Annotated in this window: 60 protein-coding genes (1 of these 60 cut by a window edge); 32 read left to right on the plus strand and 28 right to left on the minus strand. The window is 68.8% G+C overall.

Annotation, left to right across the window (positions count from 1 at the left end):
• Window positions 1-126: 126 nt before the first annotated feature.
• On the minus strand, window positions 127-744 hold the full coding sequence (locus NNZ72_RS20400; RefSeq protein WP_257317419.1) for a hypothetical protein: 618 nt from the start codon (window positions 742-744) through the stop codon (window positions 127-129).
• 193 nt (window positions 745-937) lie between these two features.
• Here NNZ72_RS20400 and thrC point away from each other — a divergent pair, with 193 nt between their 5' ends.
• From thrC to NNZ72_RS20420, 4 genes are all read left to right on the plus strand, one after another.
• Complete coding sequence (gene thrC / locus NNZ72_RS20405) at window positions 938-2335, plus strand: threonine synthase (protein WP_257317420.1); 1398 nt, start codon at window positions 938-940, stop codon at window positions 2333-2335.
• Window positions 2336-2356: 21 nt separating this feature from the next.
• The gene (locus NNZ72_RS20410; RefSeq protein WP_257317421.1) at window positions 2357-3652 is read left to right on the plus strand and encodes a M16 family metallopeptidase; all 1296 of its coding nucleotides are present in this window, start codon (window positions 2357-2359) and stop codon (window positions 3650-3652) included.
• A 356-nt stretch (window positions 3653-4008) separates the two neighbouring features.
• Window positions 4009-4641, plus strand: a complete 633-nt coding sequence (locus NNZ72_RS20415) for a GNAT family N-acetyltransferase (RefSeq protein WP_257317422.1) — start codon at window positions 4009-4011, stop codon at window positions 4639-4641.
• A gap of 95 nt (window positions 4642-4736) precedes the next feature.
• A complete protein-coding gene (locus NNZ72_RS20420) occupies window positions 4737-7580 on the plus strand; it encodes an EAL domain-containing protein (RefSeq protein WP_371747797.1) in 2844 nt (947 codons plus the stop codon).
• A 9-nt stretch (window positions 7581-7589) separates the two neighbouring features.
• Here NNZ72_RS20420 and NNZ72_RS20425 read toward each other — a convergent pair whose 3' ends face one another.
• The 5 genes from NNZ72_RS20425 to NNZ72_RS20445 all read right to left on the minus strand — a co-directional run bounded on the left by NNZ72_RS20425 (window position 7590) and on the right by NNZ72_RS20445 (window position 10412).
• Entirely contained in the window at window positions 7590-7895 is a 306-nt protein-coding gene (locus NNZ72_RS20425) for a helix-turn-helix domain-containing protein (RefSeq protein WP_257317424.1), read from the minus strand.
• Between the two features lies 1 nt (window position 7896).
• Window positions 7897-8232: a type II toxin-antitoxin system RelE/ParE family toxin gene (locus NNZ72_RS20430; RefSeq protein WP_257317425.1), complete on the minus strand. Its 336-nt coding sequence runs from the start codon at window positions 8230-8232 to the stop codon at window positions 7897-7899.
• Window positions 8233-8269: 37 nt separating this feature from the next.
• Window positions 8270-9337, minus strand: coding sequence for a zinc-binding metallopeptidase family protein (locus NNZ72_RS20435; RefSeq protein ID WP_257317426.1), 1068 nt, complete (start codon window positions 9335-9337; stop codon window positions 8270-8272).
• 176 nt (window positions 9338-9513) lie between these two features.
• Window positions 9514-9705, minus strand: coding sequence for a CsbD family protein (locus NNZ72_RS20440; RefSeq protein WP_257317427.1), 192 nt, complete (start codon window positions 9703-9705; stop codon window positions 9514-9516).
• Window positions 9706-9806: 101 nt separating this feature from the next.
• Window positions 9807-10412, minus strand: coding sequence for a YqgE/AlgH family protein (locus NNZ72_RS20445; protein ID WP_257317428.1), 606 nt, complete (start codon window positions 10410-10412; stop codon window positions 9807-9809).
• A gap of 130 nt (window positions 10413-10542) precedes the next feature.
• Here NNZ72_RS20445 and NNZ72_RS20450 point away from each other — a divergent pair, with 130 nt between their 5' ends.
• Window positions 10543-11340, plus strand: a complete 798-nt coding sequence (locus NNZ72_RS20450) for a protein-disulfide reductase DsbD domain-containing protein (RefSeq protein ID WP_257317429.1) — start codon at window positions 10543-10545, stop codon at window positions 11338-11340.
• A gap of 45 nt (window positions 11341-11385) precedes the next feature.
• Entirely contained in the window at window positions 11386-11871 is a 486-nt protein-coding gene (locus NNZ72_RS20455) for a peroxiredoxin (protein WP_257317430.1), read from the plus strand.
• Between the two features lie 47 nt (window positions 11872-11918).
• Here the strand turns inward: NNZ72_RS20455 and rnhA are convergent, their stop codons facing one another.
• From rnhA to coxB, 11 genes are all read right to left on the minus strand, one after another.
• Entirely contained in the window at window positions 11919-12368 is a 450-nt protein-coding gene (rnhA, locus tag NNZ72_RS20460; protein ID WP_257317431.1) for a ribonuclease HI, read from the minus strand.
• On the minus strand, window positions 12365-13330 hold the full coding sequence (locus tag NNZ72_RS20465; RefSeq protein ID WP_257317432.1) for a homoserine kinase: 966 nt from the start codon (window positions 13328-13330) through the stop codon (window positions 12365-12367). Before NNZ72_RS20465 ends, rnhA begins: the two co-directional genes overlap by 4 nt.
• Window positions 13331-13516: 186 nt before the next feature.
• On the minus strand, window positions 13517-14509 hold the full coding sequence (gene ispH, locus NNZ72_RS20470; RefSeq protein WP_371747795.1) for a 4-hydroxy-3-methylbut-2-enyl diphosphate reductase: 993 nt from the start codon (window positions 14507-14509) through the stop codon (window positions 13517-13519).
• Window positions 14510-14591: 82 nt separating this feature from the next.
• Complete coding sequence (locus tag NNZ72_RS20475; protein ID WP_257317434.1) at window positions 14592-15335, minus strand: SURF1 family protein; 744 nt, start codon at window positions 15333-15335, stop codon at window positions 14592-14594.
• Entirely contained in the window at window positions 15328-15711 is a 384-nt protein-coding gene (locus NNZ72_RS20480; protein WP_257317436.1) for a DUF983 domain-containing protein, read from the minus strand. Before NNZ72_RS20480 ends, NNZ72_RS20475 begins: the two co-directional genes overlap by 8 nt.
• Window positions 15712-15959: 248 nt before the next feature.
• Window positions 15960-16835: a cytochrome c oxidase subunit 3 gene (locus NNZ72_RS20485; RefSeq protein WP_257317437.1), complete on the minus strand. Its 876-nt coding sequence runs from the start codon at window positions 16833-16835 to the stop codon at window positions 15960-15962.
• Between the two features lie 58 nt (window positions 16836-16893).
• Window positions 16894-17499 carry a cytochrome c oxidase assembly protein gene (locus NNZ72_RS20490; RefSeq protein ID WP_257317438.1) on the minus strand — a complete coding sequence of 202 codons (606 nt, stop codon included), beginning with the start codon at window positions 17497-17499 and terminating at the stop codon, window positions 16894-16896.
• Window positions 17500-17502: 3 nt separating this feature from the next.
• A complete protein-coding gene (locus tag NNZ72_RS20495; protein ID WP_257317439.1) occupies window positions 17503-17643 on the minus strand; it encodes a cytochrome c oxidase system small membrane protein in 141 nt (46 codons plus the stop codon).
• Window positions 17643-18587, minus strand: coding sequence for a heme o synthase (locus NNZ72_RS20500; RefSeq protein WP_257317440.1), 945 nt, complete (start codon window positions 18585-18587; stop codon window positions 17643-17645). The genes NNZ72_RS20495 and NNZ72_RS20500 overlap by 1 nt, the downstream gene beginning before the upstream one ends.
• Window positions 18588-18680: 93 nt before the next feature.
• A complete protein-coding gene (ctaD, locus tag NNZ72_RS20505) occupies window positions 18681-20348 on the minus strand; it encodes a cytochrome c oxidase subunit I (RefSeq protein ID WP_257317441.1) in 1668 nt (555 codons plus the stop codon).
• Between the two features lie 19 nt (window positions 20349-20367).
• Complete coding sequence (gene coxB / locus NNZ72_RS20510) at window positions 20368-21252, minus strand: cytochrome c oxidase subunit II (protein ID WP_257317442.1); 885 nt, start codon at window positions 21250-21252, stop codon at window positions 20368-20370.
• Window positions 21253-21647: 395 nt separating this feature from the next.
• Between coxB and NNZ72_RS20515 the strand changes: the two genes are divergently transcribed.
• Window positions 21648-22178 carry an invasion associated locus B family protein gene (locus tag NNZ72_RS20515; RefSeq protein ID WP_257317443.1) on the plus strand — a complete coding sequence of 177 codons (531 nt, stop codon included), beginning with the start codon at window positions 21648-21650 and terminating at the stop codon, window positions 22176-22178.
• Here the strand turns inward: NNZ72_RS20515 and NNZ72_RS20520 are convergent.
• Window positions 22160-22507, minus strand: coding sequence for a type II toxin-antitoxin system PemK/MazF family toxin (locus NNZ72_RS20520; RefSeq protein ID WP_257317444.1), 348 nt, complete (start codon window positions 22505-22507; stop codon window positions 22160-22162). The genes NNZ72_RS20515 and NNZ72_RS20520 overlap by 19 nt on opposite strands.
• On the minus strand, window positions 22504-22725 hold the full coding sequence (locus NNZ72_RS20525; RefSeq protein WP_257317445.1) for an antitoxin MazE family protein: 222 nt from the start codon (window positions 22723-22725) through the stop codon (window positions 22504-22506). The genes NNZ72_RS20520 and NNZ72_RS20525 overlap by 4 nt, the downstream gene beginning before the upstream one ends.
• A gap of 141 nt (window positions 22726-22866) precedes the next feature.
• Here NNZ72_RS20525 and tldD point away from each other — a divergent pair, with 141 nt between their 5' ends.
• On the plus strand, window positions 22867-24282 hold the full coding sequence (tldD, locus tag NNZ72_RS20530) for a metalloprotease TldD (RefSeq protein ID WP_257317446.1): 1416 nt from the start codon (window positions 22867-22869) through the stop codon (window positions 24280-24282).
• A 4-nt stretch (window positions 24283-24286) separates the two neighbouring features.
• On the opposite strand, the gene NNZ72_RS20535 is transcribed toward tldD, so the two are convergent.
• Window positions 24287-25186 (minus strand): LysR substrate-binding domain-containing protein, encoded by a 900-nt coding sequence (locus NNZ72_RS20535; protein WP_257317447.1) that lies wholly within the window; start codon window positions 25184-25186, stop codon window positions 24287-24289.
• A gap of 101 nt (window positions 25187-25287) precedes the next feature.
• Here NNZ72_RS20535 and NNZ72_RS20540 point away from each other — a divergent pair, with 101 nt between their 5' ends.
• Both NNZ72_RS20540 and NNZ72_RS20545 read left to right on the plus strand, forming a co-directional pair.
• Entirely contained in the window at window positions 25288-25416 is a 129-nt protein-coding gene (locus tag NNZ72_RS20540) for a hypothetical protein (RefSeq protein WP_257317448.1), read from the plus strand.
• Window positions 25417-25451: 35 nt separating this feature from the next.
• Window positions 25452-26507 carry a polysaccharide deacetylase family protein gene (locus NNZ72_RS20545; RefSeq protein ID WP_257317450.1) on the plus strand — a complete coding sequence of 352 codons (1056 nt, stop codon included), beginning with the start codon at window positions 25452-25454 and terminating at the stop codon, window positions 26505-26507.
• 155 nt (window positions 26508-26662) lie between these two features.
• Here the strand turns inward: NNZ72_RS20545 and pdxH are convergent, their stop codons facing one another.
• Window positions 26663-27277, minus strand: a complete 615-nt coding sequence (gene pdxH / locus NNZ72_RS20550) for a pyridoxamine 5'-phosphate oxidase (protein WP_257317451.1) — start codon at window positions 27275-27277, stop codon at window positions 26663-26665.
• 109 nt (window positions 27278-27386) lie between these two features.
• Between pdxH and NNZ72_RS20555 the strand changes: the two genes are divergently transcribed.
• From NNZ72_RS20555 to NNZ72_RS20570, 4 genes are all read left to right on the plus strand, one after another.
• Window positions 27387-27776 (plus strand): RT0821/Lpp0805 family surface protein, encoded by a 390-nt coding sequence (locus NNZ72_RS20555; protein ID WP_257317452.1) that lies wholly within the window; start codon window positions 27387-27389, stop codon window positions 27774-27776.
• A 90-nt stretch (window positions 27777-27866) separates the two neighbouring features.
• Entirely contained in the window at window positions 27867-28910 is a 1044-nt protein-coding gene (locus NNZ72_RS20560; protein ID WP_257317453.1) for a DnaJ C-terminal domain-containing protein, read from the plus strand.
• A 132-nt stretch (window positions 28911-29042) separates the two neighbouring features.
• Window positions 29043-29861: an enoyl-ACP reductase FabI gene (fabI, locus tag NNZ72_RS20565; RefSeq protein ID WP_257317454.1), complete on the plus strand. Its 819-nt coding sequence runs from the start codon at window positions 29043-29045 to the stop codon at window positions 29859-29861.
• A gap of 10 nt (window positions 29862-29871) precedes the next feature.
• A complete protein-coding gene (locus tag NNZ72_RS20570) occupies window positions 29872-30450 on the plus strand; it encodes a histidine phosphatase family protein (protein ID WP_257317455.1) in 579 nt (192 codons plus the stop codon).
• Between the two features lie 17 nt (window positions 30451-30467).
• Here the strand turns inward: NNZ72_RS20570 and NNZ72_RS20575 are convergent, their stop codons facing one another.
• Window positions 30468-30728: a DUF1344 domain-containing protein gene (locus NNZ72_RS20575; protein ID WP_257317456.1), complete on the minus strand. Its 261-nt coding sequence runs from the start codon at window positions 30726-30728 to the stop codon at window positions 30468-30470.
• A gap of 255 nt (window positions 30729-30983) precedes the next feature.
• Here NNZ72_RS20575 and aroC point away from each other — a divergent pair, with 255 nt between their 5' ends.
• Both aroC and ribB read left to right on the plus strand, forming a co-directional pair.
• Entirely contained in the window at window positions 30984-32096 is a 1113-nt protein-coding gene (gene aroC / locus NNZ72_RS20580) for a chorismate synthase (protein ID WP_257317457.1), read from the plus strand.
• Window positions 32093-33193, plus strand: coding sequence for a 3,4-dihydroxy-2-butanone-4-phosphate synthase (gene ribB / locus NNZ72_RS20585; protein ID WP_257317458.1), 1101 nt, complete (start codon window positions 32093-32095; stop codon window positions 33191-33193). The genes aroC and ribB overlap by 4 nt, the downstream gene beginning before the upstream one ends.
• 386 nt (window positions 33194-33579) lie before the next feature.
• On the opposite strand, the gene NNZ72_RS20590 is transcribed toward ribB, so the two are convergent.
• A complete protein-coding gene (locus NNZ72_RS20590) occupies window positions 33580-34776 on the minus strand; it encodes a winged helix-turn-helix domain-containing protein (RefSeq protein ID WP_257317459.1) in 1197 nt (398 codons plus the stop codon).
• Window positions 34777-35056: 280 nt separating this feature from the next.
• Between NNZ72_RS20590 and NNZ72_RS20595 the strand changes: the two genes are divergently transcribed.
• From NNZ72_RS20595 to dxs, 9 genes are all read left to right on the plus strand, one after another.
• Window positions 35057-35737, plus strand: coding sequence for an energy-coupling factor ABC transporter ATP-binding protein (locus tag NNZ72_RS20595; RefSeq protein ID WP_257317460.1), 681 nt, complete (start codon window positions 35057-35059; stop codon window positions 35735-35737).
• On the plus strand, window positions 35731-36336 hold the full coding sequence (locus NNZ72_RS20600) for an energy-coupling factor transporter transmembrane component T family protein (protein WP_257317461.1): 606 nt from the start codon (window positions 35731-35733) through the stop codon (window positions 36334-36336). Before NNZ72_RS20595 ends, NNZ72_RS20600 begins: the two co-directional genes overlap by 7 nt.
• Window positions 36337-36365: 29 nt before the next feature.
• Window positions 36366-36929, plus strand: coding sequence for a biotin transporter BioY (locus NNZ72_RS20605; protein WP_257317462.1), 564 nt, complete (start codon window positions 36366-36368; stop codon window positions 36927-36929).
• Window positions 36930-37006: 77 nt separating this feature from the next.
• Window positions 37007-37933 (plus strand): histone deacetylase family protein, encoded by a 927-nt coding sequence (locus NNZ72_RS20610; RefSeq protein ID WP_257317463.1) that lies wholly within the window; start codon window positions 37007-37009, stop codon window positions 37931-37933.
• 5 nt (window positions 37934-37938) lie between these two features.
• Entirely contained in the window at window positions 37939-38196 is a 258-nt protein-coding gene (locus NNZ72_RS20615) for an exodeoxyribonuclease VII small subunit (RefSeq protein WP_257317464.1), read from the plus strand.
• A gap of 98 nt (window positions 38197-38294) precedes the next feature.
• Window positions 38295-39218 (plus strand): pirin family protein, encoded by a 924-nt coding sequence (locus NNZ72_RS20620; protein WP_257317465.1) that lies wholly within the window; start codon window positions 38295-38297, stop codon window positions 39216-39218.
• A 35-nt stretch (window positions 39219-39253) separates the two neighbouring features.
• Complete coding sequence (locus NNZ72_RS20625) at window positions 39254-39688, plus strand: DUF1801 domain-containing protein (protein ID WP_257317466.1); 435 nt, start codon at window positions 39254-39256, stop codon at window positions 39686-39688.
• A gap of 10 nt (window positions 39689-39698) precedes the next feature.
• A complete protein-coding gene (locus NNZ72_RS20630) occupies window positions 39699-40097 on the plus strand; it encodes a DUF1801 domain-containing protein (RefSeq protein WP_257317467.1) in 399 nt (132 codons plus the stop codon).
• Between the two features lie 156 nt (window positions 40098-40253).
• Window positions 40254-42173, plus strand: coding sequence for a 1-deoxy-D-xylulose-5-phosphate synthase (gene dxs, locus NNZ72_RS20635; protein ID WP_257317469.1), 1920 nt, complete (start codon window positions 40254-40256; stop codon window positions 42171-42173).
• Between the two features lie 167 nt (window positions 42174-42340).
• Here the strand turns inward: dxs and NNZ72_RS20640 are convergent, their stop codons facing one another.
• Complete coding sequence (locus tag NNZ72_RS20640) at window positions 42341-43351, minus strand: DUF4424 domain-containing protein (protein WP_257317470.1); 1011 nt, start codon at window positions 43349-43351, stop codon at window positions 42341-42343.
• 175 nt (window positions 43352-43526) lie between these two features.
• Between NNZ72_RS20640 and NNZ72_RS20645 the strand changes: the two genes are divergently transcribed.
• Genes NNZ72_RS20645 through NNZ72_RS20655 form a run of 3 tightly spaced genes read left to right on the plus strand, consistent with a single transcriptional unit; the run spans window position 43527 to window position 45848 of the window.
• Entirely contained in the window at window positions 43527-43799 is a 273-nt protein-coding gene (locus tag NNZ72_RS20645) for a hypothetical protein (RefSeq protein WP_257317471.1), read from the plus strand.
• Between the two features lie 55 nt (window positions 43800-43854).
• Entirely contained in the window at window positions 43855-44601 is a 747-nt protein-coding gene (locus NNZ72_RS20650; RefSeq protein WP_257317472.1) for a TlyA family RNA methyltransferase, read from the plus strand.
• On the plus strand, window positions 44598-45848 hold the full coding sequence (locus NNZ72_RS20655; protein WP_257317473.1) for a class I SAM-dependent RNA methyltransferase: 1251 nt from the start codon (window positions 44598-44600) through the stop codon (window positions 45846-45848). Before NNZ72_RS20650 ends, NNZ72_RS20655 begins: the two co-directional genes overlap by 4 nt.
• A 6-nt stretch (window positions 45849-45854) precedes the next feature.
• Here NNZ72_RS20655 and NNZ72_RS20660 read toward each other — a convergent pair whose 3' ends face one another.
• From NNZ72_RS20660 to NNZ72_RS20670, 3 genes are all read right to left on the minus strand, one after another.
• Window positions 45855-46682, minus strand: a complete 828-nt coding sequence (locus NNZ72_RS20660; protein ID WP_257317474.1) for an alpha/beta fold hydrolase — start codon at window positions 46680-46682, stop codon at window positions 45855-45857.
• 67 nt (window positions 46683-46749) lie between these two features.
• Window positions 46750-47499, minus strand: coding sequence for a crotonase/enoyl-CoA hydratase family protein (locus tag NNZ72_RS20665; protein WP_257317475.1), 750 nt, complete (start codon window positions 47497-47499; stop codon window positions 46750-46752).
• A gap of 108 nt (window positions 47500-47607) precedes the next feature.
• Window positions 47608-49383 (minus strand): acyl-CoA dehydrogenase family protein, encoded by a 1776-nt coding sequence (locus NNZ72_RS20670; RefSeq protein ID WP_257317476.1) that lies wholly within the window; start codon window positions 49381-49383, stop codon window positions 47608-47610.
• Window positions 49384-49558: 175 nt separating this feature from the next.
• Here NNZ72_RS20670 and NNZ72_RS20675 point away from each other — a divergent pair, with 175 nt between their 5' ends.
• The 4 genes from NNZ72_RS20675 to NNZ72_RS20690 all read left to right on the plus strand — a co-directional run bounded on the left by NNZ72_RS20675 (window position 49559) and on the right by NNZ72_RS20690 (window position 53994).
• The gene (locus NNZ72_RS20675) at window positions 49559-50635 is read left to right on the plus strand and encodes a glycoside hydrolase family 25 protein (protein ID WP_257317478.1); all 1077 of its coding nucleotides are present in this window, start codon (window positions 49559-49561) and stop codon (window positions 50633-50635) included.
• A 62-nt stretch (window positions 50636-50697) separates the two neighbouring features.
• The gene (locus NNZ72_RS20680; protein WP_257317479.1) at window positions 50698-51303 is read left to right on the plus strand and encodes a DUF6656 family protein; all 606 of its coding nucleotides are present in this window, start codon (window positions 50698-50700) and stop codon (window positions 51301-51303) included.
• Between the two features lie 41 nt (window positions 51304-51344).
• On the plus strand, window positions 51345-52340 hold the full coding sequence (locus NNZ72_RS20685; RefSeq protein WP_257317481.1) for an L-threonylcarbamoyladenylate synthase: 996 nt from the start codon (window positions 51345-51347) through the stop codon (window positions 52338-52340).
• A 202-nt stretch (window positions 52341-52542) separates the two neighbouring features.
• On the plus strand, window positions 52543-53994 hold the full coding sequence (locus tag NNZ72_RS20690; protein ID WP_257317482.1) for an FAD-binding oxidoreductase: 1452 nt from the start codon (window positions 52543-52545) through the stop codon (window positions 53992-53994).
• Here the strand turns inward: NNZ72_RS20690 and NNZ72_RS20695 are convergent.
• Window positions 53991-54427 carry the 3' portion of a LacI family DNA-binding transcriptional regulator gene (locus NNZ72_RS20695; RefSeq protein ID WP_371747796.1) on the minus strand. 634 nt of this gene lie beyond the right edge of the window, so the window shows 437 of its 1071 coding nt (coding positions 635-1071); the start codon falls outside the window, past its right edge; the stop codon is at window positions 53991-53993. The two genes, NNZ72_RS20690 and NNZ72_RS20695, sit on opposite strands and share 4 nt — an antisense overlap.

Genomic DNA, 54427 nt, shown 5'->3' on the forward strand with positions numbered 1-54427 from the left:
ATAGCGAATAGCGAATAGCGAATAGCGAATAGCGAATAGCGAATAGCGAATAGCGAATAGCGAGATCGGGGAAACCGTTTCTGTCGTCAACCCTATTCGCTATTCGCCACTCGCTATTCGCTCATCTCACTTCGTATTATACGGCCCCTCGTCGAACCCCATGTAGAGCTTGGTGAAGTTGCCGGAACCGCCGGGCAGCGGGATGTTGGCGTGGCTGAAGATGAACTGGCCGGTGCCGGAATCGGCCGGGATCGTCGCCTCGAACTGGACGAGCTGCGAATAGAGCGTCTGCGTGCCGTCGGTGGCGGCGACGCGGATCGGCATGGTCACGGTGCCGGGCGTGCCGGCGGGACCCGTGACAATGCGGCCCTGCGCCATGACCGTGACGACGAGCTGGCTCTCGTTCAAGACGCAGCGGCGCGTCGTGTCGGCAAGCGTCGCCTGGAAGAGCAGCTTCTCCGGATCGTCCTTCGCGCCTTTCGCATATTTGCGGTAGACCGCCGTGCCGTCGCGCAGGAAGACCTGCGGGCAGCCGCCCTGGATGACGGCGGCCTGCTGCTGGGCCGCGGCGGGCTGGTCGCCGGTGGCAGCCGCGTCGCTGGAGACGCCGAGATTCGCGCTGTTGTCCGTCTGGTTGCAGCCGGCGAGGATCGCCAGGAGGGAGAGGCCGGCGAGGGTTCCACGCAATCGCGGACGCGAAACGGCTGCGGACTTCTGCTGCGATTGCTCTTGGCGGGTCGTCATTCCAAACACGTTACTGATACCCCTCGATCAGGCCGCGCCGCGGGTGCGCGGGCCTTTCGGATGTGGTGTGGCGGGCCTTTTCACGACCCCGGGCGATGGTCTATAGCAGCGGCGCGGCGAAAAATCGATTGTCGAATGGAACCGCCCGCAGAATTTCCGGCGCGCCTGCGCGATATTCCAAGGATTTGTGCTCGTGGACTATGTTTCGACGCGGGGCGAGGCCCCTTCCCTCGGTTTCTCCGATGCGCTTCTCGCCGGGCTCGCCCGCGACGGCGGCCTCTACGTGCCGCGCGAATGGCCGGTCTTCTCGAAGAAGGAGATCCGGCAGCTCCGCGGAAAATCCTACCAGGAGATCGCCTTCACGGTGCTGTCGCCCTTCGTCGAGGGCGACATCGCGCCGGAGGAGTTCCGGGCGATGATCGACGAGGCCTATGCCACGTTCCGCCATCCGGCGGTGGCGCCGCTGGTGCAGACCGGGCCGAACGCCTTCGTGCTGGAGCTCTTCCACGGCACGACGCTCGCCTTCAAGGACGTGGCGATGCAGCTCCTCGCCCGGCTGATGGACCATGCGCTGGCCGCCCGCGGCGAGCGCGCGACCATCGTCGGCGCGACCTCCGGCGACACCGGCGGCGCGGCCATCGATGCCTTTGCGGGCCGCGAGCGCACCGACATCTTCATCCTTTTCCCGCAGGGCAAGGTCTCGCCGGTGCAGCAGCGGCAGATGACGACCTCGACGGCGAAGAACGTGCACGCCATCGCCGTGAAAGGCAATTTCGACGACTGCCAGAACCTCGTGAAGGCGATGTTCAACGACCAGTCGTTCCGCGACCGGATGAAGCTCTCCGGCGTCAACTCGATCAACTGGGCGCGCATCATGGCCCAGATCGTCTACTACTTCACGAGCGCCGTGACGCTGGGCGCGCCGGACCGCAAGATCTCGTTCACCGTGCCGACCGGCAATTTCGGCGACATCTTCGCCGGCTACGCCGCCAAGCGCATGGGGCTTTCGATCGACAGGCTGGTGATCGCCACCAACGAGAACGACATCCTCGCCCGCACGCTGAAGACCGGCCGCTACGAGATGCGCGACGTCAAGGCCACCACCTCGCCGTCGATGGACATCCAGATCTCCTCCAACTTCGAGCGGCTGCTCTTCGAGGCGCACGGGCGCGACGCGGGCGCGGTGCGCCGCGCGATGGACGGCCTGAGGCAATCCGGCGCCTTCGAGATCGGCGAAGGCGCGCTGAAGGCGATCCGCAGGGAGTTCCGGGCCGGCCGCGCCTCGGAAAAGCAGGTCGCCGCGACGATCCGCGAGACGCTCGCCTCGACCGGCTACCTGCTCGACCCGCATTCGGCGATCGGCGTCTTCGTGGCGGCGAAGCACGAGAAGCCGGGTGCGCCGATGGTGACGCTCGCGACCGCCCATCCGGCGAAATTCCCCGCCGCAGTAAAATCCGCGAGCGGTATTGACCCGGCGCTTCCGACGTGGCTTGCTGATCTGATGCAAAGGGAGGAGCGGTTCGACGTCCTGGAAGCAAAGCTCGACAACGTGGAAGCCTTCATCGGCGACCATTCGCGGGTCCGGGGCTAGGAAGCGCGGAAAGTGCGGAAGATGAGAGTTGAGTGCACCCGGCTTCAATCCGGGTTGACCGTGGTGACGGAAACGATGCCCCATCTGGAGAGCGTGGCTCTCGGGGTCTGGATCAAGTCGGGATCGCGCAACGAAACCACGGACGAGCACGGCATCGCCCACCTCCTCGAGCACATGGCCTTCAAGGGCACGGCACGCCGCTCCGCCCGCGAGATCGCCGAGGAGATCGAGAACGTCGGCGGCGAGGTCAACGCCGCCACCTCCACCGAGACCACCTCCTACTACGCCCGCGTGCTGAAGGACCACGTGCCGCTGGCCGTCGACATCCTCGCCGACATCCTCACCGAGTCCGTCTTCGACGAGGAGGAGCTGCGCCGCGAGAAGCACGTCATCCTGCAGGAGATCGGCGCGGCCAACGACACGCCCGACGACGTCGTCTTCGACAAGTTCTCCGAGACCGCCTATCGCGGCCAGACGATCGGCCGGGCCATCCTCGGCACGCCGGAGACGGTGCTCTCCTTCTCGCCCGGCGAGATCCGCACCTATCTGTCGCGCAACTACACGACGGACCGCATGTTCGTGGTGGCGGCGGGCGCCGTCGAGCACGACGAGTTCGTGCGCCAGGTCGAACAGCGCTTCGCCTCGCTGCCGGTCGCGCCGAGCGCGCCGCCGGTCTTCGAGGCCGCGCGCTATTCGGGCGGCGACGTGCGCGAGACGCGCGACCTGATGGACGCGCAGGTCCTCCTCGGCTTCGAGGGCAAGGCCTATCATGCCCGCGACTTCTACTGTTCGCAGATCCTCGCCAACATCCTCGGCGGCGGCATGTCCTCGCGCCTCTTCCAGGAGGTACGCGAGCACCGCGGCCTCTGCTACTCGATCTACGCCTTCCACTGGGGCTTCTCCGACACCGGCATCTTCGGCATCCATGCGGCGACCGGCGGCGAGAACCTGCCGGAGTTGATGCCCGTCATCTTCGAGGAACTGCGCAGGGCCTCCGACCGTATCGACCAGCAGGAGATCGAGCGGGCGCGGGCGCAGATCCGCGCGCAGCTGCTGATGGGCCAGGAAAGCCCGGCCGCCCGCGCCGGCCAGATCGCCCGGCAGATGATGCTCTACGGCCGGCCGATCCCCAACGAGGAACTGATGGAGCGGCTCGCCGGCATCACCACCGAGCGGCTGACCGATCTCGCCGGCCGGCTCTTCTTCGACACAGTGCCCACCCTTTCGGCGATCGGCCCGCTGGACCAGCTCGTGCCCGCCGGCGACATCACGCGCTCCCTGTCGCGCGGGACGGAGGCGCAGCGGGCGGCGGGATAACGGCTGCGCGGCATTCGTGATACCCCCCTCTGGCTGCCGGCCATCTCCCTCTCAAGGGGGATTGTCGAATATGGCTCGACGCTGCCGGTTCCTCCTTCTCCCCGGCGGGGAGAAGGTGGCCCGAAGGGTCGGATGAGGGGGTTGGGCACGCCTTCGGCGTTCCCCCTCATCCCGCTGCCGCGACCTTCTCCCCGCCGGGGAGAAGGGACAGGCGGCACCCTCGGAACTCCATATGCGATAGCCCTGCTCGAGGGGGAGATGCCCGGCGGACCAGAGGGGTAGGCCATTTCCTCCATTTGACGCCGTCACACATACCGGCATAGTCTCGGCGCAGGCATGCCCGTGCGGAGGATTTGATGGCGAGGTCGGTTTTTCGGTTCCTGTCGCGGCAGTCCGAATCCGTCGAGCTTGCCGGCGAAGCGCATTTCCTCCGCCTGCCCCGCTACCAGGACTACCGGCAATGGTCGGCGCTGCGCTCGGAGAGCCGGCGCTTCCTCGAACCCTGGGAGCCGACCTGGCGCGGCGACGAGCTGAGCGAGAGCGCGTTTCGCGCCCGGGTCACGCGCAACGAGCAGGAATACGCCTCGGGTCAGGCCGTTCCCCTCCTCCTCTTCTCCCGGTCGGACAACGTGCTGCTCGGCGGCCTCACCGTCGGCTATATCCGCCGGGGTGCCGCGCAATGCTGCATGATCGGCTACTGGATGGGCGAGCGCCACGCCGGCAAGGGCCACATGTTCGCGGCGCTCAAACTGGTTATTCCCTACATCTTTTCCAGCCTTCAGTTGCACCGTATCGAGGCAGCCTGTATTCCAGACAACACGAGAAGCATACGCCTCCTTGAAAAGGCCGGCTTTCGGCGCGAAGGCTACCTCAGGGAGTATCTGAAGATAAACGGGGAGTGGCGCGACCACGTCATGTATTCGCTGCTTGCGGCCGACGCACGGCCGGGGCCGCAGACAAGCGTGATGCAGACGGACGCGGCCGGGTGAGGACAGCCAAGGGCAATGCAGTTTCCATGATCTTTTCCCGCCTGCCGCAAACGCCGCCCGCCGGCCGGCTGCTCGCGCTCGTCCTTCTGGCGGCCATGCTGCTCGTCGGCGCGCTTTCGGGCCTGGCGCACGCGGTCGAGCCGGTCCGGATCTCGCGCGACGACACCGCGCTCGACCTGACGGCGACGACGGAAATCTATACCGGCCGGGGCGAGGCCTTCCAGGTCTCGACCGCGCCCGGCACCGACGGCATCGTGCGGCGCATCGAGGTGCGCGCCACCTCCCCCGAGCATCAGGGCGACTGGGCGGTCTTCGCGCTCGCCAACGTCTCCGAGGAGCAGATCGACCGGGTGATCGTCGCGCCGCATTTCCGCCTCGTGCAGTCGAAGCTGTTCTGGCCGGACCTCGGCGCGAAGCGCATCCTCTCCATCACCCCGTCCGAAGGTTTTGCGCTCGACCGGCAGCCGAGCGACGAGGCGGACGTCTTCCGCATCACGCTGAATCCCGGCTCCGTCGTTACCTTCGTCGCCGAGCTCGCCACGCCCGACCTGCCGCAGATCTACCTCTGGGAGCCGGACGCCTACAAGGACACGGTCAACGCCTTCACGCTCTACCGCGGCATCGTGCTCGGCATCGCCGGCCTGCTCGCCGTCTTCCTCACCATCCTCTTCGTGGTGAAGGGCACCTCGATGCTGCCGGCGACGGCGGCGCTCGCCTGGGCGGTGCTCGGCTATATCTGCGTCGATTTCGGCTTCCTCTCCAAGCTCATCAGCATCACGGCCGGCGACGAGCGGATCTGGCGGGCGGGAACGGAGGTCTTCCTCGCCGCCGGCCTCGTCGTCTTCCTCTTCACCTATCTCAATCTCAACCGCTGGCACGCGCATCTCTCCTACGCCACGCTCGCCTGGGTGCTCGGCCTTGCGCTGCTCTTCGGCGTGGCGATCTACGACCCGCCGATCGCGTCCGGCATCGCCCGGCTCTCCTTCGCGCTCACCGGCTCGGTCGGCATCGTGCTGATCGCCTATCTCGGCTTCAACCGCTACGACCGGGCGATCCTGCTGGTGCCGGCCTGGGCGCTGATCCTCGTCTGGCTGTTCGGGGCCTGGCTGACGGTGACGGGCCAGCTCAACAACGACATCATCCAGCCGGCGCTCGGCGGCGGGCTGGTGCTGATCGTGCTGCTCATCGGCTTCACGGTGATGCAGCACGCGTTTGCCGGCGGCGCCTACGGCCAGGGCCTGTTCTCCGACCTCGAACGCCAGTCGCTGGCGCTGACGGGCTCCGGCGACACGGTCTGGGACTGGGACGTGGCGCGCGACCGCGTCGTCACCATTCCGGACATCTCCACCCAGCTCGGCCTTGCGCCCGGCGTCATGCACGGGCCGGCGAGGAACTGGCTGCCGCGCCTCCATCCGGACGACCGCGACCGTTTCCGCGCGACGCTCGACGTGCTGCTCGAACACCGCCGCGGGCGACTCAACCACCAGTTCCGCGTGCGCGCCGAGGACGGCCATTACCACTGGCTGTCGATCCGCGCCCGGCCGGTGCTCGGCGCCAACGGCGAGGTCATCCGCTGCGTCGGCACGATCATCGACATCACCGAGCAGCGCAATTCCGTCGACCGGCTGCTGCAGGACGCGCTGCACGACAACCTCACCGGCCTTCCCAACCGCCAGGTCTTCCTCGACCGGCTGCAGGCGATCCTGTCCTTGACGGGAAGCTCGGAAGAGGTGCGCCCGACCGTGCTCACCATCGACATCGACCGCTACAAGCAGGTGAACGACGCATTGGGCATCGCCGCCGGCGACAATATCCTGATCGCGCTGACGCGGCGGCTGCGCCGGCTGCTCAAGCCGCAGGACACGCTGGCGCGGCTTTCCGGCGACCAGTTCGGCCTGATCCTGATGTCGGAGCGCGACCCGGCCAAGGTCGCCGACTTCGCCGACGCCGTCAGCAAGGCGATCATGGTGCCGATCAACTTCGCCGGCCGCGAGATCATCCTGACGGCCTCGATCGGCCTCGTTTCCTGGGTCGACCAGCAGGAGGACGCCGCGGGCCTCCTCAACAACGCCGAGCTTGCCATGTACCGGGCGAAGAAGGCCGGCGGCAACCGCGTGGAGCCCTTCCGTCCCGCCTTCCGCACGCTCGGCGCGGACCGTCTCCAGATCGAGACGGACCTGCGCCGCGCCATCGAGCGCAAGGAACTGTCGCTCGCCTACCAGCCGATCGTCCGGCTCTCCGACGCCGAGATCGCCGGCTTCGAGGCGCTGATGCGCTGGGACCACCCGAAGCGCGGCAATATCTCGCCGGCCGAGTTCATCCCGATCGCCGAATCCTCCGACCTCATCGGCCAGCTCGGCCTCTTCGCGCTCGACCGCGCGGCGAGCGACCTGATGGACTGGCAGCTGCAGACGGGCGAGCTGCCGATCTTCGTCTCCGTCAACCTGTCGAGCGCCCAGCTCATCAACAACGAGCTCTACACCGATGTCCGCGCGGTGCTGGCGAAGACCCACTGTGCGCCGGAGAAGCTGAAGCTGGAGCTCACCGAATCGGTCGTGATGGAGAACCCGGAACAGGCCCGCCTGATCCTCACCAAGCTGAAGGAGGCGGGCCTCGGCCTCGCGCTCGACGATTTCGGCACCGGCCATTCCTCGCTCTCCTACCTCACCCGCTTCCCCTTCGACACGATCAAGATCGACAAGGCGCTGGTGCGCGACGGCTCGGACAAGCGCACGGTGCTGCTGCGCTCCGTCATCTCGATGGCGCGCGAGCTCGACATGCAGGTCGTGGCGGAAGGCATCGAGTCGGAGGAGGACGCCATCGAGCTCGGCAACATGGGCTGCGCCTACGGCCAGAGCTACCTCTTCGGCCCGCCGATCGGCTGCGATTCGGTGCAGCGGCTGCTGAAGGAGCGGTTTCCGCTGATGAAGCGGGCGTGAGGGGCGGCGTCAGGCGGCAAGGACACGAAGCACGGCTTCGGGTTCCTTCTCCATGACGCGCAGGAGCGTGCGGGCGGCGCCGCTCGGTTGCCGCTGTCCCTGTTCCCATTTGCGGTAACCGGAAACGCTCGTTCCCAGGAAGCGCGCCATCTGCTCCTGCGTCAGGTTGAGGTTCCTGCGAATGGCCTTGGGATCGACGCCGTCAGCGTCGACGGTATGGACGATCGTGCCATGCAAGGGGCTGCCCGAGGCATGGGCAAGCGCCTCGGACAACGCTTGGGAAAGCTCGCTTCCAAACGCCGTCTTCTTTGTCATATCACTTGCTCCTCTGATGCTGTTTTATCGCCTTCGCAATCGCAGCAACCGTCTTCTTCTCCGCAGGCGACAGATCCGTGCGAACGCTCTTGGCATAGACGAGCAGGGCGTAGATCGGTGCCTCATCGCCATACCAGTAATAGATCACGCGCGCACCGCCGCGCTTGCCCTTGCCGCCCGCTGAGAAGCGCAGCTTGCGAACGCCGCCCGTGCCGGGAATCTCGTCTCCCATCAACGGATATGCCGCAAGATAGTCGATCAGCGCCGTGCGCTCTTCCGGCGAGAAGATCGCCTCCGCCTGCCGGATGAACGTTGGAAGCTCGACGACCGTCTGCATGATTGAACATAACCCATTGGGCTATGCTTTCCAAGCATCATTCCGCCGATTCATGCACCAGCCGATTGATGAAATCCAGCTTCTCCACCACCGGCGGCGGCAGGACGAAGGGGTAGCTGTCGGGCTGGCCCATCGAGCGCTGGATGGCGTTGAGCGCGACGCTGAGCGGTATCCAGGCCTCGACGAGGCGGGCGGCGTCCGGGGCGCGGTAGGGGTCGAAGGTCACCTCGGCCTCCAGCTCCGCGTGGCCCTTCGGGTCGGTGACGAGGCCGAAGGCGCGGGCGGTCTCCAGCGTGTCGACGATGTGGAAGAAATGCGCCCAGCACTCGGCGAAATCCTCGGCCGGATGGCTGCTCGCGTAGGTGCTGATGAAATGCTGCTGCCAATCGGCGGGCGGGCCTTCGTCGTAGTTGCGCCGGAGGGCCGCGGCGTAATCCGCGCGCTCGTCGCCGAACAGGCGGCGGGCTTCCTCCAGCGTCGCCTCGTCGCGCACCAGCCGCTGCCAGTAGAAATGGCCGATCTCGTGGCGGAAATGGCCGAGCAGCGAACGGTAGGGCTCGTTCATCGACACGCGCACGCTCTCGCGCACCTCGTCGTCGGCTTCGGCCGCGCGCAGGCTGATCAGCCCCGCCTCGTGGCCGGTCATGGCGGCGGAAACGACGTTGCCGTTTTCGTCCAGCTCGTCGGCGAGGAAATCGAAGACGAGGCCGCCCTCCGGATCCTCCTCGCGCGTCGGGCGCGGCAGGTTCCAGCGCAGCAGCGAATAGAAGAGATGGCGCTGGGCGAGGCCGATGCGACGCCAGCGTTCGAGGCCGCGCGGATCCGTGACGGGCACGATGCGGTTGTGACGGCAGGCCTCGCAGAAGGCGTGCGGGCCGTCGGCCGGCACCAGCCAGTTGCAGACCCCGTGTAGGGCGTTGTCGCAGAAGCGGTAGAGCGCGCCGCCCCCGCCCGGCGCCAGCGCCCACAGGCCCTCGCCCGCCGGCACGAGCGCGTGCAGCGTCACGTCCCCGGCGACGAAACCGAGCATGGCGCCGCAGCGGACGCAGAGGCGGTTGTCGAAGTGGACGGTCTGCCCGCAGGTGCGGCAGGTGAAGAGCTTCATCGATCCCCCCATCCGGAAGGCGGCTTCGGCCCGCCTCCCTCGATGGGGAGGTCGCCGCGCAGCGGCGGGCGGGGATGAACCGCCGGCATTTTGATATGCCGCTTCACCCCACCCCGGACCGGCAGTCCGACCCTCCCCGTCGAGGGGAGGGTAAGCGTGCCGCGAGCGCCGACCGCTTACAGCCGGTCGACGGCGCCCTTCACCGCGTCCTTGGCCTTGCCGACGGCCTTCTGGGTCTTGCCCTTGGCTTCCTGGCCGGCGCCCTCGGCGCGCAGCTTCGGGCTGTCGGTCGCCTTGCCGACGGCCTGCTTGGCCTTGCCGGCCATCTCGTTGGCGGTGCCCTTGATCTTGTCGGAGGTGCTGCCCATCGTTCTGCTCCCTTGCTGAACCGCATGATCATTCATGCCGCCGGAAAACGGGACGGAGGGAGACAAGTTCCAGGGATGCGGAAAAAATCCGCGTGAATGCGTCAGGCGTGCCCCGCCTCGGCGGAGAGCATGGCGGGGGTGACGCCCATCAGCGCCAGCGCCCGCTCGTACTTGCTGTCGAGGTTGGTGTCGAAGATCAGCTCCTCCTGCGCCGGGCAGGTCAGCCAGCCGTTCGCGCCGATCTCGCTCTCGATCTGGCCGGCGCCCCAGCCGGCATAGCCGAGCATCATCAGCCCGCGCCGGGGGCCGCGGCCGCGGGTGATGGCCTTGACGATGTCGAGCGTCGCCGTGAGGCAGATGTCGTCGCTGACGGGAATGCTCGATTCGGACATGTAGTCGTCCGAATGCAGCACGAAGCCGCGGCCGCTCTCCACCGGCCCGCCGCTGCGGATCGGGAAGTCGCGCGTGGCGCCCGGCAGGCGGATCAGCTCCTCCTCGCCGACGAGCTGGAGGTGCAGCAGCACGTCGGAAAAGCTCAGCGGCTGCGGCCGGTTGATGACGAAGCCCATCGCCCCGTCCTCGGAATGGGCGCAGATATAGACGACCGTGCGGGCGAAATTGGTGTCGGCCATGTTCGGCATGGCGATCAGGAAGTGACCGTCAAGGAAACCGCGCTCGCGCCTGTTTCTCAGCACCGAAATAGCCATAGCCCCACCAGCCTACCAATTCGCCGGCAAATGAAAAGCTCTCTTTTTGCGCCCCGACGATCAAGCATTTATGATCGTTCCCGGCGCTTTGCCGCTGGAAAGCGGCCCGCGCCGGCGCTAGACCTTCGGCATGACGCGCTTCCGCACGGCCCTCGCCGCCCTCGTTCCGCTCCTCCTCCTGCCCCCCGCGGCGCTCGCCGCCGCCTCGGCATGGGTCGCCACGCCCGGCGGGGATGTGCGGCTGGTGGCGCTGCCGGCGGATGCCTCCGGCCGGGTGCGGGCGATGCTCGACATCCGCCTCCACGACGGCTGGAAGACCTATTGGCGCGATCCCGGCGGCGCCGGCATCCCGCCGGCCCTGACGGCGACGGGGGCGAGGCTCGAGGCGGTGCGCTTTCCCGTGCCGAAGCGGCTCGGCGACGCGGAGCTGCACTATGTCGGCTACGACGCGCCGGTCGCCCTGCCGCTGACGCTCACGGACGTCTCCGGGCCGGTGACGCTCTCCGTCTTCCTTGGCGTGTGCAAGGAGATCTGCATTCCCGTGCAGGCGGAGCTTGGCGTCGACCCGCGGCAGGAAGCCTTCGCCAACCCGCTGGAGGAGACGGCGATCGCCGCCGCCGAGGCGAAGCTGCCGCCCGCCGCCGCCGAAGACCTCGCGCCGCTCTCCGGCCGCTGGTCGGCCGACGGCAAGACGCTCACCGTGCGCTTCCGCGCGCCGGAGGGCGGCGGGCCGCCGGAGGTCTATGTCTCGGGTCCCGACGACATCCAGTTCGGCCCGGCGGGCGCGGCAAGGCGCGACGGTGAAGCCTATGTCGCCGACGTGCCGGTGCTCTACCGGCCGAAGGCCTTCGACGCGGCGGCGGGGCCCGTCCTCCTTGCCGTGCGCATCGGCACGCGCACGATGGAAGCCCCGCTTGCGATCGAGTGATCCGCCTCTATATTGCCCGCACGTCACCAGAAAAGGGAGAGACCCGTGACCATAGCCGTTGGCGACAAGCTGCCCGACCTCAAGCTCAAGGAACGCACGCCGGACGGCCCGGCCGACGTCTCCACAAACGACCTCTTCAAGGGCCGGCGCGTCGTGCTCTTCGCCGTGCCCGGCGCCTTCACGCCGACCTGCTCGCTGAACCACCTGCCGGGCTATCTTGAAAACCGCGACGCCATCCTCGCCAAGGGCGTGGACGACATCGTCGTCGTCGCGGTCAACGACCATCACGTCATGGGCGCCTGGGCAAATTCCACCGGGGCGGCCGGCAAGCTGCGCTTCATCGCCGACTGGGACGCCGCCTTCACCAAGGCGCTCGGCCTCGACGCCGACCTCTCCGGCGGCGGCCTCGGTGTCCGCTCCAAGCGCTATTCCATGCTCGTCGACGACGGCGTGGTGAAGACGCTCAACATAGAGGAAAGCCCCGGCCAGGCGACCGTCTCGGCGGCGGCTGCGATGATCGGGCAGCTGTGAGGCAGTAGGGAAGATAGCCGGTTTTCCGGATTCCTACTGCCTAATTCCTATTGCCTATTGCCTGCCTTGAACGGCGCCATGCCCCCGCGCGCCAGCTCGTCGGCGCGTTCGTTTTCCGGGTGGCCGGCGTGGCCGCGGACCCAGTGCCACTCGACCTTGTGGCGCAGCCGGGCCTCGTCGAGGGCCTGCCAGAGGTCGCCGTTCTTCACCGGCTTCCTGTCGGCCGTCTTCCAGCCGTTCTTCTTCCAGCCGTGGATCCATTTCGAAATGCCGTCCATGACGTATTTCGAGTCCGTGTAGAGGTCGACCTCGCAGGGGCTCTTCAGCGCGGTGAGCGCGCTGACGGCGGCGGTCAGCTCCATGCGGTTGTTGGTCGTCAGCGCCTCGCCGCCGGAAAGCTCCTTCTCGACCTCGCCGTAGCGCAGCACCGCGCCCCAGCCGCCCGGGCCGGGATTGCCCGAGCAGGCCCCGTCCGTGAAGATGTCGACGTGCTTCATCGCGCAAGCCCGTATTCGGCCGGACCCGCCACCTGCCGGTGGAAGCGCAGCTTGCGCAGATATTCGAGCGGGTCCTTCTTCACCACCAGCGCGCCCTCCGGCGTCGTCAGCCAGTCGTAGAGCCGCGTCAGGAAGAAGCGCAGCGCCGAGCCGCGGGAGAGCAGCGGCAGCGCCGCCGCCTCGGCCTCCGACAGCGGCCGCACGCTCTCGTAGCCGGCCAGCAACGCCATGCCCTTCGTCAGGTTGAAGGCGCCGTCCTTCTCGAAGCACCAGGCGTTGAGGCAGATCGAGACGTCGTAGGCGAGGAGGTCGTTGCAGGCAAAGTAGAAGTCGATCAGGCCGGAGAGCCGTTCGCCGATGAAGAAGACGTTGTCCGGGAAGAGGTCGGCATGGATGACGCCGGCCGGCAGGTCCTTCGGCCAGCGGGCTTCGAGGAAGGCGAGCTCGCCGCCGATCTCCGCCTGCAGGCCCGTCTCCACCTCGTCGGCGCGGCCGGCCGACTTCTCCCAGAGCGGCCGCCAGCCGTCGACGGAGAGCGCGTTGCGGCGGGTGAGCGAAAAGCCCTCGCCGGCGAGATGCATCTCGGCGAGCGCCCGGCCGACCTCGCGGCAATGCTTCGCCGCGGGCTTGCGCAGCCACATGCCTTCGAGGAAGGAGATCATCGCGGCGGGGCGGCCGGAGAGCTCGCCGAGCAGCGCGCCGTCGTTCCTCGGCAGCGGCAGCGGGCAGGACAGGCCCTTCTCCGCCAGATGGTGCATCAGGCCGAGGAAGAAGGGCAGGTCGCCCGGGTCGACGCGCTTCTCGTAGAGCGTCAGGATGAAGGCGCCCTTCGTCGTGTGCAGGAGGAAATTGGAGTTCTCGACGCCCTCGGCGATGCCCTTGTAGGAGGTGAGCGTGCCGGCGTCGTAGGCGGTGAGGAAGCGGGCGAGGTCGTCCTCGGTGATGTCGGTGTAAACGGCCACGGCGGGTCTCAGGTTGGGATAGTATGGACAGGTTTGATGGGGATCAGGCCCCTCACCTGCCTGTCGGCATCCTCTCCCCGCAAGCGGGGCGAGGAAGGATGGGCGCGCCGGCTTCCTCCTTCTCCCCGTTTACGGGGAGAAGGTCCCGGCAGGGGGATGAGGGGCGGACGCCCGAGGAGAACCGTACTATTCGCCATTCACGAAGGCCATGTCGGCGGCGGTGAGTTCGATGGCGCGCAGTTCCCGGTTGACGAGGAAGTGCTCGTTCTCCTCGACGGTGTCGGCAAGCTCCACCTTCGCGTCGTAGCGGGCGCGGAAGGCCTCGATGATCTCGTTGACGATAACCTCGGGCGCCGAGGCGCCGGCGGAGAGGCCGACGGTGCGGATGGCGCCGATCGCCTCCCAGTCGATCTCGGCGGCGCGCTGGACGAGCACGGAGCGCGTCGCCCCGGCGCGCAGCGCCACCTCGACGAGGCGCTTGGAGTTCGACGAGTTCGGCGCGCCGACGACGAGGAAGAGGTCGCAGCCGGGCGCCGCCTGCTTCACCGCCTCCTGCCGGTTCGTGGTGGCGTAGCAGATCGAATCGGCGGCGGGCGCCGTGAGATTCGGGAAGCGCTCGTGCAGGCGCTTGATGACGCCGGCCGTGTCGTCCACCGACAGCGTCGTCTGGGTGACGTAGCCGAGATTGTCCGGATCCGGCGGCACGTAGGCGTCGGCGTCGGCGACGGTCTCGACCAGCGAGACGGAGCCTTCCGGAAGCTGGCCCATGGTGCCGATCACCTCCGGGTGGCCGGCATGACCGATCAGCACGACGTGGCGGCCCTGGCGCTGGTGGCGCATCGCCTGCTTGTGCACCTTGGAGACGAGCGGGCAGGTCGCGTCGAGATAGAAGAGGTTGCGCGCCTGCGCATCCTCCGGCACCGACTTCGGCACGCCGTGGGCGGAGAAGACGACGGGCTGCTTGCGGTGCTCCTCGGGAATCTCGTCGAGCTCCTCGACGAAGATCGCGCCCTTCGCCTCCAGGCCCTCGACGACATAGCGGTTGTGGACGATCTCGTGGCGGACATAGACCGGCGCGCCGTAGGCCTTCAGCGCCAGCACCACGATCTGGATCGCCCGGTCGACGCCGGCGCAGAAGCCGCGCGGCCCGCAGAGCCGGATCGTGAGGGGGGATTTCACCTGCATGTCCATCGGATCGTCGCCGTCCTTTCGGTTCGCCCCGGGTTTACCACAAAATGCCGCGAGGAAAAGGCTCCCGCCCTCAGGAACGCCGCCGGAAGACGTAGAAGCCGCTGACGAGCACCAGCGCCAGCGCCAGCCCGTACCAGGTGACGGCGTATTGCAGGTGGTTGTTCGGCAGGTCGAACTGGGTGACGCCGCCGATCGGCAGGCCTTTCGGGTTCGGCGCGTCGCCGGCATCGACGAAGAAGGGCACCAGCCGGTCGGGCCCAATCCCGGTGCTCGCCGCCATCGCGTCGAGGTCCTTCCAGTAGAAGACGTTCTTGGCGAGGTCGTTGTCGGGCACCAGCGAGGACGGCTTTTCCGCGAGCCGCGCGCGGGCGAGCCCGGTCACCGTCTGCACGCCGGTCAGTTGCCCCTGCTTGCGCATCTCCGGCTCCTTCGCCTCGAAGGGCACGAAACCGCGGTTGACGAAGAGGAAGCGGCCGTCGGCAAGCGCCAGCGGCGTATAGACGTGGTAGCCCGTCCGGCCGCGCCAGGTGGCGAAGAAATGCCGCTCGCGGTCGTTGGCGAAGGTGCCGGTGACCGTCACCGGGCGGTATTCGATGTCCTCGCCGCGCGCCGCCATCGCCTCGATCTCGGCGAGCGGCGCCGGGGGCGCGACGCGGCGTTCCGCCATGTCGGCGAGCAGCGCCTCCTTCCAGAAAAGCCGCTGCACCTGCCAGGTGCCGAGCGACAGCAGGATGGCGAGCGCCGCGAGCACCAGGGCGACGGAAAGCGTCGTGCGCACCCTGCCCGGCCGGCGGCCCGCCTGTGCCTCAGCCACGGTCGATCTCGCCGGGCCGCGCGTTGTTGCGGTATTGCAGCGCGATCAGCACGCCCTTGAGCACGCGCATCACCGTGAGGCCGAGGACGATCGTCAGCGGTATCCACATGATGAAATGCACCCAGAGCGGCGGGTTGACGTTGACCTCCGTCCACAGCGCCGCGCCGACGACGATGAAGCCGACGATCAGGAGAACGAAGACCACCGGCCCGTCGCCCGAATCGGCGAAGGAATAGTCGAGCCCGCAATTGCTGCAGGCCGGCCTCACCTTCAGCAGCCCGTCGAACAGCCGGCCCTCGCCGCAGCGCGGGCAGCGGCCGCGCGCGCCGGCGCTGAAGGGATCGACCGGCGGAAAGAGCGCCTTGTCCTCATCCATGATCGGTATCCGTCCTCGTGCGGTTGCGGGCCCCTCACCTGCCTGCCGGCATCCTCTCTCCGCAGGCGGGGCGAGGAACGATGGGCTCACGGTTTTCCTCCTTCTCCCCGTTTACGGGGAGAGACGGTCCCGGCAGGGGGATGAGGGGCAAATCCGGATGCCGGTATAGCCGCCTCGCCCCTTCGCGTCCAACCCAAAAGCAAACGGCCGCATCGCTGCGGCCGTTCGGTTCCTTCGTGCCGGCGAAATCAGCCGTGCACCGGCGCGCCCCAGCCGCCCCAGATGTAGATGGCGAAGAAGAGGAAGAGCCAGACGACGTCGACGAAGTGCCAGTACCAGGCGGCCGCCTCGAAGCCGAAATGCTGCTTCGGCGTGAAGTCGCCGCGCATGGCGCGGACGAGGCAGACGATCAGGAAGATCGTGCCCACCAGCACGTGGAAGCCGTGGAAGCCGGTCGCCATGAAGAAGGTCGCGCCGTAGATCGAATCCTTGAAGGCGAAGGGCGCATGCGCATACTCGTAGGCCTGCACGAAGGAGAACAGGATGCCGAGCGCGACGGTCAGCGCCAGGCCGTTGACGAGGCCCTTGCGGTCGTTGTGGAGCAGCGCGTGGTGCGCCCAGGTCACGCAGGTGCCGGAGAGCAGCAGGATCACCGTGTTGTAGAGCGGCAGGTGCCAGGGATCGAGCACCTCGATGCCCTTCGGCGGCCAGACGCCGCCGGTGTGCTCGACGCGGGCGGCCTGGATCGCCTCGCCCGGGAACAGGCTGGCGTCGAAGAAGGCCCAGAACCAGGCGACGAAGAACATCACCTCGGAGGCGATGAACATGATCATGCCGTAGCGCAGGTGCAGCGAGACGACGCGGGTGTGGTGTCCCTCATGCGCTTCCTTCACCGTGTCGGCCCACCAGCCGTACATGGTGTAGAGGACGATCAGGAGGCCGATGAAGAAGATCCACGGCGTGGCGAGGTCGAGGCCGAAGAGATGCAGCGAGCCGCCCGACAGGTAGCGCATGTAGGCGACGCCGCCGATCGCCAGCACGAAGGCGCCGATCGAGGCGAGCAGCGGCCACGGGCTGGGGTCGATGATGTGGTAGTCGTGTTTCTTCTGGTGCGCATCGGCCATGTGACTTATCCCCGAATGTATCGCTTCAGCTCCCGGCATAGCCGGAAACGTCTGTTTTTCAAAGCTGGTTTGCGTTCCCCGCCTTCGTCTCGACGGCCGAGGCCACGGGCTTCGTGCCGGCATGCGGATAGAAGGTGTAGGAAAGCGTGATCGTGTGGATGCCCTTCGTCTCGACCGGATCGACGATCGCCGGGTCGACGAAGAAGACGACCGGCATCTCGAGCTCCTCGCCCGGCTTGAGCGCCGTCTCGGTGAAGCAGAAGCACTCCACCTTGTTGAAATAGGCGCCCGCCGCCTCCGGCGTGACGTTGAACGTCGCCTGGCCGGCGGTCGGCGTCGAGGCGAGATTGCGGGCCTTGTAGAGCACCTGCACCGTCTCGCCGATCCGAAGCTCCACCTCGCGCTGCACCGGCGTGAAGGACCAGGCGAGGCCCGGCGCGGTGTTGGCGTCGAAGCGCACCTTGATCTTGCGGTCGAGGATGACGTCGGAGGCTTGCTCGACGCGCTGCGTCGTGCCGCCGTAGCCCGTGACCTTGCAGAACAGGTCGTAGAGCGGCACGGCCGCATAGGCCATGCCGAGCATGCCGAAGACGAAGGCGCAGCAGACGGCGACGATCCCGCCGTTGCTGATGCCGCTCTTCTCGATCTTCCGCGGTTCCGTCATGGCTCAGCCCGCTATTCCGCCGGTGAACTTCACCAGCGTGATCACGTAGAACAGGACGACGAGGGCGAAGAGCACGACGGCGAGCGCGACGTTGCGGCCGCGGCGCGACTTCTTCTGGTTCTCGGTGAGGTTCACGGTTTCCATCACGACACCCATCCGAAGGCGGCGACCAGGTGGTCGAGCATCAGGCCCGAGAAGATCGCGAAGAGATAGAGGATGGAGAAGGCGAAGAGCTTCTTCGCCGGCACCATGGCGCGGTCGCCCTCCGGCATGAAGAGCACGCCCAGCGAATACCAGACGAAGCCCGCGCCGAGCACGGCGGCGAAGACGCCGTAGCCGAGGCTCGCGAAGCCGAGGAAGGTCGGCACGACGGCGATCGCCGCCGTCAGCACGGCATAGGCGAGGATCTGCACCTTGGTCGTCGCCTCGCCCGCCACGTTCGGCAGCATCGGCACGCCGACGGCGTCGTAGTCGCGCATCTTGAAGAGCGCGAGCGCCCAGAAATGCGCCGGCGTCCACAGGAAGGTGATGAGAAAGAGGACGACGCTCTCGATGGAGACGCCGCCGGTGACACAGGCCCAGCCGATCATCGGCGGGAAGGCGCCGGCGGCCCCGCCGATGACGATGTTCTGCGGCGTCGAGCGCTTCAGCCACATCGTGTAGACGACGGCGTAGAAGAAGATGGTGAAGGCGAGCAGGCCCGCCGAGAGCCAGTTGACCGCAAGGCCGAGGATGACGACGGAGAAGACCGAGAGCGTCAGCCCGAAGGCGAGCGCCTCTTCCGGCCGGATGCGGCCGGCGGGGATCGGACGCCTCGCCGTGCGCGACATCACCGCGTCGATATCGGCGTCGTACCACATGTTGAGGGCACCGGACGCGCCGGCGCCCACGGCGATACAGAGGATGGCGATGAGGCCGAGGACCGGGTTGATCGTGCCCGGCGCGACGACGAGGCCGGCGAGCGCCGTGAAGACGACGAGCGACATCACGCGCGGCTTCAGCAGCTCGAAGAAATCGCGCGCGGTGGCTTCGGAGAGAGCGATCTCGCCCGCGCCGCTTTCCGCCTCAAAATGTTCGATGACCGCCATGGCTTACCCGTCTTGCTCGTCGGCCGGTTCCGCCGGCCCTTCATCCTTGTGGCGGAGCCGCCGTCTCCGGCGGCCCCGTCGTTCACGCGAAGATCACTTGATCTTCGGAAGCTGTTCCCACTGGTGGAACGGCGGCGGCGAGGAGAGCTGCCATTCCAGCGTGTTGGCGCCCTCGCCCCAGGGATTGTCGCCCGCCACGCGCTTCTTCGAGAAGGCCTCGAAGACGCCGTAGAGGAAGATCAGCACGCCGACGGCCGAGATGTAGGAGCCGTAGGAGGAGACGAGGTTCCAGCCCGCGAACGCATCCGGATAGTCGATGTAGCGGCGCGGCATGCCGGCCAGCCCCAGGAAGTGCTGCGGGAAGAAGATCAGGTTCACGCCGACGAACATGACCCAGAAGTGCAGCTTGCCGATGAACTCCGAGTACATGTAGCCGGTCATCTTCGGGAACCAGTAGTACCAGGCCGCGAAGATGGCGAAGACGGCGCCGAGCGACAGCACGTAGTGGAAGTGGGCCACCACGTAGTAGGTGTCGTGCAGCGCGCGGTCGAGGCCGGCGTTGGCGAGTTGGACGCCCGTGACGCCGCCGACGGTGAACAGGAAGATGAAGCCGATCGCCCAGACCATCGGCGTGGTGAAGCGGATCGAGCCGCCCCACATCGTCGCGATCCAGGAGAAGATCTTGATGCCCGTCGGGATGGCGATGACCATCGTCGCGAACACGAAGTAGCGCTGCGTGTCGAGCGACATGCCGACCGTGTACATGTGGTGCGCCCACACGACGAAGCCGACGGCGCCGATCGCCACCATGGCATAGGCCATGCCGAGATAGCCGAAGATCGGCTTGCGGGCGAAGGTCGAGACGATGTGGCTGACGATGCCGAAGCCGGGCAGGATCAGGATGTAGACTTCCGGGTGACCGAAGAACCAGAAGAGATGCTGGTAGAGGATCGGGTCGCCGCCGCCTTCCGGCGCGAAGAAGGTCGTGCCGAAGTTGCGGTCGGTGAGCAGCATGGTGATGCCGCCCGCCAGCACCGGCAGCGAGAGCAGCAGCAGGAAGGCGGTGATCAGCACGGACCAGGCGAAGAGCGGCATCTTGTGCAGCGTCATGCCCGGCGCGCGCATGTTGAGGATCGTCGTGATGAAGTTGATCGCGCCGAGGATCGAGGAGGCGCCGGCGATGTGGATGCCGAGGATCGCGAGGTCCATGGCGGGCCCGGGCTGTCCCGACGTCGAGAACGGCGGATAGAGCGTCCAGCCGCCGCCGACGCCGTAGGCGCCCGCCGGGCCCTCGACGAACATCGACATGAGCGTCAGCAGGAAGGCGGGGACGATCAGCCAGAACGAGATGTTGTTCATGCGCGGGAAGGCCATGTCCGGCGCGCCGATCATGATCGGCACCATCCAGTTGGCGAAGCCGCCGATCAGCGCCGGCATGACCATGAAGAAGATCATGATCAGCGCGTGCGCCGTCGTGAAGACGTTGAACATGTGCTTGCCGCCGTCGATGGCCGCATCGCCTTGGAAGCCGTAGACCATCTGCGCGAGGCCGTGGAAGATCTGGATGCCCGGCTCCTGCAGCTCCATGCGCATGAAGACCGACAGCGTGCCGCCGATGAGGCCGGCGACGATGGCGAAGATCAGGTAGAGGGTGCCGATGTCCTTGTGGTTGGTCGACAGGAACCAACGCTGGAAGAAGGTGAGCGGCTTGTGTTCGTGGTGATCGTGATGATCGCCGTGAGCGGCGGATGTTCCGGCCATGGATCTTGCTCCCTTGGAATTACTGCGCGGCGTTTTCGGCGACGGCGACGGACTTCGCCGCACCGTCGACAGACGCCATCAGGGCCTTGTTCGCCTCGCCGACATTCGTCGCGGCGGCCGCAAGCCAGGTATCGAACTTCTCCTGCGAGACGACGCGGACGGCGATCGGCATGAACGCATGGTCCTTGCCGCAGAGCTCGGAACACTGGCCGTAGAACAGGCCTTCGCGGTCGGCCTTGAACCAGGTCTCGTTGAGGCGGCCCGGCACGGCGTCGATCTTCACGCCGAAGGAGGGCATCGCGAAGGCGTGGATCACGTCGCCGGCGGTGACGAGGAGGCGGACATGCTTGCCGACCGGCACGACGACCTCGTTGTCGACGGCGAGCAGGCGCGGATAGACGGCCTTGTCCTCCTTGCCGGCGGCCGCGCGGTCGCCTTCCTGCAGGAGCAGGCTGTCGAAGGAGAGCGGGTTGTCGCCGACCTGGTACTCATAGCCCCAGTACCACTGGTAGCCGGTGGCCTTGATGGTCAGCTCGGGCTCCTCGGTGGGGGCGAGCTGCTTGGTCAGGAGCTGGAAGGAGGGAACCGCGAGGAAGAGGAGAACGATGACCGGACCGAGGGTCCAGACGACCTCGATCGCCGTGTTGTGGCTGGTCTTGGAGGGAACCGGGTTCGCGCTCTCGCGGAACTTCACGACGACGATGATGAGCAGCAGCAGGACGAACAGCGTGATCGGGACGATGAACCAGAGCGTATACTGCTCGAACCAGCGAATCTCCTCCATGATGGAGGTGGCGGCCGGCTGGAGCCCCTTCTGCCACTCCACCGGCTGGTCGGCGAAGGCGGTCGAAGCAAAGAGCAGACAGCCGAGAGCGGCCAGACCTGCATAGGCTTTGTTTTTCACAACGTATCTCCCCAAGGTGTTTGATCGGGATCAAACAGATGCGCAGAATCCCTGCTATACTGACTGCTTAAAATCACAGTTTCATGCTCGCCGCAACCGCATTGGGGGAGAGCCCGTGCGGCATTTTTGCGCAAAGGCAAGTCGCGCGCGCACTTCCCACATTTTCTTCCTATTTCCTTATAGCATGAATGGGTTGACCGGGGCGAGCCCGCCGGCGGACGCCGTCGCGCGCCGCTGCCGGACCGCCCTCCGCAAAGGGCCGGAAGCGCGCGGCGCGCGGCGCGGCGGCGGTCCAAATTCCGCCCACAATCGACCGGAAATGAGGGGCCGGGGCTTTTCATTTCGCCGCCGGCTATTCAAAGATACCGGCGATGATTCGAGATTTCGAGGTTTTCATGGGTTTCCTCTCCCTTTCCAGGCTGTCGCGGGCGGCATCCGGCCTTGCCGTCCTGGCGCTCGGCACCGCCGCGCTCTCCGCTCCGGCGGCGGCGCAGCAGCCCGGCACGGTGAAATCGAACCACGGCGCCTGGTCGATCGTCTGCGACCAGCCGGCGGGTGCCTCGGCCGAGCAGTGCGCGCTGATGCAGAACGTCATCGCCGAGGACCGGCCGGAGCTCGGCCTTTCCGTCGTCATCCTCAAGACCGCCGACCGCAAGGCGAAGATCCTCCGCGTGCTCGCGCCGCTCGGCGTGCTGCTGCCGAACGGCCTCGGCCTCAACGTCGACGGCAAGGACATCGGGCGCGCCTATTTCGTGCGCTGCTTCTCCGACGGCTGCTATGCGGAGGTGGTGCTGGAGGACGAACTGCTGAAGACCTTCCGCTCCGGCGCCACCGCCACCTTCATCGTCTTCCAGTCGCCCGAGGAAGGCATCGGCATCCCCGTCGACCTCAAGGGCTTCGGCGACGGCTACGACGCCCTGCCCTGAGCGGTCTCCGCAAGGCCCAGGAACAAGGCCATGGCGCGGGTAACGGCCGCAAGCGTCTCCTCGTCCAGGCGGCCCAGGGCCGCACCGATCCTTTCACGCCGCACCGTCACGACCTTGTCGACCATGACCTGCGAGGGCAGGCGCAAGCCATTCGCCGCATCGGGCGCGACATCGATGCGCAGGCGCGGCGCATCGCGCAGCGTGCTGGACAGAAGCAGCAGCGTCACCGTCGGCGCATCGGCGAAGAGGTCGGACTGCACGACGAGCGCCGGCCTCGGCTTGCCGAAATCGCCCGGCACGGCCACCGTGACGAGATCGCCGCGCTTCACGTATCCGGGCCGTCGAGATCGGTGAACGCCGCGTCGAGGAAGCCGGCGAGATCGCGGTCCGACATCTCCGCCTCGGCGACGAGCCGCGCCTGGCGGCGGCACTCCTCCGCGAAGCCGGGCGTGCGCGTGTCGGGAAGCCAGATCTGCACGGGGCGCAGGCCGGCGGCGCGAAGCGCGTCGCGCCGCTTGCGCACCCGCTCGCTGACGGTGCTGGCCATGGGCGGTCCTCCGGTTTCGTTACATGTAACATGGATACCACGGATGCCCCCGCCGAGGCAACGCGCAGCCGTGCGAACTTGCCCTGCCCCGCCGTCGTCTCTACATGGGGGAAAACGATCAAGCAGCAGCGGAGCCGCCCCATGAACACCGATCTCCTCTCCCTCTTCGACGCCGACGAGGCGACGGTGCAGGCGGTGCTGCGCGAGACGCTTTCGGGCGCCGACGACGGCGAGCTCTTCGTCGAGCACGCCGAGGCCGAGACGCTCTCCTTCGACAACGGCCGCCTCAAGGGCGGCAGCTTCAACACCGACCAGGGTTTCGGCCTGCGCGCCGTCGCCGGCGAGGCGGTGGGGTATGCGCATTCGGGCGAACTGTCGCTCGCGGCGCTGAAGCGGGCGGCGGATGCGGCGGGCGCGGTCGCGCGCGGCCGTTCCGGCACCTATGCGGACGCGCCGCAGGGCACGATCCGCCGGCTCTACGGCCCGGACAACCCGATCGGCGCGCCCAGCTTCGAGGAGAAGGTGGCGCTGCTGACGGAAATCGATGCCTATCTGCGCGCCAGGGACCCCAAGGTGCGGCAGGTGACGGCCTCGCTCGCGGCGAGCTGGCAGGTGGTCAACATCCTGCGCGCCGACGGCCATCGCGTCGGCGACGTCCGGCCGATGACGCGGCTCAACATCTCGGTCGTCGTCGGCGAGGGCGACCGGCAGGAGACCGGCAGCTACGGCATCGGCGGGCGCACGGGCTTCGGCGACTTCCTGACGGCGGAAGGCTGGCGGACGGGCGCCGACGAGGCGCTGCGGCAGGCGCTCGTCAACCTGGAGGCGATCGAGGCGCCGGCGGGCACGATGGACGTGGTGCTCTCCTCCGGCTGGCCGGGCGTGATGCTGCACGAGGCGGTCGGCCACGGGCTGGAGGGCGACTTCAACCGCAAGAAGACCTCCGCCTTCGCCGGCCTGATGGGCGAGCAGGTGGCGGCGAAGGGCGTCACCGTCGTCGACGACGGCACCATCGACAACCGCCGCGGCTCGATCACCGTCGACGACGAGGGCACGCCGTCCGCCTGCAACGTGCTGATCGAGGACGGCAGGCTGGTCGGCTACATGCAGGACCGGCAGAACGCGCGCCTCATGGGCATGGCGGCGACCGGCAACGGCCGCAGGCAGGGCTACGCCCACCGCCCCATGCCGCGCATGACCAACACCTACATGCTGTCCGGCAGCCAAACGCCGGAAGAGATCATCGCCTCGGTGAAGAAGGGCCTCTATGCCGTCTCCTTCGGCGGCGGGCAGGTCGACATCACCTCGGGCAAGTTCGTCTTCGGCTGCACGGAGGCCTATCTCATCGAGGACGGCAGGGTGACGGCGCCCGTCAAGGGCGCGATGCTGATCGGCAACGGGCCGGACGCGATGAAGCGCGTCACCATGGTCGGCAACGACACGAAGCTCGATACCGGCATCGGCAATTGCGGCAAGGCGGGCCAATGGGTGCCGGTCGGCGTCGGCCAGCCGCACCTGCGCATGGACCAGATCACGGTCGGCGGCACGAAAGCCTGAGCGCCTAGGACCCGGCCGGCACGCCGAGACGCCGCAACAGCCAGGCGCGGAACGCGCGCGCCTGCGGCGAGAGGCGGCGGAAGCTGCGCGCCACCAGCCAGTAGGCGCCGTGGCGGACGGATAGGCCGAACGGCTGGACAAGGCGGCCTGCGGCGATGTCCTCGGCCGCGAGGAAGAGATCGACCAGCGCGACGCCGTGGCCGCGCAGCGCCGCCTGCAGCACCAGGTTGCCCTCGGCGAATATCTGCGCGCGGCCGAGCGGCGCATCCGGCAGACCGGCGGCGGCAAACCAGCGCTCCCAGACGCTGCGGTTTTCCTCGTGCAGCAGCGTGTAGGCGAGCAGGTCGGCCGGTCCCTCCAGGGCGGGGCCGCCCGCCAGCAAAGCGGGCGCGATCACCGGCACCATCGTCACGTCCATCAGGTGATCGGCCTCCGCGCGCGGCCAGGCGCCGGCGTGCGCGCCGTGGCGGATGGCGATCTCGGCCTCGTGCGCACGGAACTCGATGAGCCGCATGTCGGAATCGACCGCGACGTCGATCTCGGGAAATCCCGCGCGAAAATCGTCGAGATGCGGCACCAGCCAGCAGGCGGCGAACGAGGGCTCGGCGCTGATTTCCAGCAGCCCGCCGCCGCGCCGCCCGCGGATTTCCGAGAGGCCGGCATCCATCGCATCGAAGGCGCGCGAGACCGTGCCGAGCAGCGCCGTGCCCGCCGCCGTCAGCCGCACGGCGCGGTGGCGCCGCTCGAAGAGCGGCTTGCCGATCTCGGCCTCCAGTTCCTTGATCTGCCGGCTGACGGCGGCCTGCGAGACGAAAAGCTCGTCGGCGGCCAGCGTGAAGCTTCCGAGCCGGCCCGCCGCCTCGAAACTCCTGAGCGCCGTCAAAGGCAGCCGTCCGCGCTTCATGGCATAACCTCAAGTCATCCGAAACCGACGATAAACTCGTTTGAACCGTGCAGGCAAGCGGGCGGACAATCCATGCGGTTCAAACGCAGGGAGGGCCGGACATGGCCGGCAGCATCACCGCCATCATCCTGGACGTCGTGCGCATCCTCACCTTCCAGCGCAGGCAGGCCGCCCCGCCCCGCCGCGGGGAGGCCGCCGTTAACCGCTCGGATACCAACCGGATGCGATAACGGCCGCGGGAAGCGAAAAGGAAGACCGGGCCGCCATGCCGATCCGCAGCGTCATGCGACAGGGACTGAAGCGCGCCGTCATCACCGGCGGGCTGGAGTTCGCCCACCTCGCCGAGCGCGCCGGCCTGATGACCTCGGCGCGGGGCCAGGGGGCGATCTTCACGCTGCACCATGTGCGCCCGAAGGTCCCGCACGCCTTCGATCCCAACGCCCATCTGGAGATCACCCCGGACTTCCTCGACGCGGCCATCGAGCATCTGCGCGCGGAAGGCTACCAGTTCGTGGCGCTCGCCGACATGCCGGCGCGCATGGCCGTCGCCCGTCCCGGCGAGCGCTTCGCCGCCTTCACCCTCGACGACGGCTACCGCAACAACGCGGTCCATGCCCAGCCGGTGTTCACGCGGCAGAAGGTGCCCTTCACCGTCTTCGTCGCGCCGGGCCTGTCCTGCGGCACGCACGGCCTCTGGTGGGAGACGCTGGCGGAGCTGCTGCGCGCCCTCCCCCATCTCGAATTCGACTTCGGCTCTGGCCCGGTGACGATGCCGCTCGCCACGCCCTTCCAGAAGCAGGCCGCCTTCGACCGCTTCGCCGCCTTCATCCGCTCGGGCCCCGACGAGGCGGCGGCGGTCGAAAAGCTCGACGCGGCGGCGCAAGCGCACGGCATCGACCCGCGGATGATCACCGAGCGGCTGGTGCTGCGCGAGCCCGAGCTGAAGAGCCTCGCGCTCAACCCCTTCGCCGCGCTCGGCGCGCATACGGTGAGCCACCGCGCGCTCGCCATGCTCGGCGACGGGGAGGCACGCCGCGAGATGGCGGAATCGGCCGAGCGCGTTGCCGCGCTCACCGGCCGGCCGCCGGAGGCCTTCGCCTATCCCTACGGCGACCGCGCCGCCGTCTCGCCGCGCGAGCACAGGCTCGCCGCCGAGCTCGGCTTCCGCGTCGCCGTCACCACCGAGCCCGGCACGCTCTCCCCCCGTTCCTTCGACGCGCCGACGGCGTTGCCGCGTATCTCGCTGAACGGTCTCTACCAGAAGCGCAAATATGTCGGCGCGCTCGCCTCCGGCATCCCCTTCCGGCTGATGCGGCGGTAGCGGAACGGCAGGTTTCGACCTCGCAATTGCCCCTCATCCCCCTGCCGGGACCTTCTCCCCGTAAGCGGGGAGAAGGGGGAAAACGGCACGGCATAAGTTCCTCGCCCCGCTTGCGGGGAGAGGATGCCGGCAGGCAGGTGAGGGGCAAATAATCCCTAGGGATACATCCTCACCTTCTCCCATCCCTCCCCGGCACGGCGGAATTCGATGCGGTCGTGCAGGCGGAAGGGGCGGTCGTGCCAGAATTCGATGGAGACCGGCTTCAGGCGGAAGCCGGACCAGTGGGACGGGCGCGGGATCTCGCCGATGGCGTAGCGGGCGGTGTATTCGGCCACCGCCTTCTCCAGCGCGAAGCGGCTTTCGAGCGGGCGGGACTGCTTCGAGGCCCAGGCGCCGATGCGGCTGCCGCGCGGGCGCGAGGCGTAATAGGCGTCGGCCTCGGTGTCGGCGACGATCTCGACGTCGCCCCTCACCCGCACCTGGCGGCGCAGCGACTTCCAGTGGAAGCACATGGCGGCCTTGCGGGCGGAAAGCAGCTCGACGCCCTTGCGGCTCTCGAAATTGGTGTAGAAGACGAAGCCCTTCGCGTCGAAATCCTTGAGCAGCACCATGCGCACATTGGGCATGCCGCTTTCGTCGACGGTCGCCAGCGCCAGCGCGTTGGGGTCGTTCGGCTCGCTCTTTCCCGCCTCCGCAAGCCATGTGCCAAACAGGGAATAGGGTTCGCTTTCCTCGGTGAAGTCACCGGTTGTTAACGCTTTTTCGCTCATATTCGTCTCAATGCCGATCTTTCTGGCTCACGGGCGGGCAGGAGTGGAAGTCATAGCAAAGTCGCGACCGCAGACAAACCCTTGCGCAGCACGGCGCCTTGCGCGCGCCGTGGCGGCGGTGTCGGTCGTCCTGCTTTGCGGCTGCACCAGCACGCTCGACCTGTTTCCGACCGGCAAGGTCGACACCGCCGTCAAGACCAGCTCGGTCGGCGGCGCGCAGGGCAAGGACCGCGTCTCCGACGAGACGACGATCCGCAACGCCGTCTCCTCCGTCGACATCCAGCGCAACGCCGGCAATCCCATCCCCTGGGCCAATTCCGCCTCGGGCAGCGCGGGCGTCATCTCGCGCATCGCCGAGCAGCGCGACGAGGCGGGCCGGCTCTGCCGCGACTTCGTCACGACGCGCCATTCCTACCAGGGCATCGCCAATTTCCGCGGCCGCACCTGCGCGGGCGGCGACGGCGAATGGATGCTGCTCTCCTTCGACCGGCAGGGCTGAACATTTGCGTTTCGTCAACATTGTCACGTAACCAGCGGTTAGGACGTTGCCACCTATGATGGCCGGCAAAACGGATAAGGGCGGATAGTCATGCGTGACCCCTATACGGTGCTTGGCGTCAAGAGGAACGCGGGCCAGGACGAGATCAAGGCCGCCTGGCGCTCGCTCGCCAAGGCCGTGCATCCGGACCAGAACCACGACGATCCGCTGGCGACGGTGCGCTTCACCGAGGCCGGCCGCGCCTACGACCTGCTGCGCGATCCGGACAGGCGCAGCCGCTACGACCGTGCCCAGCGCGAGGCGGAGCTGCGCCGCATGGAGCAGATGCGCCGCCAGCAGGCCGAGCGCAAGGCCCGCGCCGAAGCCCCGAAAATGTCGGACGAGAGCGCCGAGGACATGATCGCGCGAATCTTCGGCGTCGATTCGCGCGGCCAGCCCGCCGAGCCGAAGGCCGAGGTCCGCCCGCAGCCGCAGCAGGCCGCGCAGGCGCAGGACGCCCGCAGGGCGGCCGTCGACGAGGAGGCCTCGGACGACGAGACGCTGGCGGCCAGGGAGCGCGGCGTCGCGCCCGCGGCGGCGATCATCTCGGCCATCGTGCGGCGCATCCGCGGCGCGCGCGTCAAGGCGGACAAGGCGCCGGACCTCGCCTGCGAGGTCGTGGTCGACGTCGCGGACATCCTGAAGAAGACGCGCGCCAGCGTCGAGACGCCGGACGGGCAGGTGCTGCGCGTGCCGCTCGGCGCGGGCTCGACCGACGGCCAGGTGATTCGCCTGCGCGAGCAGGGCCACCGCATCGAGAAGCTGAAGCGCGGCGACGCCGTCGTGACCGTGCGCGTGGCGCCCGGCCCCTTCCGCGTCGACGGCTTCGACCTCAGGACCGACCTGCCGATCACCATCGAGAACGCCGTGCTCGGCTGCGAGGCGACGATCGACGGGCCGCTCGGTCCGGTCGCGGTGACGGTGCCGGCCTGGTCCGGCTCCGACCAGGTCGTGCGCATTCCCGGCGAAGGCCTGATCAAGGAGGACGGCGAGCGCGGCGACCTCATCGCCGAAATCCGCCTCCTGCTCTGGGAAAAGCCGGACGACAAGATGATCGACCTGATGCGCAGCCTGCGCGAAGGCCTTTATCTTTAGTCAATTCATGACGTCCGGGTGAAACATGCACCCATTGTTACCTGTGCTAACAGTTCCTGATGCTCCGCGCGCTTGAACCGCATTGCCGCCTATGCCATAGGCGGAAGCGATTGAGATAGCAGGGGACACACCATGGTTCAGGCAACCGGTCTGATGCAGGGCAAGCGCGGCGTCATCATGGGCGTCGCCAACAACCGCTCCATCGCCTGGGGCATCGCCAAGGCCATCCACGCGCAGGGCGGCGAGATCGCCTTCACCTACCAGGGCGACGCCCTGAAGAAGCGCGTCGAGCCGCTCGCCGCCGAGATCGGCGCGGTGCTTGCCGGGGACTGCGACGTGAGCGACGAGGCCTCGATCGACGCCGTCTTCGAGAACGTCGGCAAGATGTGGGGCAAGATCGACTTCGTCGTGCACGCCATCGGCTTCTCCGACAAGGACGAACTGACCGGCCGCTACGTCGACACCACGGCGGACAATTTCGCCAAGACGATGCAGATCTCCGTCTATTCCTTCACCTCGGTCGCGCGCCGGGCGGAGAAGCTGATGACCGACGGCGGCTCGATGCTGACGCTGACCTACTACGGCGCGGAAAAGGTCATGCCGAACTACAACGTCATGGGCGTGGCCAAGGCGGCGCTGGAGGCGAGCGTGAAATACCTCGCCGTCGACCTCGGCCCGAAGAACATCCGCGTCAACGCCATCTCGGCAGGCCCGATCAAGACGCTCGCGGCCTCGGGCATCGGCGACTTCCGCTATATCCTCAAGTGGAACGAGTACAACGCGCCGCTGCGCCGCACCGTCACCATCGAGGAGGTGGGCGACGTCGGCCTCTACATGCTGTCCGATCTGTCGCGCTCCGTCACCGGCGAGGTCCACCACGCCGACAGCGGCTACCACGTCATCGGCATGAAGGCCGTCGACGCGCCCGACATCTCCGTCGTCAAGGACTGAGCCCGGGGCCTTGCGCATCTACCTGATCCGTCACGGCGAGACCGACTGGAACGCCGAGGGCCGGCTGCAAGGGCAGAAGGACATCCCCCTCAACGGGACCGGCCGCGGACAGGCGGCCGGCAACGGCCGCGCGCTGAAGACGCTTCTCGGCGATGCCGCGGGCTTCGATTTCGTGGCGAGCCCGCTGTCGCGCACCCGCGAGACCATGGAAATCCTGCGCGGCGCCATGGGCATCGACCCCGCCGCCTACCGCACGGACCGGCGCCTCGTCGAGGTCTCCTTCGGCGACTGGGAGGGCCATACGCTGCCCGAGCTGATGGAGATCGCGCCGGAGCGCGTGCGCGAGCGGGCGCGCGGCAAATGGGACTTCATCCCGCCCGGCGAGGCGGCGGAAAGCTACGAGATCCTCTGCTGGCGGGTAGGCTCCTGGCTCGCCGACGTCCGCGGCCCGACGGTCTGCGTCGCGCATGGCGGCGTCTGCCGCGCCCTCTTCCGCCTCCACGGCATGGAGCCCGAGGAGGCGGCCGGCACGCCGATCCATCAGGACCGGATCCTCTCGATAGACGAGACGGGCATGCGCTGGCTGTAGGCCGCCGGCGCGCCCTGCTATTCGACGATCTCGAGGTCGTTGATGACGCGCTTGCCGTCGACCTCGGTATAGAAGACGAGCACTTTCACCCCCGGCTCCAGGCCCTCGAAATTGAACTCCTCCGGCGCCTGGTAGCTCTTGCCGTCGTCGAGCAACAGGCTGAGCGCGTTGAGATCGACCTTGGTGATGACCGCCTCGACGTCGGCGCTTTCGGCCGAGGCGCTGAGCGGCGACAGGATGCCGACGACTGCCAGCAGCGTTGCGATCAGGAACCGCATCTTACGAACCCTCCCGGAGGAATCACTCTTCTTCGTGGCCACGTCAGATGCCTCCCAAATATGGCGAAATTCGCCGTGCCGGCGCGTGCGATCGCACAGGGATGGCCGGAAAGCCGGGGCAAATCAAGGCGGAGGCCGGCGTCATCCCCCGGATTGTCGGGCGCACAGCGTGAAACCCGTGTCGCGAAACCCTTGTCGCCCGCCTGCCTTTTCCACTAAGAGAGGACCCACGTCTCCAGGGGTCCCGTTCCGCTCATGTCGCACAACACCTTCGGTCATCTCTTCCGCGTCACCACCTGGGGCGAAAGCCACGGGGCGGCGCTCGGCTGCGTGGTGGACGGCTGCCCTCCCGGCATCCGCTTCACGCTCGCCGAGATCCAGGCCTGGCTCGACAAGCGCAAGCCCGGCCAGTCGCGCTTCGTCACGCAGCGGCGCGAGGACGACCTCGTCAAGGTGCTCTCGGGCGTGATGCCGGACGACGACGGCGAGACGATGATCACCACCGGCACGCCGGTCTCGATGCTGATCGAGAACACCGACCAGCGCTCCAAGGATTACGGCGAGATCGCCCGGCGCTACCGCCCGGGACACGCCGACTATGCCTATGACGTGAAATACGGCATCCGCGACTATCGCGGCGGCGGCCGCTCCTCGGCGCGCGAGACGGCGGCGCGCGTGGCGGCCGGCGGCCTCGCCCGCAAGGTCGTGCCGGGACTTACCGTACGCGCCGCGCTGGTGCAGATCGGCAGGCACAGGATCAACCGCGACAACTGGGACTGGGCCGAGGTCTCCAACAACCCGTTCTTCGCCCCCGACCCGGCGATCGTGCCGGTCTGGGAGGAATATCTGGACGGCATCCGCAAGGCCGGCTCCTCGATCGGCGCCGTGGTCGAGGTGGTGGCCGAGGGCGTGCCGGCGGGCATCGGCGCGCCGATCTACGGCAAGCTCGACCAGGACATCGCCTCGCTGCTGATGTCGATCAACGCGGTCAAGGGCGTGGAGATCGGCGAGGGCTTCGCCGCCGCCGAGCTGACCGGCGAGGAGAACGCCGACGAGATGCGCATGGGCAACGACGGCAAGCCGATCTTCCTCGCCAACCACGCGGGCGGCATCCTCGGCGGCATCGCCACCGGCCAGCCGGTCGTGGCGCGCTTCGCCATCAAGCCGACCTCCTCGATCCTCACCGAGCGCCGCTCGATCGACGCCGACGGCAACAATGTCGACGTGCGCACCAAGGGGCGGCACGACCCCTGCGTCGGCATCCGCGCCGTGCCGATCGGCGAGGCGATGGTCGCCTGCGCCATCGCCGACCATTATCTACGCGACCGCGGCCAGACCGGCCGGCTGCAAACAGGAGCATTTTCATGAGCTACGACCAGACGCGCGTCGTCGAGGCCATCCGGGCCTTCGAGGCCGGCGAGATCGTCGTCGTCACCGACGACGACGGGCGCGAGAACGAAGGGGACCTCATCGTCGCCGCCGTGCACTGCACGCCGGAGAAGATGGCCTTCATCGTGCGCCACACCTCCGGCATCGTCTGCGCCCCGATGCCGCGCGAGGAGGCGAAGCGCCTGAACCTCAACGCGATGGTGGCGGAGAACGACAGCGCCCACACCACCGCCTTCACCGTCTCCGTCGACTTCAAGCACGGCACGACCACCGGCATCTCCGCCGACGACCGCACGCTGACGGTGCGCAACCTCGCCAACCCGAATGTCGGCGCCACCGACTTCGTGCGCCCCGGCCACATCTTCCCGCTGGTCGCGCGCGAGGGCGGGGTGCTGATGCGCTCGGGCCATACCGAGGCCGCCGTCGACCTCTGCAAGCTCGCGAGCCTGCCGCCGATCGGCGTGATCTGCGAGCTCGTCAACGACGACGGCAGCGTGATGCGCGGGCCCCAGGTCGCCTCCTTCGCCGAGACGCACGGGCTGAAGCAGGTCTCCGTCGCCGACCTCATCGCCTACCGCCAGCGCAAGGAGACGCTGATCGAGCAGGTGGGCACGTTCGACGTCGAGACCCCCTACGGCAAGGCCAGGGGCCATACCTACACGCTGCCCTGGGATCCGATGCACCACCTCGCCGTCGTCTTCGGCGACATCCGCGACGGCGTGGACATCCCCGTGCGCCTGCATCTGGAAAACGTCGGCGACGACGTCTTCGGCGCGCAGCGGCAGGTGGACGCCTTCATGAAGCGCATCGCCGAGGCCGGGCGCGGCGTCATCGTCTACCTGCGCGAGGGGTCCGTCGGCGTCGGCGCCTCGCAGACCGCGCGCAAGGGCAAGCACGACCGCGAGGGCCACGACGAGGCGCGCACGCGCGAGAGCGAATGGCTGGAAATCGGCCTCGGCGCGCAGATCCTCAAGGACCTCGGCGTCACCTCGATCCGCCTGATGGCCTCGCGCGAGCGCCACTATGTCGGCCTGGAAGGGTTCGGCATCCGCATCACGTCGACGGATATCGGCTGAAGACGGGCGAAGGCCCCTCCGTTGCCGCCGGGCCGTTTCCCGGCGGCAGTTCTCAGGGCCCGCTTTCAGGGCTTCCGCGCGCCGGACGATATCGCCGATGCGTTCCAGAGTTCCCTCGATCGTCGTGCGGACAGGCGCCGGCGCGCCGCCCGGTTCCGCCCCCGTCATCGGTTCCAAACCGTCGCGAAGCTCGCTCCGGCGCGCCAGGTCGTCGCTGGCGTTCAGACGCCGCATCATGCCGGCGATATCCTTCCGGATCGGGCGCATTCCCCCACGTTCGCCTTCGCCTGCCGCGCCAGACATTCGACGCCTGTGTTTCCGACGCCGCGTCGACCCCACCCGCCCGGCGATCCGTTCCATCGCCGGGGGCGCAGAACCACAAACCGCTACTCCTCCCCCCGCCAGCCGTCGAGCCAGCGCACCGTCTCGACGCCGGAGAATTTCGCGAGGCGGGAGAGCTCCGCCTCCAGCTTCTCCATCCGGCCGGCCGAGGCCCTCACCTTCGGTTCCCACCAGAGGCGGCGGACGTCGAGCGTGCCGCTCCTGCGGTCCGCCTTCATGTCGATGCGGCCGACGAGGCGGTCGCCTTCGAGCAGCGGGAAGACGTAGTAGCCGTATTGCCGCTTCGGCTCCGGCACGAAGATCTCGATCCGGTAGAAGAAGCCGAACAGCCGTTCGGTGCGGTTTCGGTCGCGGATGAGCGGATCGAAGGGCGAGAGCACGCGCAGCCGCGCGGGCGGCTCGGGAATGTCGCCGAGGTTCTCCGGGAAGCCGGAAAAGGCGTGCGAGGGGCGCGGCCTGCCGCCGTCGGCGGGCGCGACCAGCACGGGGCGCAGCGCGTCGCGATGCGTCTCGACCCAGGCCTTCGCCTCCTCCGGCGCGACGAGGTCGAAGAAGGCGGCGATCTCGCCATGGGTGGCGAAGCCGAGCCGTTCCAGCGCGCTGCGGCAGGCCCAGTCGACGAAGGCGTCGTGGCCGACCTCCGGCGCGTGATGGTGCGGCGGCAGCACGCGCTCGGCGAGGTCGTAGACCTTCTGGAAGTTCTCCCGCCTTGCGATCGCCACCTTGCCGGTGCGCCACAGATATTCGAGCGCCGTCTTGTTCGGATGCCAGTTCCACCAGCCGCCGGACTTGTGGTCGTCCGCCTTGAGGTCGCGCGACATCACCGCGCCGCCCTCGGCGATGCGGGCATAGGTCTCGTCGAAGGCCTCCTCGAAGCCCGGTCCGCGCCATTTGCGCCAGCGCTCCAGGATCGAGGCCTCCTCGCGGCGGAAGCGGTGCTTCCAGTAGCGGTAGAAGGCGCTCGGGATGATCGAGGCGTCGTGCGTCCAGTTCTCGAAGAGCTCGCCGTCCCTCTCCAGCAGCTCGGCGAGATGCTCGCGGCGATAGGTCTGGTTGCGGGAAAACAGGATCTGGTGATGCGCCCGCTCGACGGTGGCGATGCTGTCCACCTGCACGAAGCCGAGGTCGTGGATGAGCGAAAGCAGCCCCTCCTTGCCGAGCGCCCTGCCCGGCGGCGCGGAAAGCCCCTGACGGGCGAGGAAGATGCGGCGGGCCTCGGTGTTGGAAAGGAGAATCGTCATGCGGGATGATAGGCATATATTCTTGGTTTGTTCCAGCCTTCCTGCGGCACGTGCCCCTCACCTGCCTGCCGGCATCCTCTCCCCGCAAGCGGGGCGAGGAGCGACGGGCGCAACGGTTTCCCGACTCTCGACAGGAGGAAAACGGCGCGACATCACCTTCTCCCCGCCTGCGGGGAGAAGGTGGCGGCAGCCGGATGAGGAGCATCCTGCAAAACCGCTTCCCACGTCTCCCGCAATTGCTCTATAGCTCCCCCAGCCTCGCGAACCGGGACCCAGACCCTTGGACATCGTCTTTACCGCCGCCACGGTCAGCTATGCCGGGCGCGTCGCCCTCCACCCGCTCTCGCTCACGCTGTCGGAACGGCGCATCGGCGTCGTCGGGCTGAACGGCTCCGGCAAGACGACGATGGCGCGGCTGATCAACGGGCTGGTGAAGCCGAGCGGCGGCGCGGTGACGGTGGACGGGCTCGACACCGTCAAGGATGAGGAGGCCGCGCGCGGAAAGACCGGCTTCATCTTCCAGAACCCGCAGCACCAGATGATCCTGCCGATCCTCGCCGAGGACATCGCCTTCGGGCTGAAGAACCGCGGGCTCGACAAGGCGGAGATCGCGGCGCGGACGGCGGCGATCCTCGAGCGCTTCGGCATTTCCCATCTCGCCCGCCGCCGCGTGCACGAGCTGTCCGGCGGCGAGACGCAGCTCGGCGCGATCGCCAGCGTGCTGGTGACCGGCCCGAAGCTGCTCATCCTCGACGAGCCGACCAACCAGCTCGACCTCAGGAACCGGGCGCTGATCGCCCGCACCATCGCCGGCCTGCCGGAGCAGGTGCTGGTCATCAGCCACGACCTGCCGCTCCTCGACGGCTTCGACCGGGTGCTGGTGTTCCACGAGGGCCGGCTTGCCGCCGACGCGCCGCCGGCGCAGGCGATCCGCGCCTACCGGGAGATCGCCGCATGCTGAACGGGCTCGACATCGAGGGCCGCACGCTCCTCCACCGCCTGCCGGTGCGCGGCAAGCTCGTCCTCCTGTTCACCGCCGCCATCCTGCTGTTCCTGACCTCGGACCTCCGCATCCTCGGCCCGGCGCTCGCCGCCGCGGCGGTCCTCTTCCTGTCGACCGGCATCGGCCTCCGCGAGGCCTTCCGGCGCGTGCGCTTCGTGCTCTTCACCGTCGCGCTGGTCGCCGCCGCGAACTACGTCTTCGTGTCGCCGCGCGAGGCGGCCGCCGTCCTCTGCCGGCTTTCCGCGCTGGTGCTGCTCGCCGCCGCCGTGACGGCGACGACCGGCATCCCGGCCTTCATGGACGAGGTCGCGCGGCTCCTCGCCCCGTTCGAGCGGCTCGGCCTCGTGCGCGCCGCCGACGTCAGCCTCGCCGTCGGCCTCGTCATCCGCTTCGTGCCGGAGATCCTCGCCCGCTACGGCGAGATTTCGGCCGCGCACAAGGCGCGCGGCCTGCCGGTGCGGCCGCTCACGCTCCTGACGCCGCTCGTCATCCTGACGCTGAAGGACGCCGACACGATCGCCATGGCGATTGACGCGCGCGGCTTCCGGCGGCATTGAACGGGCATCCATCAACGGGGACATCAGACATGACCACCAGAGACATCGTGCTCGTCGCCCTCTTCGCCGCCATCATGATCGTGCTCGGCCTCATCCCGCCGGTGACGCTCGGCTTCATTCCGGTGCCGATCACCGCGCAGTCGCTCGGGCCGATGCTGGCCGGCTGCATCATCGGCGCGCGGCGCGGCGCCGCCTCCATGCTGCTCCTGCTGCTGCTGGTCGCCATCGGCCTGCCGGTGCTGTCGGGCGGACGCGGCGGCCTCGCCGTCTTCGCCGGGCCGACGGCCGGCTATCTCGTCGGCTGGGTCGTCGGCGCCTTCGTGACCGGGCTCATTGCCGAGCGCTTCGTGCGCGAGGGGCAGAAGGAAGTCCTCCAGCTCGCCGCCTTCCTCGGCGCGGCCGTCATCGGCGGCATCCTCGTCAACTATCTCTTCGGCCTCGCCTGGCTCGCCCACATGAGCGGCAAGGCCTTCCTCGAAGTGTCGCTCGCCTCCGCCGTCTTCCTGCCCGGCGACCTCCTCAAGGCGGCGATCGCGGCCCTTGCCGGCCGTGCCGTGCTCGCCGGCTATCCGCTGCTGCACCAGCGCGCCTGAGCGAGCCCTGTTGAAAGACGGCGGGCGCGGTCCCTTTTCCGTGGACCGCGCCCGCCGCAGACGGTAGCCTTGCCGGCATGACGACGATCCTCTTCGAGAATCCGATCTTCCTCGAGCACCAGACCCCCGAGGGCCATCCGGAGCGGGCCGACCGGCTGCGCGCACTGAACATCGCGCTGGAGCACGAGCGCTTCGCCGCGCTCGCGCGCGAGAAGGCCCCGCAGGCGAACGAGGACCTCGTCCTGCTCGCCCATCCGGAAAGCCACCTGCGCGCTGTCATGCAGGCGATCCCGGAGGAGGGCATCAACCATTTCGAGGCCGATACCCATGCGAGCCCCGCGAGCCTCCAGGCGGCGCTGACGGGCGTCGGCGGGGCGGTCGCCGCGGTCGACGCCGTCCTCTCCGGCAAGGCCGACAACGCCTTCGTCGCCGCCCGCCCGCCCGGCCACCATGCCGAGCGCGAGAAGGCGATGGGCTTCTGCTTCTTCAACAATGCCGCGATCGCCGCCCGCCACGCGCAGAAGGCCCATGGCGTCGAGCGCGTCGCCATCGTCGACTGGGACGTGCACCACGGCAACGGCACGCAGGACATCTTCTGGGACGATCCCTCCGTGCTGTTCTGCTCGACGCACCAGATGCCGCTCTATCCCGGCACCGGCGCGAAGGACGAGACGGGGGCCGGCAACATCGTCAACGCGCCGCTGTCGCCCGACACCGGCAGCGAGCATTTCCGCGAGGCCTTCAAGTCGCGCGTGCTGCCGCGCGTCGCCGACTTCCGGCCGGACCTGATCATCGTCTCGGCGGGCTTCGACGCCCATCACCGCGACCCGCTGGCGCAGTTGAACCTCGTCGCCGAGGATTTCGACTGGGCGACGGCGAAGCTGATGGAGCTCGCCGACCGCTCGGCGCAGAACCGCGTCGTCAGCCTGCTGGAAGGCGGCTACGACCTGCAGGGGCTCGCCGAATCCGCCGCCACCCACATCCATCGCCTGATGAGAGGCTGACACCCATGACCAATGCCGCACCTTCCGCCCCGGACGTTTCCGCCCTCACCTTCGAGCAGGCCGTGGAGGAGCTGGAGAAGATCGTCGCCGCGCTGGAACGCGGCGACGTGGCGCTCGACCGCTCCATCGAGATCTACGAGCGCGGCGAGGCGCTGAAGAAGCACTGCGAGGCCCTGCTCTCCGCCGCCGAGAACCGCATCGAGAAGATCCGCCTCGACCGCGCCGGCAGGCCGCAGGGCACGGAGCCGCTCGACGGGGGGTGAAGGCCCCGTTCCCTGACCACACCGTCAACCGCCCGCGCCCTATCCATGCTCCGCTTGCCCCGCTAGCATTGCGCCATCGACAACAGAAGGAGGGCGCCATGAGCTTCTTTCCCGGAAAGGACCCGGAGGCAGGCGATGCTGCGGCCTGCGATGCGCTGGAGCACCTGATCATCCCGCGCACGAGCGACATCGGCGGCTTCGCGGTGCGGCGCGCGCTGCCGACGGCGAAGCGCCGGCTGGTCGGGCCGTTCATCTTCTTCGACCGGATGGGGCCGGCGCTGCTGAAAGCCGGCGAGGCGATCGACGTGAAGCCGCATCCGCATATCGGCCTTTCCACCGTCACCTATCTCTTCGACGGCGAGATCAAGCACCGCGACAGCCTCGGCACCGAGATGGTGATCGCGCCCGGCGACGTGAACCTGATGACGGCGGGGCGCGGCATCGTCCATTCCGAGCGTTCGCCGGAGAACCTCCGCGGGCGGCCGCAGTCCCTCTCCGGCCTGCAGACCTGGCTGGCGCTGCCGGACCACCTGGAGGAGAGCGTCCCGGTCTTCGCCCACACGACGGCGGCGGAGCTGCCGTCCTTCTCGGCGGACGGCATTTCCGGGCGCACGATCATCGGCCGCTACGAGGGCCATGCCTCGCCGGTCCGCGTGCCGACCGACACGCTCTATACCGACCTGACGCTTTCGCCGGGCGCCGCAGCACCGCTCGCCGCCGACTGGGAGGAGCGTGCGGTCTACGTGCTTTCCGGCACGGTGGACGTGGCGGGCGATCTCTTCGAGGCCGACCGGCTGCTCGTCTTCCGGCCCGGCGACGCGATCACGCTGAAGGCGGGCGCGCAGGGCTGTCACCTGATGCTGTTCGGCGGTGCGGCGCTCGGCTCGAAGCGCTATATCTGGTGGAATTTCGTCTCCTCCTCGAAGGAGCGGATCGAGCAGGCGAAGGAGGAGTGGCGCACCGGCCACTTCGACATCGTGCCCGGCGACGAGGAGGAATTCGTGCCGCTGCCCGCCGGCTGACAAAATCGGGTGCGACGATGGCGCGGAGGAGAACCATGGAACGCAAGACGCCGAAGACGAAACCGGACGAGGTGGTGCTGCTTTCGGGCGGCAATCCGCAGATCGCCAAGGGCTACGGCGACGGCCCGGTGCAGGCCTATATCGCCGCCATGCCCGGCTGGAAGAGCGACGTCGGCCGGAGAATCGACGCGCTGATCGAAAAGACCGTGCCGGACGTCGCCAAGGCGGTCAAATGGAACTCGCCGCTCTACGGCATCGAGGGCGACGGCTGGTTCCTCAGCCTCCATTGCTTCGCGAAATACATCAAGCTCGCCTTCTTCCGCGGCACCTCGCTCGATCCGGTGCCGCCGGTCGCCTCGAAGACGGCGGAGGCGCGCTATTTCCATATCCACGAGGGCGACGACCTGGACGAGGCGCTGCTTTCCCGCTGGATCGAACAGGCGAGCCGGCTTCCCGGCGAGCGCATGTAGGAGACGGACCATGGAGCAGACGGAATCGCCATCCGAGAAGATCGATGCGCGGATCGCGGAACTCGCCGACTGGCGCGGCGAGACGCTGGCGCGGCTGCGCGCGCTCGTCCGCGAGGCCGATCCCGACGTGGTCGAGGAATGGAAGTGGCGCGGCGTGCCCGTCTGGTCGCATGCCGGCATCCTGTGCACCGGCGAGACCTACAAGGCGGTCGTGAAGATGACCTTCGCCAAGGGGGCGTCGCTTCCGGATCCGAAGGGCCTCTTCAACGCCAGCCTCGACGGCAACACGCGCCGCGCCATCGATGTCCGCGAGGGCGACCGGATCGACGCGGAGGCGCTGAAGGCGCTTGTCCGCGAGGCCGTGGCGCTGAACGTCGCGGCGCGGGCGAAACGGTCCGGCAAGGGCTGAGCGGCGGCTGCGGCGTTTCTCCGGTATCAATCCGGAGAAATCGGTTCTAGACTGGCCGAAACGGTTGAAATCGCGCGCCGCATTCTGCATGGACGGGGCGAGCCTGCCGGCTCTCCGAGCGGACGGTCCGGCCAGGCGTGACGAAGAGGCACGAGAGTGACAAAAGCACCCGCCACCCCCCTGCTCGACACGGTCCGCATCCCGGCCGACCTCAAGGCCGTGCCGGACCGCGACCTGCCGCAACTGGCAGGCGAGCTGCGCGCGGAGATGATCGACGCCGTCTCGCGCACGGGCGGGCATCTGGGCGCCGGGCTCGGCGTGGTGGAGCTCACCATCGCCATCCACAAGGTCTTCGACACGCCGCACGACCGGCTGATCTTCGACGTCGGCCACCAGTGCTATCCGCACAAGATCCTGACCGGAAGGCGCGACCGCATCCGCACGCTGCGCCAGGAGGGCGGGCTCTCCGGCTTCACCCGCCGGGCGGAGAGCGAGTACGATCCGTTCGGCGCCGCGCATTCCTCGACATCGATTTCCGCCGGCCTCGGCATGGCGGTGGCCGCCGACCTTTCCGGCGAGAACCGCAACGTGATCGCCGTCATCGGCGACGGCGCCATGTCGGCCGGCATGGCCTACGAGGCGCTCAACAATGCCGGCGCGCTCGACGCCCGCCTGATCGTCATCCTCAACGACAACGACATGTCGATCGCGCCGCCGACCGGGGCGATGAGCGCCTACCTGGCGCGGCTCGCCTCGGGCCGCACCTACATGGGTTTCCGCGAGCTCGGCAAGAAGCTGACGGCCTATCTCGGCAAGACGGTCGACCGCGCCATCACCCGCGCCGTCGAGCACGCCCGCGGCTACGTGACCGGCGGCACGCTGTTCGAGGAGATGGGCTTCTATCACATCGGCCCGATCGACGGGCATTCCTTCGAGCACCTGCTGCCCGTGCTGCGCAACGTGCGCGACAATGCCAGGGGACCGGTGCTGATCCATGTGGTGACGCAGAAGGGCAAGGGCTATCCGCCGGCCGAGGCGGCCGCCGACAAGTACCACGGCGTCAACACCTTCGACGTCATCACCGGCGCGCAGGCGAAGGCCAAGCCGAACGCGCCCGCCTACACCGCCGTCTTCGCCGAGGCGCTGGTGCAGGAGGCGGGCTATGACGAGAAGATCGTCGGCGTCACCGCCGCCATGCCGTCGGGCACCGGGCTCGACAAGCTCGCCATCGCCTTCCCCGAGCGCACCTTCGACGTCGGCATCGCCGAGCAGCATGCCGTCACCTTCGCGGCGGGGCTCGCGGCGGAAGGGTACAAGCCGTTCTGCGCGCTCTACTCCACCTTCCTGCAGCGCGGCTACGACCAGGTGGTGCACGACGTGGCGATCCAGGGTCTGCCGGTGCGCTTCCCCATCGACCGCGCCGGCTTCGTCGGCGCCGACGGGCCGACGCATGCGGGCTCCTTCGACACCGCCTATCTCGCCGCCCTTCCCGGCTTCGTGGTGATGGCGGCGGCCGACGAGGCGGAGCTGAAGCACATGGTGCGCACCGCAGCGGCTCACGACGACGGCCCGATCTCCTTCCGCTATCCGCGCGGCGAGGGCGTCGGCGTCGAGATGCCGGCGCGCGGGGAGATCCTTGCCATCGGCAAGGGTCGCGTGGTCAAGCAGGGCTCCAAGGTGGCGCTCCTCTCCTTCGGCACGCGCCTTGCCGACTGTTTGCTGGCCGCCGAGGACCTCGACGCGGCGGGCCTTTCCACCACGGTCGCCGACGCCCGCTTCGCAAAACCCCTCGACCATGACCTTATCCGCCAGCTCGCCCGCCATCACGAGGTGCTGATCACCGTCGAGGAGGGCTCGGTCGGCGGCTTCGGCAGCCACGTGCTGCAGTTCCTGGCGGTGGAAGGGCTGATCGACCACGGGCTGAAGGTGCGGCCGATGGTGCTGCCGGACATCTGGATGGAGCAGGCCAAGCCCGAGGCGATGTATGCCAAAGCCGGCCTCGACCGCGCCGGCATCGTCGCCACCGTCTTCCAGGCACTCGGCCAGAAGGCCGTCGGCGTCGGCGCGGCGGGGTGATCTTTTAGAATCGGCTGCGCCCCTCATCCGCCTGCCGGCATCTTCTCCCCGCAAGCGGGGAGAAGGGGTTTGTCGGGGCGTTTTCCGAAGGAAGCCTTAGCCGGGTTCCCTTTCTCCCCGCTTGCGGGGAGAAGTCGCGGCAGCGGGATGAGGGGCCTTTCGCGGCCCTACTGCATCGCCGCCATCGGCTTCAGCAGCAGGATGTCGATGTCGCGTTCCGGGTAGAAATCCTTCGCCTTCATCTCGAAGGTGGTCGGGCCGGTCTTGCGGACGCCGTCGCCGCAGAAGCTGACGAGGTTTTCCGGCGCCCCCTTGTCGACGGTGAGCGTGAAGTCGCGGATCGGGCCGCTCCAGTTGGCACCGGTCGTCAGCACGTAGGAGATCCAGTTCTCGACGAGATAGGATTTTCCCGCCGCCATGTCCTTCTCCGACTGCACGGCGCGGCGCACGATGTCGTCCTCGATGCAGTAGCGCTTGCGGTAGTCCTCGAAGCGCTCGCCCTTGCCGGCGCCGTCCTCCAGGAAGGTGATGCCGACCGTGCCGCCGACGCCCGGACGGTAGCGGTGCTGCACGGCGACCTCGCGGCCCGCCGGAAAGGTCGTGCGCCACCAGTAGACGGATTTCAGCGTCCAGAGCGGCGTGCGATGGTCCTTCATGCCGGTGCCGTCGTCGTCGTAGCTGTCGACGAAGATGATGCCGCGGGAAATCCAGTCCCCGGCCACCTCGGCGGGAAGCTTTTCCAGCGCCGCCTTCGTCGCTTCCGCATAGGGCAGCAGCGGGACGCCGCGGGCGACGAGGTCCCCGGTGACGTCGAGGCCGGCGGCCTCCGCGCGCTGCTGCAGGTTGACGGCGACCGCCCGGCCGTCCTGCGCGGCGGTGAAGGCGAGGTAGTTGTCCGTCTCCGTGTCGTCGAGGGCGACATTGGCATAGGGGTCGCCGCCGATCTCCGGCATCGGGAAGGCGACGAGGCCGGAGACGTCCTTGTCCGAGGTGTTGGTGAAGACGTAGTCGACGCGGATCTCCGTCGGCGAGATGAAGAGCGCCTCGCGCGTCATCTCCACGTCCGGCGAGCGCACGAAGGTGAGGCCGCCCGCCTTCAGCTCGGCCATGGTGTCGTTCGCCGCGGCGGGCGCGGCGGCGAGAGCGAGAAGCGCAAGCAGGCTGAGAAGGGCTTTCATGGTCGTCCTCGGAGGGTCAGGCCTTGCGATATCAGCCGAAATCCCCTTCGCCGGCAAGGCCTCATCCTTTCTCAACCATGCCGCTTTGCCCGGGCGTAACCATGTCCCTTGGCCGTTCCGCAACCTCCCGCCGCTAGTCTTGCCGGCAACGAGAAAAGACCGGACAGGGAATACCATGCGCCATCTGCCGATTGCGGCCGCCGCCGCGATGCTTTGCCACGCCGCCGTCGCCGCGGCCGAGGAGCGGCCCTCGCACGACCCCGCCGTCGAGGCGGCGGCGATCGCCATCCTGCAGAAGAAGCTGCCGGAGATCCGCAAGTCGCACGGCATCGCCGACAGGCCGGTGATCGTCCGCAGGCCCGACGACGCGGCGAAGCCGCAGGGGATCGCCGCGATCGTCGAGCCCGGCGAGGGCCCCTCCCCGACCGGCCGGATCATCTGGCTCTGACGGCGGCGGTGATGCCGGCTCTTGCCAGCGCCGCGCCGAGGCGGCATGAGAGGCGATGCCTCACGAACCCACCCGCCTCGACCAGCTCCTCGTCAATGCCGGCCTCTTCGCCAGCCGCTCGCGGGCGCGCGACGCGATCGCCCGCGGCACGGTCCGCGTCGACGGCCGCGTGATCACCAAGCCGGGCGCCGCCGTCCTGCCCTCCGCCGTCCTTGCCGTGGACGATCCGGCGCAGGCCTACGTCTCGCGCGCGGCGCTGAAGCTGATTGCGGCACTCGACGGCTTCGGCCTCGATCCGGCGGGCCGCGACTGCCTCGACATCGGCGCCTCCACCGGCGGCTTCACGCAGGTGCTGCTGGAGCGCGGCGCGCGCCACGTCGTCGCCGTCGACGTCGGCCACGACCAGCTGCACCCGAGCCTCCGCGACGATCCGCGCGTGACCAATCTCGAAGGGCTGAACGCCCGCGCGCTCGGCCGGGCCGACCTCGGCGGGCGCGAGATCGGCGCGGTCGTCTCCGACGTCTCCTTCATCTCGCTGAAGCTGGCGCTGCCGCCGGCGCTCGCGCTCGCGGCACCCGGCGCCTTCTGCGCGCTGCTCGTCAAGCCGCAGTTCGAGGCCGGCCGCGCGGCGATCGGCAAGGCGGGCCTGCTCAAGGACCCGGAGAGCGCGCCGCAGGTCGCCGCCGGGCTGGAGCGCTGGCTCGCGGAGGAGATGGGCTGGAAAAGCCTCGGCCTCATCCCCTCGCCGATTTCCGGCGGCGACGGCAATGTCGAATTCCTGCTCGGAGGCCTGAAGCCATGACCGCCGAAACGCTCACCGTCTCCCGGCTCGGCAGCGGCGGCGACGGCATCGCCGACGCACCCGGCGGGCCGGTCTACGTGCCCTTCTCGCTGCCCGGCGAGACGGTGGCCGTGGCGCGTGTGAAGAACCACGGGACGATCCTCTCCATCGCCAAGACCTCACCCGAGCGGGCGGAGCCGCCCTGCGTGCATTTCGGGCCGGACGGGAAGAACGGCACCTGCGGCGGCTGCACGCTGCAGCACGCGGGCGACGCGCTCTACCATGCCTTCAAGCGCGACCTCGTCGTCAACGCGCTGAAATCGAAGGGGCTTGTCGCGGACGTGGCGCCGCTCGTCATCGCCCGGCCGGGCGAGCGCCGCCGCGTCGTCTTCACCGCGCGCCGGACGGAGAAGGGCATGCTGCTGGGCTTCAACCAGGCCGGCAGCCACCACATCGTCTCCATCGACCACTGTCCGATCAGCAGCCCCGGCATCGTCTCGCGGCTCGGGACGATCCGCCGCGTGGCGGGCGCGATCGCCACCGGCGCCGAGCCGTTCCGCATCACCGTTCTGGAGACGCTGACCGGCCTCGACCTCGCCTTCGAGGGCGTGAAAAAGGTGGGCGACCGGGAGCGGCGGGCGGTGACGGAATGCGTGCTCGCCACGCGCGGTATCGCCCGGGTGACGAGCGACGGCGAGGTGCTGATTTCGCCGGAGCGGCCGGAGATCGACTTCGGCGGCGTCATCGTCTCGCCGCCGCCGGGCGGCTTCACCCAGGCGACGAAGCCCGCCGAGGACGCCATGGCCGACATCGTGCTCGCCGCCATCGGCAAGGCGAAACGCGTCGCCGACCTCTTCGCCGGCGCCGGCACCTTCTCGCTGAGGATCGCCCGCAAGGTGCGGGTGCATGCCGTCGAGGGCGAGGAGAAGGCGCTGAAGGCGCTCGACCATGCCGCGCGCAACACGCAGGGGCTGAAGCCGGTGACGGTGGAGAAGCGCGACCTCTTCCGCCGCCCGCTGATGGCCTCCGAGCTCAAGGCCTACGACGCCGTCGTCTTCGACCCGCCGCGCGCCGGCGCCGAGGACCAGTGCCGCGAGCTCGCTCGCTCCGGCGTGAAGACGATCGTCGCCGTCTCCTGCAATCCGCTGACGCTCGCCCGCGACCTCGCGATCCTGACGGCCGCGGGCTACCGCATCCGGCTCGTCACGCCGATCGACCAGTTCCTCTGGTCGGCGCATGTCGAGGCCGTGGCGGTGCTGGAGAAATAAGCGGCCTCAGTGCCGTTCCATCAGGAAGGCGAGGAGGTCGCGGGTGATGTCCGCCTTGTGGGTGGCGAGCAGGCCGTGCGGCGCGCCCTCGTATTCGATCAGCCGGCTTCCCGAGATGCCGCGCGCGGCCGCCCGCGCCGAGGCGTCGATCGGCACCGTCTCGTCCTTGGTGCCGTGGACGATCAGCGTCGGCACGGAGAAGGCCGCGAGATCGCCGCGGAAATCCGTGGTGGCGAAGGCCTTCGCGCAGGCCAGCGTCGGATGCAGCCCCGCCAGCATCGACTGGCTCACCGACCAGTCGAGCACCTCCTGGCTCACCGGGTGCTCGAAGAAGCCGACGCCGTAGAAGCTCTGGAAGAACTGGGCGAAGAACTGGGCGCGATCCTTCCGGATGCCGGCCTCTATCCCGTCGAAGGTCGATTGCGGCGTGCCGTCAGGGTTGTCGGGGGTCTTCAGCATGTAGGGCACGACGGAGGCGATCAGCCCGGCCTGGCGGATGTTGCGGCCGCCGTGCCGGCTCATGTAGCGCGCGACCTCGCCGCCGCCCATGGAGAAGCCGATCAGCGCCGCATTCTCCGCGCCGGTGGCGGCGATGACGTCGGCGAGATCGTCGGCGAGCGTGTCGTAGTCGTAGCCGGCCCAGGGCTGGGCGGAGCGGCCGAAGCCGCGGCGGTCGTAGGCGATCGCCCGCATGCCGGCCTCGGCGATGGCGAGCGCATGGTCGTCCCAGCTGTCGGCCGACAGCGGCCAGCCGTGGAGGAGGATGACGGGGCGACCCTCGCCCCACTGTTTGACGTAGAGCGTCGTCCCGTCGCGTGTCTCGATCGTGGCCATGGCGTTTCCTCTCGATTGGAATCGGGGAGGAAAGCCGGAGGCGGCGGATTGTTCCGCCGCGGGAGGCTCAGCGCCGGGCGAGGAAGGCCTCGAAGGCGGCGCGCGCCTCCGGGCTTGTAAGCTGCCGGGCGAAATGCGCCGCCTCCTCGTCGATCCGGGCGGCGACGGCCGCGCGGTCGCCGCGGATGAGGTCGCGGGCGATCGCCAGCGCCTGCGGCGGCTTGGCGGCGAGCCGGGCGGCGGCGGCAAGCGCCGTCTCCTCCACCGCCCCGGCCTCGACGACGGCATGGATCAGCCCCGCCTCGCGCGCCGCGTCCGCGGAGAAGGCCTCGCCCGCGGCGAGCAGCGCGAAGGCGCGCTGGTGGCCCATGACGCGCGGCGCCAGCAGGCTGGAGGCCGCCTCCGGCACCAGCGCGAGATCGACGAACGGGGTGCGGAACTCGGTACGCGGCGAGGCGTAGGTGAGGTCGCAATGGAGGTGGATCGTCGTGCCGATGCCGATCGCCAGCCCGTCGACGCCGGAGACGAGCGGCTTGCGGTGCGCGGCGAGCGCATGCAGGAACTCCACCACCTCGCCGCCCATCGTGCCGCCCCTGGCGAAGGCGAGGAAGTCGTTGAGGTCGTTGCCGGCGGAAAAGCAGCCCTCGCGGCCGAGGAAGAGGGTGGCGCGCACGGCCTCCTCCGCGTCGGCGCCGCGAAGGGCCGCCGTCATCGCCGCGTACATGGCGCGGGTGATGGCGTTCTTCTTCTCCGCCCGGTCGAGGCGGATCACCAGCACGCCGGACACGGGGCGCTCGATGCGGATGTGGTCGGTCATGGCGCTCTCCCCTCGCGTCTGTTCTGGCTGTCGCCACCCCCCTCTGCCCTGCCGGGCATCTCCCCCCTTGAGGGGAGATGCCCGGCAGGGCAGAGGGGGCAAAAGCCTTCACCCCAGCACCACCCGCGCCGCATCGAGGCTCGCCGCGCCCGAGACCACGCGGTCGCGCAGCGCGGCCGCCTCGGAAAGCAGGTTCTCGGCGAAGAAGCGGCAAAGCGCGCGGCGCTCGTCCCGGCGGCCGTCGCCGGCCTCGGCGAGCGCGCCTTTGGCGAGGTAGCAGCCGGTGAGCACGAGGCCGAGCAGGCGCTGGTAGGGCGTGGCGCCGGCGAGCGCCCCGGCCTGGCGGCCTTCGGCCAGGGCCGCGGCGAGCCAGGCGGTCGCGGCCTCGAGGTCGGCGACTGCGGCTTCGAGGCGGGGGCCGGTCTCGCCGAGGGCCGGGTCGGTCCCGGCTTCGGCGGCGACGGCACGCAACTCGGCGATCAGGCTCCCGATCTGCCGGCCGTCGGAGAGCGGCAGCTTGCGGGTGACGAGGTCGATCGCCTGGATGCCGTTGGTGCCCTCGTAGATCGGCGCGATGCGGGCGTCGCGGTAGAGGCGGGCGGCCCCGGTCTCCTCGATGTAGCCCATGCCGCCGTGCACCTGCAGGCCGAGCGAGGCGACCTCGACGCCGACGTCGGTGGTAAAGCTCTTGGCGACGGGGGTGATGAGGCTCGCCCGCTCCGCCCAGTGCCGGCTCTCCTCCCCCTCCGTGGTGTGCGCCATGTCGACGGCATGGGCGCAGGCATAGGCGATGGCGCGCGCGCCCTGGGTCAGCGCCTTCATGGTCAGCAGCATGCGGGCGACGTCCGGGTGCTCGACGATCGCGCTCATGCCCTCGCCCGTCCGGCCGGGCGCGCGGCCCTGCGTGCGCTCCCTCGCATAGGCGAGCGCCTTCTGCGTGGCGGCCTCGGCGATCGCCACACCCTGCATGCCGACGGCGAGCCGCGCATTGTTCATCATCGTGAACATGCAGGCGAGCCCGCGGTTCTCCTCCCCGACCAGCCAGCCGACGGCGCCGGGCTCGTCGCCGAAGCGGCCGTCGCCGTAGATCATCGTGCAGGTGGGGGACGCGTGGATGCCGAGCTTGTGCTCGATGGAATGGCAATGGACATCGTTGCGCCGTCCGGGCGCGCCGTCCTCGCCGACGAGGAACTTCGGCACGAGGAAGAGCGAGATGCCGCGCGTGCCGGCGGGCGCATCCGGCAGGCGGGCGAGCACCAGATGGACGATGTTCCCGGTGAAATCGTGCTCGCCATAGGTGATGAAGATCTTCTGGCCGAACAGCCGGTAGGTGCCGTCGCCGCGCCGCTCGGCCCGCGTCTTCAGCGCGCCGAGGTCGGAGCCGGCATGCGGCTCGGTGAGGTTCATCGAGCCCATCCACTCGCCGGAGACCATCTTCGGCAGGTACTTCGCCTTGAGCTCCGCAGAGCCGTGCGCGGCGAGCGCCTCGACCGCGCCGATGGTGAGCGTCGGGCCGATCGCGAAGGCCATCGAGCCGCCGTTCCACATTTCCAGCGCCGCGACGTGCAGCATGTGCGGCAGGCCCTGCCCGCCGAATTCCGGCGGCGCGGTGAGCGCGTTCCAGCCGCCCTCGGCCCAGGCGCGGTAGAGCGCCGGCCAGCCGTCAGGCATCGTCACCTCGCCGTTTGCCAGTCGCGCGCCCTGGCGGTCGCCGACCTCGGCGAGCGGCGCGATCTCCTCCGTCGCGAAGCGGCCGGCCTCGGTGAGGATCGCGTCGACGAGGTCGTCGGTGAGCTCGCCGAGCCGGCCGGATTCGAGCGCGCCGGCAAGCCCCGCGACATGCCGCAGCGTGAAGGCGATCTCCTCGACCGGCGCCCTGTACATCGCTATCCTCCTCCCGGCCCCGCCCTGACTCGCGGGCTTTTTTCCAGACTATTTGTTTGTACGTAAGCGTCAACGGCCGCCCGCCGATCGCGGGTGCGCTGCGTCAAGCCTTTGTTAACCATGTTCGCGCCACCATGGCCGCTTGCGGAGGACCGTCGATCCGACAGGAGCGCCCATGATCGCCAAGCACCTTTGCGGCCTCGCCGCCCTTCTCCTCGCCTGCCTGCCCCATGCCGCCGGGGCGGCCGACGTCGAGCCGTGGAAGAAGCGGGAGAACGCCATCGTCATCGACGCCTACGAGCTCAACGAGATCGACTGGGCCGAGATGCTGACGGACAAGCGCATCGCCGGCTTCATCTCCAAGGCCTCGGACGGGCTGCCGGAAAGCTACAGCTGCAAGGGCGACCACGGCGGCGACACCTTCGCCCATTGCAAGACGATGTGGCGCAAATACGCGGTGAGCCGCGAGCTCTACGAGACGCGCCGGCTGCTCGCCCGCTCCAAGGGCCTGCTCTGGGGCGCCTATCACCTCGCCCGTCCGGGCAATCCGGTCGACCAGGCCAACCACTTCCTCGACTACGCCAATCCGCGGGACGACGAGATGATGGTGCTCGACATCGAGGCGATCGATCCGGAGCGCTTCATGTCGCTTGCCGACGCGCAGGTCTTCGCCGGCCACATCAAGACGCGCACGGGCCGCTATCCAGTGCTCTACACAAACCACGCGACGGCGCGCCACATCGCCGCCAACCGCGACAGATACCGCATCCTCTCGCGCCTGCCGCTCTGGTATGCCCGCTACAAGCCGGGCATCGAGGGCGTCTTCCCGATGGGCAACTGGGACAATTACGCGCTCTGGCAGTTCTCCGCCGCCGCCAACTGCACGAAGCGCGCCTGCCCCTACCGGGTGAAGGGTGCCGCAAACGACATCGACGTCAACGTGGCGGCGATGACCAGGGCGGAGCTCCGCAAGGCCTGGGCCTTCGGCGGCCTGCTGCCGGAAAAGCCCTTCGAGCCGCTCGACGGCATGTTGACGGCCTCCATCTCCGCCGAAGGCCGGCTTTCGGCGCGTGCCGAGGCGGACGCGACGGCCGGCGCATCGGCCGCGGTGACGGGCACGATGGCGCTTTCCGGTGTGCTGGCGACGGTTTCGGCGGATGCGCGCGCGGGCGCGGGCGTCAACGGCGCCGCCACGGTCTCGCTGTCGCGCCGGCTCGTGGAGGTCACACCGCTCAACTACCAGGATTTCTGAAAGGTTTGCTTAACCCTGTCTGCGTAACCTTCGCTGCAGGTGGCGCGAGATGGAGCCGGCGCGTGGAGACCAGGAAGTTCCGCTATTACGATGCCGTCGCCTACAAGCGGGCGACGCTGGCGAAGGTCGCCGTGCACACCGAGTTCCTGCGCACCGGCCGCATCGAGCGCAGCAGCGCCTGGAGCGCCAGCGAGAAGCGCTACCTCACCCATGCCGAAGTCGCCGAGCGCACCGGCCGCAAGCTGGAGCGGGCCGGCACGACGACGCACGAGCGCATCAACGGCTTCCACCGCTCGATCCGCTTCCCGAAGCTCATCTTCCACCGCACGCTCGCCGAGACGCCGCATCTCGGCTATTGCCACGTGACGGTCGCCAACTCCCGCTTCGCCGAGTTCGACAACGTGCAATGGGCCTTCTACATCGCCAATTTCCATGCGGAGATCGGCGCCGGCGAGCAGTTCTTCGCCGACATCTCGCAGAAGCAGGGCCGCATGTATTTCGCCGTCGCCATCACGCCGGCCGAGGAGGAAGGCCGGCTTTCGATCGACCGCAAGGTGCGCGGCAACGGCGTCATCTTCCGCACCGCCGACCCGAAGACGGCGATGAAGAACGTCCTGATGCTGGGCGCGCGCGACGAGGCGCTGCGCAAGATCATCGACGCGCTGTAACGCCCCTTGGCATCGCCGGCCAAAGCCCTGTAAAGGGAGGCATGGCCGAGATCATCGACACGAGGACGGACCCGGAGGAAGCGTTCGCGCGCGGCTGCGAGGCGCTCGCGCGCGGCGTGCCGGTCGCCATTCCCACCGAGACGGTCTACGGCCTTGCCGCCGACGCCACCGATCCGCGGGCGATCGCCCGCATCTACGAGATGAAGGGCCGGCCGCGCTTCAATCCGCTGATCTGCCACATGGCCGACCTCGCCATGGCGGAGCGGCACGCCGTCTTCGATCCCCTGTCGCGGACGCTGGCGGAGGCCTTCTGGCCGGGGCCGCTGACGCTGGTGCTGCCGGTGAGGCCGGACAGCGATATCCATCCCCTCGCCCGCGCCGGGCTCGACACGGTCGGCATCCGCGTGCCGACGGGATTTGCGAGCCGGCTGCTTGCCGCCTTCGGCCGGCCGCTCGCCGCCCCCAGCGCCAACACCTCCGGCCGCATCAGCCCGACGACCGCCGCACACGTGGCGGCCGATTTCGGCGGGAAGCTGGAACTGGTGCTCGACGCCGGGCCGGCCAGGGTCGGCCTCGAATCGACGATCCTCAAGGTGGAGGGCGGCACGGTCCGGCTGCTTCGGCCCGGCGGGCTCGACGCGGGCGAGATCGAACGCGTCGCCGGCCGGCCGGTCGAGCGGCCGGAACGGGCAGGCGCGGCCATCGTCGCGCCCGGCATGCTCGCCTCGCACTATGCGCCCGGCGCACCCGTGCGGCTCGAGGCGGAGGACGTGCGGCCGGGCGAGGCGCTGATCCGCTTCGGCGGCCGTCCGCTGCCGGGCGAGGACAAGGCCGCGCTGGTGCTCGACCTCAGCCCGAGCGGCGACCTCGCGGAAGCCGCCGCCAATCTCTTCGGCTACATGAAGCGGGCGGATGCGGCCGGTGCCGCCGCGATCGCCTTCTCGCCGGTGCCCGCGACCGGCCTCGGCGAGGCGATCAACGACCGTCTGCAGCGCGCCGCGGCACCGCGGCCCGGGGCTGCGGAACGGGCAAGTTGAGGATGCCGCGCCATACCCCCCTCCGCCCTGCCGGGCATCTCCTCCTCAAGGGGGGAGATCGGCAAGAGGCGAAGACCCCGCTCACATTGCGTCGCTCAGGATGGGCGGGACGAAGCCCCATCCAATCTCCCGCCTTGAGGAGGAGATGCCCGGCAGGGCAGAGCGGGGCGAGGCGGCATTTGACCAACGGAAAGGCAAGCCCATGACCCCGGACCTCATCGCCCGCTTCGCCGACATCACCGGCCCCGCGCACGCGCTCGTCACGCCGCAGGACATCGCCCCCTATCTCGTCGAGAGCCGCGGCCTCTATCACGGCTCCTCGCCGCTGGTGCTGAGGCCCGGGTCGGTCGAGGAGGTGTCGGCGATCCTGGCGCTCGCCAGCGAGACCGGGACGGCGGTCGTGCCGCAGGGCGGCAATACCGGCCATGTCGGCGGGGCGGCGCCGCGCGAGGGGCAAAGCGACGTCGTGCTGTCGCTTGCGCGCCTCAACCGCATCCGCGAGGTCGATCCGGTCGGCAACGTCATCGTCGCCGATGCGGGCGCGGTGCTCGCCGAGATCCAGCGGGCGGCGGAGGCGGCGGACCGGCTGTTCCCGCTGTCGCTCGGCTCGGAGGGCTCCTGCCAGATCGGCGGCAACCTTTCCACCAATGCCGGCGGCACGGCCGTGCTGGCCTATGGCGGCGTGCGCCAGCTCTGCCTGGGGCTGGAGGTGGTGCTGCCGACCGGCGAGATCTGGAACGGGCTGCGCAGGCTGCGCAAGGACAATACCGGCTACGACCTGCGCGACCTCTTCATCGGCGCGGAGGGCACGCTCGGCGTCATCACCGGCGCGGTGCTGCGGCTCTTCCCCCGCCCGCTCGGCCACGAGGTCGCGCTCGCCGGGCTGAAATCTCCCGCCGACGCACTGAAGCTCTTCGAGCGCGCCGCCGAGCGCTGCGGCATGGCGCTCACCGGCTTCGAGCTGATGCCGCGGCTCGGCGTCGACTTCACCATGCGCCACATTCCCGGCGTACGCGACCCGCTCGCCGGCCGGCACGACTGGTATGCGCTGGTCGACGTCTCGACCTCCGATTCGGCCGAGGCCGCGCGGCGGATGATCGAGGTCCTGCTTTCGGAAGGAATCGAGACCGGGCTGATCGAGGATGCGGTGATCGCCGAGAGCGAGACGCAGCGCCAGGCGCTCTGGCACATGCGCGAGAGCATGTCGCCGGCGCAGAAGCCGGAGGGGGGCTCGATCAAGCACGACGTCTCGGTGCCGGTCGCAAGCATCCCCGCCTTCATGGCCGAGGCGGACGCGGCGGTGCTCGCGGCGATCCCCGGCGCGCGCATCTGCGCCTTCGGCCACATGGGCGACGGCAACATCCACTACAACGTCTCCCAGCCCGTCGGCGCCGACACGGCGGCCTTCGTCGCCCGCCGGCGCGAGATCAACGCGCTGGTGCACGGCCTCGTGCGGAAATACGAGGGCTCGATCTCCGCCGAGCACGGCATCGGCCAGATGAAGCGTGACGAGCTGGCGGAGGTGCGCGCGGGAATCGAGATCGAGCTGATGCGCCGCGTCAAGCGCGCCTTCGACCCGGCCGGGATCATGAACCCCGGGAAGGTATTGGCCCAGGACCGATCGACACCCGGTTCCGGCCGGTATCGGTCCTAGCGCCGGCGCGGCTCGGCGGTCGTGCCGCGCACGACGAGGGGGCCGTCGACCTTGATGGTCATGGCGCGCGCCGGCTTGCCGTGGATCGCCATGTCGATGAGGATCTCGGCCGCCTTCTGGCCCATCTCGTAATTGGGCAGCACGAGGGTGGAGAGCGGCGGATGCGTGTAGCGGGCGAGCTCCTGGTCGTCGTAACCCATGACGGAGAGGTCCTCCGGCACGCGCCGGCCCTTCTCCTGCGCCGCCTCCATCATGCCGATCGCCATCAGGTCGTTGCCGCAGAAGATCGCCGTCGGCGGATTGTCCAGCGACAGGAGCTCCAGCCCCGCCTCGTAGCCGCGCAGCGGCAGCCAGTCGCCGTCGCGCACGAGGCTCTCGTCGAAGGCGATGTCGGCGGTGGCGAGCGCCTGCTTGTAGCCCTTGAGGCGGTCGA

Source organism: Shinella pollutisoli, assembly GCF_024609765.1.
Lineage (GTDB): Bacteria > Pseudomonadota > Alphaproteobacteria > Rhizobiales > Rhizobiaceae > Shinella > Shinella pollutisoli.

Excerpts from the sequence above, each read along its gene's own strand:
- NNZ72_RS20400 (WP_257317419.1), bottom strand. The coding sequence starts at position 744 with ATGACGACCCGCCAAGAGCAATCGCAGCAGAAGTCCGCAGCCGTTTCG.
- NNZ72_RS20410 (WP_257317421.1), top strand. The coding sequence starts at position 2,357 with ATGAGAGTTGAGTGCACCCGGCTTCAATCCGGGTTGACCGTGGTGACG.
- NNZ72_RS20415 (WP_257317422.1), top strand. The coding sequence starts at position 4,009 with ATGGCGAGGTCGGTTTTTCGGTTCCTGTCGCGGCAGTCCGAATCCGTC.
- NNZ72_RS20420 (WP_371747797.1), top strand. The coding sequence starts at position 4,737 with ATGCTGCTCGTCGGCGCGCTTTCGGGCCTGGCGCACGCGGTCGAGCCG.
- NNZ72_RS20425 (WP_257317424.1), bottom strand. The coding sequence starts at position 7,895 with ATGACAAAGAAGACGGCGTTTGGAAGCGAGCTTTCCCAAGCGTTGTCC.
- NNZ72_RS20430 (WP_257317425.1), bottom strand. The coding sequence starts at position 8,232 with ATGCAGACGGTCGTCGAGCTTCCAACGTTCATCCGGCAGGCGGAGGCG.
- NNZ72_RS20435 (WP_257317426.1), bottom strand. The coding sequence starts at position 9,337 with ATGAAGCTCTTCACCTGCCGCACCTGCGGGCAGACCGTCCACTTCGAC.
- NNZ72_RS20440 (WP_257317427.1), bottom strand. The coding sequence starts at position 9,705 with ATGGGCAGCACCTCCGACAAGATCAAGGGCACCGCCAACGAGATGGCC.
- NNZ72_RS20445 (WP_257317428.1), bottom strand. The coding sequence starts at position 10,412 with ATGGCTATTTCGGTGCTGAGAAACAGGCGCGAGCGCGGTTTCCTTGAC.
- NNZ72_RS20450 (WP_257317429.1), top strand. The coding sequence starts at position 10,543 with ATGACGCGCTTCCGCACGGCCCTCGCCGCCCTCGTTCCGCTCCTCCTC.
- rnhA (WP_257317431.1), bottom strand. The coding sequence starts at position 12,368 with ATGAAGCACGTCGACATCTTCACGGACGGGGCCTGCTCGGGCAATCCC.
- NNZ72_RS20480 (WP_257317436.1), bottom strand. The coding sequence starts at position 15,711 with ATGGATGAGGACAAGGCGCTCTTTCCGCCGGTCGATCCCTTCAGCGCC.
- NNZ72_RS20485 (WP_257317437.1), bottom strand. The coding sequence starts at position 16,835 with ATGGCCGATGCGCACCAGAAGAAACACGACTACCACATCATCGACCCC.
- NNZ72_RS20490 (WP_257317438.1), bottom strand. The coding sequence starts at position 17,499 with ATGACGGAACCGCGGAAGATCGAGAAGAGCGGCATCAGCAACGGCGGG.
- NNZ72_RS20495 (WP_257317439.1), bottom strand. The coding sequence starts at position 17,643 with ATGGAAACCGTGAACCTCACCGAGAACCAGAAGAAGTCGCGCCGCGGC.
- NNZ72_RS20500 (WP_257317440.1), bottom strand. The coding sequence starts at position 18,587 with ATGGCGGTCATCGAACATTTTGAGGCGGAAAGCGGCGCGGGCGAGATC.
- ctaD (WP_257317441.1), bottom strand. The coding sequence starts at position 20,348 with ATGGCCGGAACATCCGCCGCTCACGGCGATCATCACGATCACCACGAA.
- NNZ72_RS20515 (WP_257317443.1), top strand. The coding sequence starts at position 21,648 with ATGGGTTTCCTCTCCCTTTCCAGGCTGTCGCGGGCGGCATCCGGCCTT.
- NNZ72_RS20525 (WP_257317445.1), bottom strand. The coding sequence starts at position 22,725 with ATGGCCAGCACCGTCAGCGAGCGGGTGCGCAAGCGGCGCGACGCGCTT.
- tldD (WP_257317446.1), top strand. The coding sequence starts at position 22,867 with ATGAACACCGATCTCCTCTCCCTCTTCGACGCCGACGAGGCGACGGTG.
- NNZ72_RS20535 (WP_257317447.1), bottom strand. The coding sequence starts at position 25,186 with ATGAAGCGCGGACGGCTGCCTTTGACGGCGCTCAGGAGTTTCGAGGCG.
- NNZ72_RS20540 (WP_257317448.1), top strand. The coding sequence starts at position 25,288 with ATGGCCGGCAGCATCACCGCCATCATCCTGGACGTCGTGCGCATCCTC.
- NNZ72_RS20545 (WP_257317450.1), top strand. The coding sequence starts at position 25,452 with ATGCCGATCCGCAGCGTCATGCGACAGGGACTGAAGCGCGCCGTCATC.
- pdxH (WP_257317451.1), bottom strand. The coding sequence starts at position 27,277 with ATGAGCGAAAAAGCGTTAACAACCGGTGACTTCACCGAGGAAAGCGAA.
- NNZ72_RS20560 (WP_257317453.1), top strand. The coding sequence starts at position 27,867 with ATGCGTGACCCCTATACGGTGCTTGGCGTCAAGAGGAACGCGGGCCAG.
- fabI (WP_257317454.1), top strand. The coding sequence starts at position 29,043 with ATGGTTCAGGCAACCGGTCTGATGCAGGGCAAGCGCGGCGTCATCATG.
- NNZ72_RS20575 (WP_257317456.1), bottom strand. The coding sequence starts at position 30,728 with ATGCGGTTCCTGATCGCAACGCTGCTGGCAGTCGTCGGCATCCTGTCG.
- aroC (WP_257317457.1), top strand. The coding sequence starts at position 30,984 with ATGTCGCACAACACCTTCGGTCATCTCTTCCGCGTCACCACCTGGGGC.
- ribB (WP_257317458.1), top strand. The coding sequence starts at position 32,093 with ATGAGCTACGACCAGACGCGCGTCGTCGAGGCCATCCGGGCCTTCGAG.
- NNZ72_RS20590 (WP_257317459.1), bottom strand. The coding sequence starts at position 34,776 with ATGACGATTCTCCTTTCCAACACCGAGGCCCGCCGCATCTTCCTCGCC.
- NNZ72_RS20600 (WP_257317461.1), top strand. The coding sequence starts at position 35,731 with ATGCTGAACGGGCTCGACATCGAGGGCCGCACGCTCCTCCACCGCCTG.
- NNZ72_RS20605 (WP_257317462.1), top strand. The coding sequence starts at position 36,366 with ATGACCACCAGAGACATCGTGCTCGTCGCCCTCTTCGCCGCCATCATG.
- NNZ72_RS20610 (WP_257317463.1), top strand. The coding sequence starts at position 37,007 with ATGACGACGATCCTCTTCGAGAATCCGATCTTCCTCGAGCACCAGACC.
- NNZ72_RS20615 (WP_257317464.1), top strand. The coding sequence starts at position 37,939 with ATGACCAATGCCGCACCTTCCGCCCCGGACGTTTCCGCCCTCACCTTC.
- NNZ72_RS20620 (WP_257317465.1), top strand. The coding sequence starts at position 38,295 with ATGAGCTTCTTTCCCGGAAAGGACCCGGAGGCAGGCGATGCTGCGGCC.
- NNZ72_RS20625 (WP_257317466.1), top strand. The coding sequence starts at position 39,254 with ATGGAACGCAAGACGCCGAAGACGAAACCGGACGAGGTGGTGCTGCTT.
- NNZ72_RS20630 (WP_257317467.1), top strand. The coding sequence starts at position 39,699 with ATGGAGCAGACGGAATCGCCATCCGAGAAGATCGATGCGCGGATCGCG.
- NNZ72_RS20640 (WP_257317470.1), bottom strand. The coding sequence starts at position 43,351 with ATGAAAGCCCTTCTCAGCCTGCTTGCGCTTCTCGCTCTCGCCGCCGCG.
- NNZ72_RS20645 (WP_257317471.1), top strand. The coding sequence starts at position 43,527 with ATGCGCCATCTGCCGATTGCGGCCGCCGCCGCGATGCTTTGCCACGCC.
- NNZ72_RS20650 (WP_257317472.1), top strand. The coding sequence starts at position 43,855 with ATGCCTCACGAACCCACCCGCCTCGACCAGCTCCTCGTCAATGCCGGC.
- NNZ72_RS20655 (WP_257317473.1), top strand. The coding sequence starts at position 44,598 with ATGACCGCCGAAACGCTCACCGTCTCCCGGCTCGGCAGCGGCGGCGAC.
- NNZ72_RS20660 (WP_257317474.1), bottom strand. The coding sequence starts at position 46,682 with ATGGCCACGATCGAGACACGCGACGGGACGACGCTCTACGTCAAACAG.
- NNZ72_RS20665 (WP_257317475.1), bottom strand. The coding sequence starts at position 47,499 with ATGACCGACCACATCCGCATCGAGCGCCCCGTGTCCGGCGTGCTGGTG.
- NNZ72_RS20670 (WP_257317476.1), bottom strand. The coding sequence starts at position 49,383 with ATGTACAGGGCGCCGGTCGAGGAGATCGCCTTCACGCTGCGGCATGTC.
- NNZ72_RS20675 (WP_257317478.1), top strand. The coding sequence starts at position 49,559 with ATGATCGCCAAGCACCTTTGCGGCCTCGCCGCCCTTCTCCTCGCCTGC.
- NNZ72_RS20685 (WP_257317481.1), top strand. The coding sequence starts at position 51,345 with ATGGCCGAGATCATCGACACGAGGACGGACCCGGAGGAAGCGTTCGCG.
- NNZ72_RS20690 (WP_257317482.1), top strand. The coding sequence starts at position 52,543 with ATGACCCCGGACCTCATCGCCCGCTTCGCCGACATCACCGGCCCCGCG.